A 56,431-nucleotide genomic window follows, 5' to 3' on the forward strand; every position below is an offset into this window, starting at 1 on the left:
GAGGAGGGCCAGGGCTTCAAATATATCCTCACCGGCCTCAATGCCGAGCGCACGCTGATCGCGGCCGAGTGCATCGGCGACGGCTACTGGTTCATCGACAAGGTTTCCGCCTACGCCCGCGAGCGCGTGGTGTTCGGCCGGCCCATCGGCCAGAACCAGGGGGTGCAATTCCCCATCGCGGAAAGCTTCATCGAGGTGGAGGCGGCGAACCTCATGCGCTTCGAGGCCTGCCGGCTCTATGATGCCCACCAGCCCTGCGGGACCCAGGCCAACATGGCGAAATACCTCGCCGCCAAGGCCTCCTGGGAAGCCGCCAACGCCTGCCTCCAGTTCCATGGCGGCTTCGGCTTCGCCTGCGAGTACGACGTGGAGCGCAAGTTCCGCGAGACGCGGCTCTACCAGGTGGCCCCGATCTCCACCAATCTCATCCTGAGCTATGTGGCCGAGCACGTGCTCGGCCTGCCGAGGTCCTTCTGACATGACCGGGACACCCGAACTGGACATCGACCACCTGCGGACCTGGATCGCCCGCGAGGATATCGGCACCGAGGCGGTGGACCCGGCGCTGGTTCGCCGCTTCCGCGCCACCTTCGGCGAAGAGCCCGGAAACCCGGCGGACGGTGAGGTGGCGCCGCGGCTGCTGCACTGGTGCCTCGCCCAGCCGACGGTTCCCTCCCACGGGCTCGGTCCGGACGGCCACCCGGCGCGCGGCGGCTTCCTGCCGCCGGTGCCGCTGCCCCGACGCATGTGGGCGGGCGGGCGCTTCGCGTTCATCGACGACCTAAGGGTCGGCGATACCATGCGCCGGGTGTCGCGGGTCGAAGACCTGTCCGTGAAGGAGGGCCGCACCGGCACGTTGTGCTTCGTGACGGTGAAGCACGAGATCGAGGCCGGCGGTCGGACGGTGCTGACCGAGATCCAGGACATCGTCTATCGCGGCCTCGATGCCGGCGACGCGCCGAAGAAGGCACCCACGCCTGCGGCCGAAGGACGGCACCGGCGCCAGATCGTGCCCTCGGCACCCTTGCTGTTCCGCTATTCGGCGCTGACCTTCAACGGCCACCGCATCCACTACGATCACCCCTATGTCACCCAGGTGGAGGGCTATCCCGGCCTGGTGGTGCATGGCCCGCTCCTGGCGACGCAGCTCTACCGCTATGCGGCGGAGCTGGGCGGCCGCCCCCCGGCCCGGTTCTCCTTCCGCGGCCTGTCGCCCCTCTTCGACAATGCCCCCTACGTCCTCCATGCGGAGGACGGGCCGAACGGGACGCTGAAGCTGTGGACGGCCACCAACGGCGGCCCGGTGGCAATGGCCGCAGAGGCGCAGTGGTAGTGCGCGATCCGGGAGGCTCCAAAGTCTGCGGATCCAAGTCTGCGGATCCAAGTCTGTGGCTCCAAGTCTGCGGCAAACCTCCTGCGGACCATCGCCCCGAACAGGGCGATGGTCCCCCGAGCCTAAAAGACCTGAAGCAGGCGAACCGTGCCGCGGAACGCTTCGGGAAAGCCCCCCGAGGTGGCGACATCGCGCTGGACCAGCCCCAGCACCTGGAACGTCGGCGTGATGAACTTGGACAGCTCGAACCGCACCTGCGAGCGCTCGGTCTCATTCCCGGTGGGCACCCCGGCCAGATATTCGGTACCGCCCCAGAACTGGGAATAGCCGACCGCGGCCGACCAGGTGGGAGCAAAGGCGTAGGAGAGCCACGCCTGGAGCTGATAGGTGGGGTCTTGCGACAGGGTCTGCGTGCCGTTGCCCGCCCTCCCATTATCGCCATACCAGATGGCGTCGCCGGTGAGCTGGAGCGCGACGCCGTTGGTGAGGCCCTGGTACCAGCCGGCCTGCAGGTCCAGCTTCCAGCGGTTCTCGCCCAGGTTCAGCACGTCACCTGCGCTGTATTGGCCAACGGGCAGGAACAGATACGGCATGATGCCGATATAGGTCTGCGTCGCCTTGTTGTTCACCACCCAGACCGTGGTCGCGAGGATGGGATCGCCGAGGCCGGCGGCGGCCTCGAACGGGGCGCCACCGAGCCGGCCGTTGTAGAGCGTGCCGGCCGGGATGAGCACCTGCGGCGCCACCGTGAAGCCGCCGATGTCGAAGTAATGCACGTAGCGCAGGATGTTGACGTAAGAATCAAGACCGGTGCCGTTGGAGATGGTCTGTCCCGAGGCGCTCACATATTCGTCGCGGGTCGCATACTGGCTGTAGAAAACCAGCAGGTTGGTGCCGGCGGGCGCAGGCAGGTAGTCGCCGGAATTCACGTCGGCAGCCCAGGCCGGAGAGCCGGCGAGCATGGCGCAGAAGACGGCGAGGACGATGTCCTTGAACGAACGGATCATGTTTCCTCCGGAATGATTTTTGGGTGATGGGCGGCCTTGGCGCGCCGCGCTGGTCCGCGCGCCCCGCAGGCGCACGGACATGGAGCCTCCTGCCCCGGCCGGGCGTGGGCCACGGTCCGGGGTCGCTGGCGGACGGGGTGGCTCAGGCCCGGAGCCGGGCGAGCTGTTGGAGCACGGTTTCCGGCTCTGCCCCCTCGGGGATCTCGGCGAAGTAGAACTGGCCGCCACCGAGCGCGGCGAGCGGCCCGCCGCTCCACAGGTCCCGGCTCACGTCGAGGCCGAGGGCGAAGTCCCCACCCTCGACCGGCTCGGTGCTGATGAGGGTGTCGAGCTCGTGGGTGGCGCCCCCGTCACGCCCGCGCAAGGCCAGGCCCCAGCGATAATGCCGGGCGACGTTCACCAGTGGCCGGCTCGCGTCCATGTCGCCGTCTTCGGCCGCCTGGTCCTCCTCCAGCAGCAGCCCGCCGATGGGAAGGGCCGAGACCACGCGCACGAGGTCCGCCATGTACATGGCGGCACTCTCGACCATGTCGGCGTCGATCGGGACACCCTCCCGCCCGGCGAAGGCGGCGGCCTCGGCGAGCCAGCGCCGGGGGGCGGGCGCGGCGAGCACCAGCGGCGCCTGCCCGCGCAGGCTCGCCGCCACTGCCTCCACCACCTCCGCCAGCAGCCGGCGGGGGCCTTCCTCCTCCAGCATGCGCTTGAGGGGGAAGGCGGCGCGGGATTTCGCCGCCATCTGCGTCTTCAGGGCAGGATGCCGCCCCACCCAGGAGCGGTAGAGATCACCCACGTCCACCACGCCCACGTCCGGCCGCAGCAGGCCATGGGCCTGGGTGAAGAAGGAGAGATAGCGCGGCGCGCTCTCCCAAGGGTCACCCTCCTCCCCGAGCAGAAGGCGCCGGGCATAGCCCGACGACTTCAGCCAGACCCTGAGCCCGGGCGCGCCGGACGGACGCGGCAGGGCATCCACGAGCCGTGGGCTCATTGCTTCTCGCCCCCCATGGCGCCGACGGCGGCAAGACGGGCCTCAAGCTCGGCGATGCGCACATCCTTGGGATGCGGCATGTAGTTGGGGCGCGGGGTTTCAGCTTCGCGGGTCTTTTCGGGGCTGCCCATGTAGAGGGTTTGGACATCATCGCCCCACGCGCCGAAATACTGCAGGTGGGTCGGCGGCGTGGGCTTGCTCCAGTGCTTCACGAACTCCGAATAGGGCTTGGAGCGTGCGATGCGCGCCTTGCGCTCGGCGGCGCGCGCCTCTTCGGTCGCCGTCTCGTCGATGGCGAGGGTCTCTGGGTCGAATGCCACCTTGTAAGTGCGGGCGGCCACCGCGGGGGAGATGAGGCCCTCCTCGATGTCCTTGATGACACCCCTGGGGTCGCGCTCCAGCAGATCGCCGTAGCCGGCACCGGCCCCCTGCGAGATCATGAACAGCTCGCCGCGCTTCGAGATTTCAAAGCCCATGCCCATGTGGTGGGTGGTGTAGCTGGCGCCCTCGAAGGGCTGCTCGTTCATGATCTCCTCGATGGAGTGCTTGAACTTCTCCGGCGTGTTGAGCAGCACGTCATAGACATCCACACCCTTCACCTTGGACAGCGGATAGCAGCCGCAGGCATAGCCGCCGAACAGGCCCTGGAGCGGCGGAATCTTGGCGCCCTGACACACGGTCATGAAGCCCCATTGCTCACTGTCCTTGGTGGCCACCATCATGGTGTAGCCCTGGCCACCGCGATACTTACCGGGAGCGATGGCGTCCCGCGTCATCTTCTTGGACACCAGCTGGAGGAAGGGCACCTCCTCCTCGTTCAGCTCCTGCTCGCCGATGTCGGCCATGGTGGCGAAGATGGGGGCGAGGGCATGCTCGCCGTCCCGGTCCACGGTGGCGCCGGCGCCCATGCCGTTGAGGTCGGCGCAAAGGTTGCCGAGGGTCTCGCCGTGCTGGGACACACCGCCCCACACGAAGGTATTGATCATGTTGAAGGTGGGCGCGTGCACCTTGGTGAACTTCTCGGGGCAGGAATAGAGGAACTTCGCCACCGCATGCTGGCCCGCCGTAAAGCCCGTGAAGATGGACATCAGGCTCTGCGAATTGGGCGCGTCATAGGAGCAGTTGACGATGGAATGGGGGTCAGTGATGACCTCGATGGGGGCGAAGGCCGCCTGGCCGCGCGGCAGGTCCGGCCACACGTAGCACAGGAACACCTGCGCCAGCATGCCCTTGAGACCGGCGACGATGGTATTGGTGGCGCGGTTGGTGAATTCCGGCGCGGAGCCGCGGAAATCGAAGATCAGCCGGTCGCCCGTCTTGGTGAGCTTGCAGTTGATCTTCACCACGCAATTCTCGCGCAGGGTCGAATCCTGGATGATGTAGGTGCGCACCGTCATGTCCGGCCACTCGGAAATGCGGCGCTTCACCTCGGCGCGGACGTTCTCCATGGTGAGGCGCAGGGTGGAGACGAGGGCCTCCGGGCCGTCGGTGTTCAGCGTCTCCTCGATGCGCTGCTTGATGCGCAGGCAGGCGAACAGCTTCACCTTCATGTCTTCATATTGCAGCTTGGGCTCGCGCACCGAATTCTGCAGGAAGGTGAGGATATCGCGCTTGATCTGGTAGTTTTCAACCACCTTGAAGGGCGACATCTTGAGCCCTTCGTCCGAGGGGCTTTCCGCCATGGAAGGCATGCCGCCCGGCTCGATGGCGCCGTTCTCGCCCTCGTGCACGGTGGAGGCCACCCAGCACACGAGCTTGCCCTGGTGGAAGATGGGCAGGATCATCGACTGGTCGGTGTTGTGGACGTTGCCGTAGCGGCTGTCGTTGTGGATGAAGCCGTCGCCCTCGCGCACCCCGACGGTGGGGTCGTTGATCCAGTTCTTGATGATGAACTTGATGGGGTGGTGCACCAGCGCCGAAAAGATCAGCACGCCGCCGGCGGACGCAATGGCAAGGTCACCGGAGGCCGAATACACGCCGGTGATCACGTCGCCCCACTTGGCGCCGGGGGCGGCGCCCATCTGCTCCACCATCTCGTAGCCTTCGTCGCAGCCGGCCTGGATGCGATCGCGGATCTTGGCGATGATGTGGCTGTCGGCCACCTTGGCCACGGCCTCTTCCTCGTCCGCCGAACGCGGCATGAGGTCGTGGTTCTGCATGATCTCGGGGTCGGGGCCGAGGAACAAGGTGGTGTCGTTCAGGAACTTCCTGACCAGGGCGGCCTCTTCGGCGCTGGGCAGCTTGCCACGGCCGGCGATGCTCATGTCGTTCATGGATTTATCCTCCCGGATTATCTCAGGTGATCGCAGCGCCAAAAGGCGTGCTCTCCCCGCGCGGGGCGGGGAGAGAAATGGCGTCAGTGCGTGGTGGCGGGGACCTTGGCGCGCAGGAACCAGGAGGCGCCCTGCTTCGCCGCCACGAAGCTCCAGCCCGGATTGACCAGGAAGGTGGTCACCTCCGAGGCGATGATGGCCGGCCCCTCGATCTGGACACCTGGACCGATGTCGGCGCGGCTCCACACCGGCGTCTCCAGCGGGCCGTCCTGGCCCACGAAGTGGCACACGCGGCTCGCCGCGGGCGGCGGCGGCGCCTTGCGCTCACGCTCCGGCACCGGCTTGATGTCGTCGAACTGCACGGTCTCGTGCTGGACATAGGCGGCGATGCGGATGGTATTGATGCGGATGCCCGCCTCCGGCGCCTGCGAGCCCTCGCCGAAGCGCTTGCCGTAGTCCGCCGAGAATTGGGAGATGATGGCGAGCACGTCCGCCGGGCCGTCCACCGCGTGCTTCTCGATCACCGCCGTGGTCTGCACCAGCTGGTTGCCGTAGCGCATGTCCAGTTCGAGGTTGTGGCGGATGTCGGCGGGCGGAACGCCCTGGCGCAGCAGGTCCTGGGTGCCGCGCTCCTTCAGGTCGGCGACGATGGCGTTGAAGCGGTCATAGTCGTCGAACAGGGCGCGGGTGTTGCTGTCGTACAGCACCATGTAGAGCGACTGCTCATGGATATGGAGCTGGTGCATGTTGCCGGCGCCAACCGCCGAGAACACCGAGGAGAGCGGCGGGGCCAGGATGCGGTCGATGTTGAGGTTCTGGGCGATGCCGCAGCAGTGCAGCGGGCCGTTGCCGCCATAGGCGAGCATGGTGAAGTCCTTGGGGTCGTAGCCCCGGGCGCGCAGCTCGGTGAACAGGCCGTTGGCCATGTTGTCGTCCACCTTCTCGCGGATCAGCAGCGCCGCCTCGATCACCGAGCAATCAAGCTCGTCGCACAGGGTATCCTCGATGGCCGACCTCGCCCGGCGCGGGTTGAGCGGAATGGAGCCGCCCGCATAGTTCGACGGGTCGAGATAGCCGAGCAAAAGGTCGGCGTCGGTCACGGTGGGCCGCATGCCGCCCCGATCGTAGCAGGCGGGGCCGGGGTCGGAGCCGGCGCTCTCGGGCCCGCACTTCACGGTCTTGTACATGCGGTCATAGGAGGCAATGGAGCCCCCGCCGGCGCCCAGCGTCACCAGATGCACCATGGGCACCGAGACCAGCCAGCGGTCGATGACGGGGTTGAAGTCATAGTGCTTCACGCCGCCGTCCACCACGATGCCGATGTCGTAGCTGGTGCCGCCCATGTCGGTGGCCACCACATTGCCGAGCCCGGTGAGCATGGCGAGATGCTCGGAGGCGCCAATGCCGGAGACCGGGCCGGAATGGATGGTCTGCAACGCGTCGGTGGAGTTGAGCTGCGCCATGCCGCCGGAATTGTGGATCACCAGCATGGGCTTGTCGTAGCGATGGGCCCGCAGGTTCTGCTCCAGCGCCGAGAGCGCGTGGTACATGGTGGAGTGCAGGTAGCCGTCCACGATGGCCGAGGTGGCGCGGACATACTCGCCTTTGCGCCCCGCCACCTGGTGGGACAGGATGACCGGGATGGCGCCGAGCAGGTGGGAGGGATACTCCTCGAGGATGATCTCCTCGATGCGCTGCTCGTGCGCGGGGTTCACCACGGCGTTCACCAGCGCCACCACGATGATCTGGGCGCCGCGGTTCACCAACTCACGGATCTGGGTGCGCACGTCCTCCTCGTCGAGGGGCATGACGCGCTTGCCCTGGAAATCGAGCCGCTCGCGCACGCCACGGATCATGTGCGCCTCCACCAGCGGATCCGGGCGCTTGGCGTTGGGCATGTCCTGCTGGCCGAGATTGTCCAGCCCCTCGCCATAGCCGCGGGCGCGGCTGAGCGGCACGGTGGCCTCGTAGCCGGCGGTCACCAGCATGCCGATCCGGGGGCCCTTGTGCTCGATGAGCGCGTTGGTGCCGAGGGTGGTGGCATAGCGCACGCTGTCCACGGCGCTGAGGATCTCTTCAAGCTGGAGCCCCAGCACGTTGCAGGCCTTGCCGAGGGCCTCGTTGAAACCCATGGCGAGGTTGTGGTGGGTGGTGAGGGCCTTGGCCTCGATATACTGCTGGTCCCAGACCACGAAGCAGTCGGTGAAGGTACCACCGATGTCCACGGAGACGCGTTTCATGTGTCCTCCCTGAGGATGCTGGCGGGCGCGTTGCGCCGCATTCGTTTTGCTGTGGGGAGGTGCCGCCGCTCTCCGCGCGGGGATGGGCGGCACCGTCGGGGTTTCAGTGTCCGTGGCCGTCGTCACGCACCACGGCCGGGCCGGCATAGGGTGCCGCCGCCTCGCCGCGGGCGGCCCATTGGGCCTTGAGCGCATCGAGATCGACTTCCATGTCGTGGAGCGGCGGGTGGCCGGGCACGGCATATTCGGTCTCGACCTGGGTGCCGCAGCTGGGGCAGCAATATTCGAGGATGCGCACCCATTCCGGGTCGGGACTGAAAGTGAAGCGATACTTGTCCGGATCGAGGATCGGCGGATGGATCTCGCGCGGGTCACGATCGTGGACCAGAAGGCCTTCTTTGTAGTTGCCCCGGGCCGGCGCGATCTCGTGATCGCACACGCGGCATTCCCACCTCTCCGACTTCAGGTCGATGCGGAGATATTCGGTCATGGCGACTTTCATTTTCTTCAATCCTCCCGGCTCAGCAGGATGTCGCCCGCGTCGCTGATGACGAACTGCCAGTTTTCGGGGACCCGGCAGGTGAAATAGTCTTCCTCGAGGATGGCGGGGCCGGACGCGAAGTCGCCATCCGAGAGGTCGGCGAGGCGGTAGACCGGCACGTCGATGCGCCCGCGATCGCGGATCAGCACGTTGCGCTTGCCATGAGCTGCGGCCGACGAACGGGGAGCGAAGCGGGCCGACCGTTCCGCGCCTTCGCGTAGGCTGCGGACCGCCTTCAGCTCCACCTCCACCGAGCGGGCTCCCGCGAAGGAGGCAGGAACCTCCAACTGGTCACCCAGCACGTGGACCAGCGTGCGTCCGTCACCGAAGTCGGCGACGAGGCGTGCATCGAGCGTGTAGGTGCCTTCGGCGCAGCCTTCCGCGAACATGTCGCGCGACGCCTTCACCTTCAGCGCCGCGATGGTGCCGGAAAGCTCGGCGGGATCGCTCAGCGTCACCGCATAGCGCTGGGAGACATCGCAGGAGCCGATGCCGTAGGCCGAGAACACCGCCGCCATCTGCGGGATCGCCACCCGGCGAATGCCCGCCTTCTCGGCGACGCCGCAGGCGTTGAGGGGGCCGGCGCCGCCAAAGGCGAGCATCACCGTCTCATCGGAGATCTTGGTGAAGCGGTGAAGCTCCGCCGCGATCTTCTCCTCATAGGCGAATTCCATGCGCAGCAGCGCATCGTCGAGGCCGAGCCCCAGCGGGGTGGCAACGCTGGCGGTCACCGCCGCCGCCGCGCGGTCCGCGTCGAGCCCCATGCCGCCGCCGAAATAGGAGGTGGGATCGAACAGGCCGATGAGCAGGCTGGCGTCTGTGATGGTGGCCTCGCGCCCGCCGCGCCCGAAGCAGGCCGGCCCCGGCACCGCGCCCACGCTCTCGGGTCCGATCACGACGCGCCCGTCCACCACCTTGAAGATGGAGGAGCCGCCCGCCCCCGCGCTCAGGATTTCGCACAGGGGGAAGGAGACCGAGATGCCTTCCACGTGGCCGCGCCGCACCTCGGCCACGGTGCCATCGATGTACTGGCCGATATCCGTGGTGGTGCCGCCCACGTCGATGGAGACGGTGTCGGCGAAGCCGTAGCGGCGCGAGAACGACTTCACGCCCTCCATGCCGCCGCGCGGGCCGGACGAATAGGTCTTGATGGCGATGGTCTTGGCCACGCGCGAGGCGTCGCCGTCATTGCGGAAGATGAGCAGCGGGTTCTTGGTGCGATAGGCCCGCAGCCGGTTCTCCGCATTGTAGAGGAACGCCTCCATGGAGGGGTGGAGGAACGAGTTGATGAGCGCCGTCCAGGTGCGCCGCTCGCCGTCCGGGTCGGTGGTGAGGTCGGAGCCGTAGAGGATCGGCACGGCGCCGAGCAGGTGGCGCGGATACTTGCGCAGGGCGACAAGGCGGAAGTCGTTCTCCAGCGCCTGGAAATCGGCGCCGCCGAAGCTCACCACCAGGCGGTTGGCGCCGGCAGCGGTGAGGGTGTTGATGGCCTTCGCCACCTCCACGTCCGCCTCGGCGCCGCTGATGGTGGTGGCATCGAGGAAGGCGATCCGGTCGCCCACCAGGGCCTCGAACACATCCGGGTCGTGGGCCGCGAGGCGGCTCGGCAGGTCGTGCGCGGACGCATCGAGGATGAGGCCGAGCCGCGGGCCCTTGCGCTCGCAGATCGCATTGGTGCCCTGGGTGGTGGAATAGCGGATGAGGTCCACCTCCTCCAGCAGCCGCTTCACATCCGGAGCGCCGTAGAGCACGCCGGAAGCCTTGGTCAGGCCCTCGAAGAAGCATTTGCTGAGATCATACGGCGTGGTGAGGACCTTGGTCTTTCTCACCGCGTCGTCTGACAGAATACAGATGTCCGTCAGCGTGCCGCCGTTGTCGATGTTGATCTGCAGGGACATACGCTCTTTCTCCTCCCACTTCTTCTCCGGCTGCGGCTACGTGCGTCGGCAGGCCTGGAGCGCGGCAGCGCTCGCGGCCAGGTCGACACACGGTCCGCAAGGCTCCCGAACCGGATCGCAAGGGCCGTGCCAAGAGGAGGAAGGCAGGCGGCGTCTCGACTATTGTTTATTTGCGCTGGTTTTTGATGCCTGCGCTTTATCTGGAGATAAAGGCATCGACGTCTTTGCGAACGCCTGTTCGAAAATCGGTCTTTATTGTGCGACGCGATGAATGCGGGGCGTGCGCCGCACCATGCCCGCGCATACAAAAAAACACCGCCGATCGAGACCGGCGGTGTGGAGGAAGCTTTCGGGAGGGATGCGAAAGCCGACGCTCTCAAGCAATCGGCGTGCCGGACAGGCGGAAGCTATGCACAGGCGCCTAGATCTGGACCCGCCGCGTCTCGCCCACCGCGCCTTCGAGGCCGAAGCGGCGGAGCTTGGCGTAGACCGTGCTCTTGGCGATCCCCAGATCACGGGCCACCGCAGTCATGTTGCCCTTGTGCGCCTGCATGGCACGCAACAGGGCGAGCCGCTCGGCATTCTCCATGCCGGTGAGGCCGCGCAAAGGCTCCGCCTCGCCAGCCTCGCCGGCCTGGGCGAGCGGGGTCGCGATGCCGCTCGCCGGCGCCGTCCAGATCTCGTCGGGGATGTCGGCTTCGGTCAGTTCCTCCCCCTCGGCGATGAGGAGCATGCCTTCGATGACGTTGCGCAGCTCGCGCACGTTGCCCGGCCACGCATAGGCTTGCAGCACCTCGATCGCACGGGGCGAGAGCCGGCGGGGCGCCAGTCCCTGCCGCCTGGCGAGGTCCTGCACCAGATGCTCGGCGAGGAGCGGGATGTCCGAGGCGCGCTCCCGCAGGGCGGGAATGGAGATGCTGGTGACCGCGACGCGATAGAACAGGTCCATGCGGAACCGCCCCGCTTCCACCTCGCGCCGCAGGTCGCGGTTGGTGGCGGCCACGAGGCGCAGGTTCACCTTGCGCGGGCGCGTTTCGCCGATGCGGTAGACCTCTCCCGATTCCAGGACCCGCAGGAAGTGGGGCTGCAGGTCCTTCGGCATCTCGCCGATCTCGTCGAGGAACAGCGTGCCGCCGTCCGCAGCCTCGATCTTGCCGGTCATGCCGCCGCGGCGCGCGCCGGTGAAGGCGCCTTCCGCATAGCCGAACAGCTCGCTCGTCAGCAGCTCGCGGGAGAAGCCGCCGCAATTGAGCGCCACGAATGCGCCGTCACGCCCGGCGCTGCCGGCGTGCAGGCATTGGGCGAACACGTCCTTGCCCACGCCGGTCTCGCCCAGCAGCAAAACTGGCGCCCGGCTCTTCGCCAGTTGGCGCGCCCGGCCGATGGCATGCCGCAGGCTGGGCGCCTCGCCGACGATCCGCGTGAAGGCATTGTCCCCCGCCTCCGGCTTCGCGGCGGCGTCGAGGCCCGCGGTCCGGGACGGCGTGGCCCGGCGCCCGGGCAGGCGCAGCACGATGCCGAGCCGCTCGCCATCGGTCACCACCGGCTCGAGCCATTCGCGCCGCATCCACGGCGGCAGCTCGTCGGGCAAGACGGCCTGCTTGCGCCAGTTCAGCCGAAGCTGCGAGAGGCCGGCGCCCGTCGCCTCGCCGCGTGTTCGCTGCAGGTCGAGAAGCACGTCGGCGGCGGCGCCGTTGGCCTTCACCGCCCGGCCGCGGCGGTCGAACACGACCACGCCGTCGCTGCTCGCCCCCGAAAGGCGGTCCATGCAGTGGTCGAGAAGGCGCAGGCGGAGGTCCATCTCCTGCTGGGCAAGGCGATTCTCGATGCGCCCGGCCGTCGCCACCACGAGGGCGAGGCTGTGGCGATTGAAGGTGTCCGAAAGCCCGGAGACATCGACCACGCCGAGAATGGTGCCGTCATACGGATCGCGGATGACGTTGGCGGAGCACGACCAGCGCTTGATGCCCGAGCAATAGTGCTCAGCCGAATGGATCTGCACCGGCTGGCCGACCTCGATGGCCGTGCCGATGGCATTGGTGCCGCACGCCTGCTCGCTCCAGCTGGCGCCCGACAGCAGGTGGATGTTCGCCGCCGCGTCCCGCAGCCGCGTGTCCCCCTCCAGGTTGAGGATGACGCCGGCGCCGTCGGTGAGAACCATCACGGTGCCGGTCTCGGCCAGGAACTCCCGCGCCGAGGCCATCACCGGCTGGCTCGCCTCCAGCAGCTCGCGGCAGTCGTCGCGCAGGGAATGCAGCGAGTCCTCGCGCATGGGCGGCGGGGCTTGGTCGCGTTGCGGGTCCACGCTGTTGTTGAGGGAGCGACGCCAGGAATCATCGACGAGCCGGCGCAGCGCGTCGGAGCCGAACTCGTCACCGCCGAGGAATTGCTCCCACGACGTCATCACCTTGTCGTCGTTCTCGGGCACCGAGAACTTTTGTCCGGTCCGTCCGAAAGGCATTTTTGTCCTCCCCCGGCGGGCTCGACGAGCCGGCCGGTGTGCCGCCACCAGGGCAGATCTGCTGTCTGCGTTTTCGTGGGCGGACTTTTATCTTCGGTCTTGTGGTCTTCGGTCTCGTGGTCTTGGGTCTTGTGGTCTTGGGTCTTGTAGCAGCCGCGGTGCGGACCCGCTCCGGCCTACTCCAGCTCCGACCTCCATGTGAAGCGACAACGGCCTGCGCCTCGCCGCTGCAAGGTCATCATGCCTGGGAGTGAGCGTAGCATCGATCGTGCCATGCCGCACGCCCTTCAGATATCGAGACTTCCCGCGTTTCCTCCCCTCCGCGACCTTGCGGAAGGCACGCTGAAGCGTTCGATTTTCGAATACGAAGGCGGCCGGAAATCGAACGCCTTCGGCCCGATCCGGGCGCCATGGGCAGGCTTTGCCCCAGTGGCACGGGCGTTGCTGCGCTCCCGCGACACCCCCGCGCTGCCGGCGCCCGCTTCGAGACCGCCCATGGCCGAACACGATCCCATCGACCCGCGCATCCCCGTCACCGTGCTCACCGGCTTCCTCGGTGCTGGCAAGACGACGCTGCTCAATCGCCTCGTCACCCATCCGGACATGTCCGGCACCGCGCTGCTCATCAACGAATTCGGCGCCGTCGGCATCGACCACCAACTGGTGGAGCAGATCGGCGAGACCATGGTGCTGCTCGAGTCCGGATGCGTATGCTGCACCGTGCGCGGCGATCTCGTGGCGGCGCTCGAAACGCTCCACGACAAGCTGGCGCGGCGGCAGATCCCGGACGTGCGCCGCGTGGTGATCGAGACCACTGGCCTCGCCGATCCCATACCGGTGGTCTGGACCCTGATGGAGCAGCGCTACGTCGCCGCCCGCTTCCGGTGCGACGGGGTCGTCACGCTGGTGGACACCGGCCTTGGCGCCGAGCAACTGGACCGGAACGAGGAGGCGCGCCGCCAGGTGGGCATGGCCGATCGCATCCTCCTCACCAAGGCGGACCTCGCCGACCGCAGCGCCCGCGAGCGGCTCGACGCCCGGCTCAACGTCCTCAATCCGTCGGCCCCGCGCCTCGCCGTGACCCATGGCGAGATCGAGCCCCGGTGCATCCTGGGCGCCGGACTTTATGCGCCGGGCAGCCTGCCGACGGAGGTGGAGCGCTGGGTGGACGAAACGGAAGCCGCCGCCCGCGCCGGCGAGGCACCGCCCTCCGCCCACGAGGCGCAGGCGCTGCCGGTGAGCTTCACCTGCTTCTTCAACCATCAGGTGCCCTGGCGCGGCTTCGCCGTGGCCATGGGAGAGATTCTCGCCAAGTACGGATCGCACCTCCTGCGGGTGAAGGGGCTGATGAACGTGGCCGGCCTCGGCGCACCGGTGGTGGTTCAGTGCGTGGAACACGTCGCCTATCCCCCGGTGCGCCTGCCGCGCTGGCCGAAGGAGGGCACGCGCTTCGACATGCGGGGACGGCTCGTGTTCATCGTTCGCGACCTGCCGGAGGAGGCCATCGACGACATCCGCCGCCGCCTCGCCGACCTTCCCGGCGACACGGCCGCCCTGCGGGCCGCGGCAACCGCGCCCCTGCTGCCGACGCGCTGCTGGCTCAGTGCACGCATGCCGGTGCAGGGCCGCAGCAGCTTCGAGACGGACGGCTGGCACGTCAATTCCCTGAGGCTGGGCGGAGGCCGGCGCGCCGCCGCCCCATCGTGAACCGCCTCGTTGTGAAGGCACGCGGCGGCCCGGCCGCCGCGCGCCCTCGCCTCACTTCACCGGCTCGAGGATGCTCACATAGTTCGCCACCGCAGAACCACCCATGTTGAACACCCCGCCGAGGCTGGCGCCGGGGATCTGCATGTCGCCGGCGGTGCCGGTGAGCTGCATGGCGGACAGGACATGCATGGACACGCCGGTGGCGCCGATAGGATGGCCCTTCGCCTTCAAGCCGCCGGAGACGTTCACCGGGAGACGGCCGCCACGGGCCACCGTTCCGTCCTCCAGCACCCGCGCCCCCTGCCCCTCCGAAGCGAGCCCCATGGCCTCGTAGGCCAGCAGTTCCGCGATGGTGAAGCAGTCGTGGACCTCGGCAAATGAGAGGTCGCCGACCGTGATCCCGGCTTCGGCGAAGGCCGCGGCGAAGGCGCGGCGCGGCCCCTCGAAGCGCACCGGGTCGCGGCGCGACATGGGCAAAAAGTCGTTCACCTGCGCCCGGGCCCGGATGCGCACGGCGCGCCGGGCCTCGCCGATGAGATCGTCGGAGGCGAGCACCACAGCGGCCGCCCCGTCCGAAACGAGCGAGCAGTCGGTCTTGCGCAGCGGTCCGGCTATGATCGGGTTCTTCTCCGAGACGGTATTGCAGAACTCAAGATCGAGCGCCTTGCGCATCTGCGCAAAGGGGTTGGAAACACCGTTGGCGTGGTTCTTCACCGCGATCTTCGCCAGGGCCTGCGCATGGTCGCCATAACGCTCGAAATAGGCGCCGGCGATCTCCCCGAAGATGGACGGGAAGGTCTTGCCGCAGTTCGCCTCCTCCTTGACGTATGAGGCCGAGCCGAGGATGCGCGTCACCTCCTCGCCGGAGATTGCGGTCATCTTCTCGGCGCCCACCACGAGAGCGAGGCGCGCGCGGCCGGACTGGATGGCGTCACAGGCGGCGAAGATGGCGCCGGCCCCGGAGGCACATGCGTTCTCGACCCGTGTCGCCGGCTTCCAGCGCAGGCCCGGCTCGCTGTTCATGGGCAGGGACGAGCAGAAGATCTCCGGCACGAAGCCGCCGTTGAGATTGCCGAGCCAGATGCCGTCCATGCGCTCCGCCGGGAAGCCGGAATGAACCAGCGCTTCGTGGCAGACACCCGCGATGAGCGCCTCCATGTCCATGTGGGCCAGCCGGCCGAAGGGCGAATGGCCCCAGCCGACGATGGATACTGCGTTGCCAAGCTTCATGATGCGTCCTGCCACTGTCGCGTCGTCGTTGCGCCGGCGCTCCTGCACCGTACGTGCCACCGTGAGGCCCCTCGGCGGCCCCTTGGCGGCCCTTGTCGGCCCTTGCCGGCAGAAGTTTGGCCGCCCCCCACGGGAGCGCTCCGAGCGACCGAAATCCGTCCGCAGGAGTAGCAATTGCGGACAGCGAGGCGGCCCCGCCGCGCGGGAAGAGCCCGCGAATGCGCGGCCTTCAGCCGTGGCACCTGTTTTGCCGAGGAGGCGGCGCGGAATGCGGCCGTTGTCCCGCGTGCCGCCAATTGAACGACACTGGAAAGGGAGATCCCTCATGAAGGGTCTGGTCTATCGTGGCCCCGGCAAGAAGGCGCTGGAGGAGGTGCCGCATCCGCGGATCGAGCAACCCACCGACGCCGTGGTGAAGATCCTGCGGACGACCATCTGCGGCAGCGACCTGCACATCTTGAAGGGCGACGTGCCCACCGTGAAGCCCGGCACCGTGCTCGGCCACGAGGGCGTCGGCGTCATCGAGGAGGTTGGCCAGGCGGTCTCGGCCTTCAGGAAAGGGGACCATGTCCTCATCTCCTGCATCTCGTCCTGCGGGCGCTGCGAGTACTGCAAGCGCGGCATGTATTCCCACTGCTCCGTCGCCGGCTGGATGCTCGGCCACACCATCCACGGCACGCAGGCCGAATATGTCCGCATCCCCTTCGCCGACACCTCCCTGCATCGCATCCCCGACGGCATGGACGAGGAAGCCCTCGTCATGCTCAGCGACATCCTGCCCACCGGCTTCGAGTGCGGCGTGCTGAACGGCAAGGTGCAGCCCGGCAGCACGGTGGCCATCGTGGGGGCAGGACCCGTGGGCCTCGCAGCGCTCCTCACCGCGCAATTCTACTCCCCCGCCGAGATCATCATGATCGATCTCGACGACAACCGCCTGGAAGTCGCCCTGACCTTCGGCGCCACGCAGACGGTGAACAGCGGCCGCGAGAATGCGGTCGAGCGGGTCATGGCCCTGACCGGCGGCATCGGCGTGGACACCGCGATCGAGGCAGTGGGCATTCCCGCCACCTTCGTGCTGTGCCAGGACATCGTGGCCCCCGGCGGCACCATCGCCAATGTGGGGGTCCACGGCACCAAGGCCGACCTCCACCTCGAACGCTTGTGGGCTCACAATATCACCCTCACCACCCGGCTGGTGGACACGGTGACGACGCCGATGCTGCTGAAGACGGTGCAGTCGAAGAAGCTCGATCCGCAAAAGCTGATCACCCATCGCTTCGCCCTCGCCGACATCCTCGAAGCCTACGAGACCTTCGAGAAGGCCGCGCAGACCAGAGCCCTGAAAGTGATCATCGGATAGCGCAAAGCGATCAGGCGGAGCGCTTTCAGGCGAAGCGGATTCCGGTTCGCACCAAGCAAACGCGTGAAAACGACAAGCGCGCGGGTTCCGTGAGCCGATGCGGACGGAACCCGCGCGCGACATCGGCCGGATCAGACCGGCGGTTTGCGGATGGACCTTCGGCAGGGCGGATGCGCGCCCCGCCGTGGACCGGCGTGCGCGATGCGGGGGGATCTCCGACCACGGCGAAAACCGCTTCAGTTTCTGAAACTGAAACGGCGAAACCGCATTAAGTCTTTGATTTAAGTGGTGGGCGCACTAGGGCTCGAACCTAGGACCCGCTGATTAAGAGTCAGCTGCTCTACCAACTGAGCTATGCGCCCGTTCCGAAGGTGTGCCCCCGGAAGGAGGCGTTCGTGTACCAAATGCGTTCGGGGCTGGCAAGAGTGGGAGGGGTGGTTTTTCCACAGGCGCGTCGCGCCCGCGCCGGAACCCCGCCCCTCCCCTCGCGATCCCGGCCTATTCCTTGAACGCCTCCTCACGGGTTTTACGCACCGAGGGCAGCAGCACTACCACCAGCGCCGCCGCCGCCAGCGCCAGCAGGATGGCGGAGATGGGCCGCGTCACGAACACCAGCGGATCGCCGCGGGAGATCAGCATGGCGCGCCGCAGATATTCTTCCAGCATGGGGCCGATGACGAAGCCCAGCAGCAGCGGCGCCGGCTCGCAGTCGAGCTTCACCAGCGCGTAGCCGAGCACCCCGAACAGGGCCATGGAATAGACGTCGAACGTATTGTTGTTCACGCTGTACACGCCGATGCAGCAGAACGCGATGATGGCCGGGAACATCACGTGGTACGGCACGGTCAAGAGCCGCACCCACAGGCCGATCAGCGGCAGGTTCAACAGAACCAGCATGAAATTGCCGATCCACATGGAGGCGATGACACCCCAGAACAGGTCCGGCTTCTCGGTGACCACGTTCGGCCCCGGCGTGATGCCCTGGATGATCAGCGCCCCGATCATCAGCGCCATCACCGGATTGGAGGGGATGCCAAGGGTCAGCATGGGGATGAAGGAGGTCTGCGCGCCGGCATTGTTGGCGCTCTCCGGCCCCGCCACGCCCTCGATGGCACCGCGGCCGAACTCCCGCGGGGTCTTCGAGATCTTCTTCTCGATGGAATAGGACGCGAAGGACGAGAGCATGGCCCCGCCGCCCGGCAGGATGCCGAGGAAGGAGCCCAGCGCCGTGCCGCGCAGCACCGGGCCGACGATGCGCTTGAACTCGTCCTTCGTGAGCATCAGGCTCTTCACCTTGGCGGCCACGAGCGAGCGCTGGTGCTCGTCCTCCAGGTTGCGGATGATCTCGCTGATGCCGAACATGCCCATGGCGAGCGCGACGAAGTCGAAGCCGTCGGAGAGTTCCGGCAGATCGAAGGTGAAGCGCGGCGCGCCGGTGTAGATGTCCTGCCCCGACAGGCCCAGCAGCAGGCCGAGCACGATCATGGCGATGGCCTTCACCACCGAGCCGGATGCCAGCGTCACCGAGGCGATGAGGCCCAGCACCATCAGCGAGAAATATTCCGCCGGGCCGAACTTCAGCGCCAGCTCCGCCAGCGGCGGCGCGAACACCGCCAGCAGGAAGGTGGCCACCGTGCCGGCGAAGAAGGATCCCAGCGCGGCGGTGGCGAGTGCCGCCCCGGCCCGGCCCTTCTTCGCCATCTGGTGGCCGTCGATGGCGGTCACCACCGAGGACGATTCCCCCGGCAGGTTGATGAGGATGGCGGTGGTGGAGCCGCCATATTGGGCGCCGTAATAAATGCCCGACAGCATGATGAGCGCCGACACCGGCGGCAGCCCGAAGGTGATAGGCAAGAGCATGGCGATGGTGGCGATGGGGCCGAGGCCCGGCAGCACGCCGATGAGCGTGCCCAGCAGCACCCCTACGAAGCAGTAGAGGACATTCTGCAGCGACAGCGCGACCGAGAAGCCGAGGGCGAGGTTGTCGAAGAGTTCCATGGCCACCCCCTCAATAGCCGCCGAGCCACGGGCCGAGCAGCGGCAGCGGCAGGCCCAGCCCCTTGACGAAGACCGCCCAGGCGAACCCCACCATCGCCGCGGTGATGGCGAGGGCGGTGGCGGGGTGGAACAGGCGGCTCGCCAGCGCCGAGACGAACACCGAAACGGCGAGCGCCGGCAGAAAGCCGAGCGGGCGCACCGCGAAGCCGAAGAAGACGACGGCGAAGGTGATGATAGCGAGCGCCCGCCAGGCGATGCCGCTCGGCTTCTCGCCGGGAAAGCGCAGGCCGTTGACGAGCACGATCAGCCCCAGCAACCCGAGCAGGACGGCAAGTACCAGCGGGAAATAGCCCGGCCCCATGCGCACCGCGGTGCCCATGGGCAGGTCCTGCGTCTGCCAGGCGAACAGCAGCGCGAGGACGATGAACAGAAGGCCCGAAAGGACGTCCCTGGGATTGCGGATGATGTGCATGAGCCCCTCGCGGCGGTGAGGAAGGTGAGGGCGCGGCCGGGCAAGCGGGATCCGGGACGCCGCCGCCCGGAGGAGGCTCCCCCCGGGCGGCACGTTCGGCGGCCCGTTCGGCCGTCTGTTCTTGTTGGGTTTTGGGTGTCGACGCCGGCTTCAACGCGGTGCGCCGGACACCATCCGGCAGATCGACCGATCAGTCGGCGTAGACGCCGGCGGACTGGATGATGGGCTTCCACTTGGCGATCTCGGCGATCACGAAGTCCTTGTGGAAGGCCGCGCTGCGGCGGTCCTTGGGCTCCGGCTCGGTGCCGAGGTCGGCGAAGCGGGCGATCACCTTGGGATCATCCAGTGCCGTGCTGATGGCGGCGTTCAGCTTGTCCACGATGTCCTTCGGCGTGCCCTTGGGCACATAGACACCGTGCCAGACCGCCACCTCGAAGTCCTTCAGCCCGCTTTCCTGCATGGTCGGCACGTCGGGCATGGACTTCACGCGGTCCTTGGTGGTGACGCCATAGGCCTTCACCTTGCCGCCCTTGATCTGGCCGGTGGTGTTGGTTGTCTGGTCGCACATGAGGTCGATCTGGCCGCCCACGAGGTCGTTCATGGCCGGGCCCGTGCCCTGATAGGGCACCGTGGTCATCTGCGCGCCGATGGAGGACATCAGCAGCATGCCGCACAGATGCGAGGCCGAGCCGACGCCGGCATTGCCGTAGGTGACCTTGTCCTTGTTCGCCTTCACGAATTCCACCACCTCGCCCATGGTCTTCGGCGCGAAGCCATTCTTGGCGATGAGCGTCATGGGCACGGCGGTGACGAGGCCCACCGCGTCGAAATCGGTGGCGGGATTATAGGGCAGCTTGCGGTAGAGGCTGGCGGCGGTGGCGTGGCCGATATGGTGGAGCAGCACGGTGTATCCGTCCGGCGCGGCCTTCGCCACCTGGCCCGCGCCGCGGGTGCCGCCGGCGCCGCCCACATTCTCCACGATCACCTGCTGGCCCAGCGACTTCGACATGGATTCGGCCACGAGGCGCGCCACAGTGTCGGTGGGTCCGCCGGCGGCGAAGGGCACCACCATGGTGATGGGGCGGCTGGGATAGGCCTGGGCGCCGGCGACGGTGGCAGTTCCGGTCGAAAGTCCGAGCGCGGCCGCAAAGGCCAGCGCCGCTGACAGGATACGCATGGGGTTTCCTCCTCCAGGGTGTTTCTGACGAACGCCCTTCCCCCTTTTGAAGTTCGCGTAACGGCAACCGTCAAGTCCGAAATGGAGGTAACCTTCCCCTGAGGATGCCGCAGCGGCATTCCGGATGGGATGACAGCCCCCACCCTGCCGCCGGAGAGCGCTGCACAATCTGAACCAATTCATTGAAGCTGATAGATATTTTTGACCACCCCATGCGGCATCGCAATACGTAAATCCGCTCGGCAGGCACCACGCGAATTTCACGACGCCCTTGCCTCGGCCGCGCGCGGCGCACAGGTGATGGAACCGTTCGCGCCATACCGTCGCCCAAAGAAAAAGGCCGCCCAACCGGGCGGCCTTTCGCATTGGAAAAGGCGCGAGGGGATCAGCCCACGGCGCTCTGCGGGTTCATGGTCTGGCGCTTCATGTGCAGCTTGTTGAGCGCGGTGATGTAGGCCTGCGCGGAAGCGACCAGCGTGTCCGGGTCCGCCGCGCGGGCGGTCACGGCCTTGCCGTTCTCTTCCAGCCGCACCGAGACTTCGGCCTGGGCATCGGTGCCCTCGGTGACGGCGTGGACCTGGTAGAGGTCGAGCTTCACCTGGTGGGGCACCAGTGCCTTGATGGCGTTGAAGGTGGCATCCACCGGGCCGTTGCCTTCGGCCTCCTCGGTCTTCACCTGGCCGTCCACCTCCAGCCGCATGGTGGCGCGCTGCGGCCCACGGGTGCCGGCGATGACCGACAGGGAGATGAGCTTGATGCGGTCGTAGGCGGCGGCGATGCCCTGGTCCACCAGCGCCTCGATGTCCTCGTCGTAGACCACCTTCTTGCGGTCGGCGAGGTCCTTGAAGCGGGTGAAGGCATCGTTCAGGGCGTTCTCGCCCAGTTCGTAGCCCATGGTCTTGAGCTTGTCGCGGAAGGCGGCGCGGCCCGAATGCTTGCCCATGACCAGCGAGGTCTTGGAGACACCGACACTCTCCGGCGTCATGATCTCGTAGGTCTGGGTATGCTTCAGCATGCCGTCCTGGTGGATGCCGCTCTCATGGGCGAAGGCGTTCCGGCCAACGATGGCCTTATTGTACTGCACCGGGAACGAGGTCACCGCCGAGACGAGCTTGGAGGCGCGCGTCAGCATCTTGGTGTTGATGCCCGAGCGATAGGGCAACACATCCGAGCGGGTCTCGATGGCCATCACCACTTCTTCGAGCGCCGCATTGCCCGCGCGCTCGCCGATACCGTTGATGGTGCATTCGATCTGCCGCGCGCCGCCAGCGAGGCCGGCCAGCGAATTGGCCACCGCCATGCCGAGGTCGTCGTGGCAATGCACCGAGAAGATGGCCTTGTCCGAGTTCGGCACACGCTCGATCACGGTGCGGAACAGGGCCTGGTACTCGGCCGGGGTGGTGTAGCCCACGGTATCGGGGATGTTGATGGTGGTGGCGCCGGCCTTGATGGCGGCTTCCACGCAGCGGCACAGGAAATCGATCTCGGTGCGGGTGCCGTCCTCGGACGACCACTCCACGTCCTCCACGTGGTTGCGGGCGCGGGTGACGGAAGCCACCACCATCTCCAGCACCTCGTGGGGCTGCTTCTGGAGCTTGTACTTCATGTGCACCGGCGAGGTGGACAGGAAGGTGTGGATGCGCCCGCGGCGGGCGTGCTTCACCGCCTCGGCACAGCGGTCGATGTCGTTGAGGGCGGCGCGGGAGAGGCCGGCGATGGTGGCATTCTTCGTCCGGCGGGCGATCTCCGCCACGCTCTCGAAATCGCCGATGGAGGCGATGGGGAAGCCGGCCTCGATCACGTCCACGCCCATCTCGTCGAGGAGCGCGGCCACTTCCAGCTTCTCCTCGAAGGTCATGGAGGCGCCGGGGCACTGCTCGCCATCGCGCAGGGTGGTGTCGAAGATGATGACGCGGTCGCGGTCGGATACGGGCTTCCCGGAGACGGGGGCAGAGGAAGTGTCGGTCATCGGAACGGTCCTTCTGGCGGTCCGGCGGGGCCCTTCATCGGTCGGGCGCGGTTTTGCCGGATCATAAGCCGAAACGGGCGCCGGGTCTTCAACCCGGCGGCGGCGTATCCCCTGAGTGCCCAGGCAAAGCCCGGCCGGCCCTCAGGGGCGGCTAAGGAGAAGAAGCGCGCGCAGAATCAGAGCGTTGCCCGGAACCTTGATGGTCCGGGGGGCAGAAGCGGCAGTCTTGGTCGCACGGGACGACACGGGGCGCTCTACTCTTCGCTCGATAGATCGGGAGGAAGCTCATACCGGAGGGAGGACGCGGGCGCAAGGGGGTAACGACCGCCGCGCGGCTCGCCTACCCGCGCTCCGCCCAGCGAGCCCGCATATAGTCCACCGCGAACGGCGCCATCTGCGGGGTGATGTCGGCTTCCGAATGCACCACCGCCACGTCGGACAGTTCCGGCTGCTCCTCCCGCGCCAGGAAGGCGCGGATGCGCGCGGCCAGCACGTCCGCCGGGGCGTCGAAGACGAGGCGGCCCAGCAGCGCCACGCGCGGGCCGTCGAACAGGCCGGTGAAGCCTTCGTCGCGGGCGATGTCGGAGGGCAAAAGGCCGGTTTCCTCCTCCAGCTCGCGGAGCATGGAGGCGTGGAGGTCCACCCGGCCGTCGGCGGTGATGTCGGAGGGATCGGGGGTGCCGCCGGGAAAATAGGTGCGCCCGGCCGAGGCCGTGGTCGGCCCCATCACGCCCAGGATGAAACCGCCGTCCGCGCCCTCGATGGCCGCGAGCGCGAAGGCGTTGACCATGCCGAGGTCGCGCCAGCCCTCATCGCGCCAGAAGGTGAAGGCGGCAAAATCCGTGTGCCGGAAACCGCCGGAGAGCACACCGTCGGCAAAGGCATAATCACGCAGCAGCAATATGGGGCCGTTCCACAAATGCGGATTGTCCGCCGCCCTTTTGGCGAAATGGGCGTCTACCTCCGCGCGGCGGGTCTCCAGCTCGGGCCAGCCGCCCGGCTCTGCGCGGAACTCAAGGCGATGGACCGGCGCGATGCGCCGGTCCACGTTCCATTTGAAACCCCAGCCGCCGTCGGCTGTCACGCCGCGGCGTCCGCGAGGGTGGGGTAGTCGGTATAGCCCTTGGCGCCGCCGCCGTAGAAGGTGTCGCGGTCGGGCTCGTTCAGCGGGGCGTTGCGGCGCAGGCGCTCCACCAGGTCCGGATTGGCGATGAACGGCTTGCCGAAGGCCACGAGGTCGGCCTTGCCATCGGCGACCGCGCGCTGGGCGAGATCCAGGTCGTAGCCGTTGTTCACGATCCAGGGGCCGGTGAAGCGCTTGCGCAGCTCTTCGAAGGAGAAGCCCGGCGCCACATCGCGCGGGCCGCCGGTGGCACCCTCCACCACATGGACGAAGAGCAGGTGGCGCTTTTCCAGCTGCTCCGCCACGTAGTTGAAGAGGGCCTGCGGGTTGCTGTCGCTGATGCCGTTGGCCGGGGACACGGGCGACAGGCGCAGGCCGGTGCGGTTGGCGCCGATCTCGCCGGCGATGGTGTCCACCACCTCCAGCAGGAAGCGGGCGCGGTTCTCGATGGAGCCGCCGTAGTCGTCGGTGCGCTGGTTGGCGCCGTCCTTCAGGAACTGGTCGATGAGGTAGCCATTGGCGCCGTGGATCTCCACCCCGTCGAAGCCCGCCTTGATGGCGTTGGCGGCGGCGCGGCGATAATCCTCAAGGATGCCGGCGATCTCGGAGCGCTCCAGCGCGCGGGGCTCGGAAGTGTCGGCGAAGCCGTTGTTCACGAAGGTCTTGGTCGCGGCCGGGATGGCGGAGGGCGCCACCGGCGCGCCGCCGTTGGGCTGCAGCGAGGTGTGCGACACCCGGCCCACATGCCAGAGCTGGATGACGATGTGCCCGCCGCGCGCATGCACGGCGTCGGTCACCGCCTTCCAGCCCTCGACCTGAGCGTCGGTATAGATGCCGGGAGTGTCCTGATAGCCCTGGCCCTGCTGGGAGATCTGCGAGGCCTCGGTGATGAGCAGGCCCGCGTCGGCGCGCTGGGCGTAATATTCAGCAGCCAGCGGGCTCGGCACGAAGCCGGCGACGGCGCGATTGCGGGTCAGGGGCGCCATGACGATGCGGTTGGGCAGGATGATGTCGCCGAGGCGGAAGCTGTCGAACAAGGTGGGCGCGCTCATGATGATACCCTCCGGAAGGGCCAGTGGGAGTGTTGCGATGCAGCACACATAGGAGCGATCGCGCCCCCGCCAAGGTCAGACTGCACCCTATTTCCCACGGGTTCCGTGAGTTCTGTCAAATCCACATATTGATAAGGCTCAGATGTGGAGCACGCCCTCGGCGATCACCACGGCGGAGCCGCCGATGGTGGCGTCGAGCACCTGCCCGCCCTTCACCGTGAAGCCGAGGTCCACCCGGCTGGGGCGGCCCATCTCGAAGCCCTGGTCGATGCGCACCTTGTGGTGGCCGTCCACCCGGTTCTCCGCATCGAGCAGGACGCAGGGGAAGGCGGCGGCGGCGGCGCCGGTGGCCGGATCCTCCTCGGTGCCAAGGCCGGGGGAGAACATGCGGGCGCGGAAGTCGGCGTCGCCCTCCTCGTCCAGTGTATAGAGGTAGAGCGCCTCGCCGAAGCCGCCCAGGGAATTGATGAAGGCCGCCTCGTCCGGCCGGGCGCGGGCCAGCGCGGTGAGGTTCGCCAGCGGCACGAACAGGAACGGCACGCCGGCCGAGGCCACCACCGGGCGATGGGCGTCGAAGCCGATGTCGCTTTCGTCCAGATTCAGCGCCTCGGCGCAGGCGGCGCGGGAGATGTCCACCTCCTCCAGCTCGCCCTTGCGCGGCGCGGTGAACACCGCCGCCCCCTTGCGCGAGCCGGCGCCCTGAGTCGTCACCTCGCAGGTGACGGTGCCGATGGGCTCCTCGATCTTCAGCGTGCCCTTGACCAGCTTGTCCTCCAGCGCCAGCAACACCGCCGTCCCCACCGTGGGATGGCCGGCGAACGGCATCTCGTGGGCCACCGAGAAGATGCGGATGCGGGCCCGGTTGGCCGGATTCTTCGGCGGCAGCACGAACACCGTCTCGGAGACGTTGAATTCGCGGGAGATCTGCTGCATCGCCGCGTCGTCGAGCCCCTGGGCGTCGAGCACCACGGCGAGCGGATTGCCCCCGAACGGGCGGGAGGTGAACACATCCAGGGTCACGAAGCGGCGCGGCATGAGAGCAGGTCTTTGCAGGTCTCTGTGGCAAGGCCGCCGCGCACCCGCGCACGGCGTCTTCCGGGTCATGGCAGCCACAGTCTGGCTGCCACATTTTTGCCTCAGATCACCGAGGCGGGAAAGAGCCGGGAGGGCCGCACGAACTCGTCCTGGGCCTCCACCAGCAGCAATTCTCGAGACTGTGCTTTTTCCGTCCGCTCCAGCACCCCGTAAATGGAGGATGCGGCGGCGGAAACCGCCTCGGCGGTGGAGCCCGTGCGCTGCACGTGGAAGAAAAACAGGGCGGCGATGGCGTCCCCTGCCCCGTTGAGCGAGACCGCGAGGCGCGGCGTGCGCACCAAAAAGCGCCCGTCAGGCCCCGAGGCGATCAGGTCGATGCAGTCCGGCGGGGTCTCCGCCACATTGAGGCTGGTGACGAGAATCACCTTCGGCCCGCGGGCGTGGAGGGCGTCGCAGGCGGCGATGGCATCTTCGAGGAAGGCGCAGGCGCGGCCCGAGAGCAGCTCCAGTTCGAACTGGTTGGGGGTGATCACGTCCGCCGCCGGCACCGCCAGATCCCGCATCAGCTCGGGGATGCCGGGGCGCACGAAGATGCCGCGGCCGACATCGCCGATCACCGGGTCGCAGCAATAGGCGGCATTGCGGTTGGCCGCCTTCACCCGCGCCACCGCGTCGAGGATGGCGGCGCCGATGTCCGCCGAGCCCATGTAGCCGGAGAGAACGCCGTCGCAGCGCGGCAACACCCCGCGCTCGGTGATGCCCTCCACCAGCTCGCCGATGACCGCCGCGTCGAACACCTGCCCCCGCCACGCCCCGTAGCCGGTGTGGTTGGAGAACTGCACGGTGTTGATGGCCCACACCTCCACCCCCAGCCGCTGGAGCGGGAACACGGCGGAGGCATTGCCCACATGGCCGTAGGCAACATGGGACTGGATCGAGAGGAGGTTCATAGGCTTTTGATCCTGCGATCAGGGCCGTCCGATGGTGGGCGCACGCCCTCCCGCCGGTTAGCCTGCCGCCGCGCCCTTCTCAAATGGAATCTGTTGATCGGCCCCCATGCTCGCGCTGATGTTTCCGCGCGCAACAGCTCGTGACCGGCCCGCACTGGCCAAGGGCGGCGGAGGAGCCTATGCCGAAGCCCATTCCATTCGCACCTGTCGAGCATGCCGTGTCCGTCCGATCCGCCTTGCCTCTCGCGCTCCTGCTGCTGCCTTTTCCCCTTCCGGCCCTCGCCGGTCCGGCGACGGGGCCGGCCTGCTACTCGCCTGCGGCGCTGGCCGCGAAGCCAGGGGAGGAGATCGTGCGCCCGCGCGCCAGCGGCCCGGTGACCCTGCCCGACATGGCGACGCCCACCCTGCCCCCGGTGCCGGCCGCCCTGCGCGGCTCCATCCGCCGGGTAGACCTGCCGCCGGGGGAAAAGCTGGTCGCCCTCACCTTCGACCTGTGCGAGGCCTCCGCAGAGATTTCCGGCTATGACGGCGCCCTGGTGGATTACCTGCGCGCCGAGAATGTCGCCGCCACCTTCTTCGCCGGCGGCAAATGGCTGATGAGCCACACCGAGCGCGGCGACCAGCTCACCGCCGACCACACCTTCGAGATGGGCAACCACACTTGGTCCCACGCCAACCTCACCGTGCGCACCGGGGATGCCATGCGCCGGCAGGTGGACGACGCGGACGTGGCCCTCGCCCTGCGCCGCACCGAGATTCAGGCCAAGGGCTGCATGCTGCCGAGCGCCCCCGCGCAGGCGACAGGTGGCGCCGCATTGTTCCGCTTTCCCTATGGCTCGTGCAGCGCCGAATCGCTGAATTATGTGAACGACACCGGCCACCTCGCCATCCAGTGGGATGTGGATTCGGGCGATCCCGCCTTCATCGGCGCCAAGGGCATGGCCGACGACATGCTGCGCGGCATCCGTCCCGGCTCCATCGTGCTCATGCACGCCAACGGGCGCGGCAAGCACACCGCCGAGGCGCTCAGGATCCTGATCCCGGCGCTGCGGGCCAAGGGCTACCGCTTCGCCACCGTGAGCCAGCTTCTGGCGGCGGGCCGGCCTGTGATCGCCGATACCTGCTATTCCCTGAAGCCCGGCGACACCCGCGTCTATGACGACGCCGCCCGCAACGGCAAGCGCATCCTGCCGGTGCAGTAGGGTCGAAGGGGACGCCCTCCGCCCCATTGCGCGCACGCTGCCGCCTGCGCATGGTGTGCGCCCTTTGCGCCATGCCCCGAGTAACCCCATGAGCCTCCTTCTCGCCCGCGACCTTGCCGCCGACCTCCATGCCGGGCGCACCACGCCCCGCGCCGTGCTGGAAGAGGCGGCGCAGGCCATCGCCGCCCGCGAAGGCGAGGTTCAGGCCTTCGCCACGCTCGGCCTCGACCAGGCGCGCGCGGCGGCGGATCAGGCAGGCCTCACGGCGCGCGCGCTCGCCGGCCTGCCGGTGGGGGTGAAGGACATCATCGACACGCGGGACCTGCCCACTGCCTATGGCAGCCCGCTTTATGCCGGCCACCGCCCGCGCAACGACGCCCCGGTGGTGGCCATGACGCGCCGCGCCGGCGGCGTCATAGTGGGCAAGACGGTGACCACGGAATTCGCCTTCCTGAAGCCTTCCCAGACCCGCAACCCGCGCCGGCTCACCCATTCGCCGGGTGGCTCCTCGGCGGGCTCGGCGGCGGCGGTGGCGGCGGGCATGCTGCCCTTGGCGATCGGCACCCAGACCGCCGGCTCTGTCGTCCGCCCGGCCGCCTTCTGCGGGGTGACCGGCTACAAGCCCACCTTCCGCCTGCTGCCGACGTTGGGGATGAAGACCTTCTCCTGGCACCTCGACACCATGGGCCTGTTTGCCGCGCGAGTGCGCGACGTGGCCTTTGCCGCCGCTGCCATCACCGGCCGCGATCTCGACATCGGGGAAGAGACCGCCGAGCGCCCGCGCATCGGCATCGTGCGCACGGCGCGCGCCGGCAGCGCCTCCGCCGAGGCTCATGCCGCGCTGGACGCCGCCGCCCGCGCCGCCGAGGCCAGGGGAGCCCGGGTGTTCGACCTCGACCTGCCGGAGGAGCTTGAGGCCGCCGACGCCGCCCAGCCCATCATCCAGGATTTCGAGGCCGCCCTCGCCTTTGCCGACGAGCTGGCCTACGACCGCGCCGGCCTCTCGCCGCTGCTCGCCGCCCATCTCGATGCCGCGAGCCAGATCGCGCCCGACACCTACGACCAGGCGCGCCGCACCGCCAAACGCGCGCGGCAGAAGCTGGGCGATGTGTTCAGCGAGGTGGACGCACTCCTCACCTTCTCCGCCCCCGGGCCGGCGCCGGAGGGCTTTGCCACCACCGGCTCGGCCATGTTCTGCCGGCTGTGGACGCTGCTGGGCTGCCCGGCCATCAACGTTGCCGGCCTTGAGACGGCGGACGGACTGCCCATGGGAGTGCAGCTGGTGGGCCGGTTCGGCCGCGATCGGCAGGCACTGGCGGTGGCAAATCTCGTGGAAAGCGCGATCGCCCGCTGAAATACAATATTTCACAACGTTTTCTCGATGCCTCCGCTTGCGCCGCAGCGTCGAGAAAAAGGCAGAACCGGGGCACACTTGCCCTCTAACAGTCATGCGTCGCAACACAATACCGGCCGCATTGCAGCACATCTTACCTCTTCACGCATTTTGAGAATTTGTTAAGGTTCTTTGCGAGATCGACTTCGCGAGGAAAAAAGGTGACCTTCGGCCATCTGCTCACCGTGATCGAGACCTGTGCCGCCTTCGCCTTTGTTGGCGCGGTGCTCCTCGGCATGGTTTGAGCCGCTGGCCCCACCACTCGCCGGATCGAAGAACACAACAAAGCGTGGTCCGGTCGATCCGCGGCGCCGGGGAGCCCACACCTCCCCGGCGTCTCCGCGTCGGGCGCATGGCCCTGAATCCGCATTTGTCACAATCGCCCGCCCCGTGACATTTCCCTGACGCCCCCGCGCGGCGGCCCTGAAGATATCCTGAAAACACATCGGCGGCGGTTGGCCGACCAGACGTCACACGGGTGTTGCGCTCACCCCTTATGAGCGGTCGGGACGCGCAACGGAGCGACCCGATGCTGGTGATCGAGGGCCTCACCCGCCGCTTCGGCGACAAGGAGGCCGTGTCCAACGTCGATCTTCAGATCGGCGCGGGTGCCTTTGTCGGCGTCATTGGACGGTCCGGCGCCGGCAAGTCCACGCTGCTGCGCATGATCAACCGCCTGCAGGACCCCTCCTCCGGCCGCATCCTCCATGACGGCCGCGACGTGACAGCCCTGAAGGGCCGCGACCTGCGCGCGTGGCGGGCCGAGGCGGCCATGATCTTCCAGCAGTTCAACCTGGTGGGCCGGCTCGACGTGCTCACCAACGTGCTCATGGGGCGGCTCGCCACCGCGCCGGCGTGGCGCGCCCTCACCAAGAGCTGGAGCGCCGAGGACCGGGCCATCGCCCTCTCCGCCCTCGACCAGTTCGACATCGCCCCGCTGGCCGCCCAGCGCGCCGACAGCCTTTCCGGCGGCCAGCAGCAGCGGGTGGCCATCGCCCGCGCGCTGGCGCAGGAGCCGGCGCTCATCCTCGCCGACGAGCCCATCGCCTCCCTCGACCCGCGCAACACCCGCATCGTGATGGACGCGCTTTTGCGCATCAACAAGCACTTCGGCATCACCGTGCTGTGCAACCTGCATTCCCTCGACCTGGCGCGCACCTATTGCGACCGGCTGGTGGGCATGGCGCAGGGCCGCGTGGTGTTCGACGGCGCGCCGGCCGCCCTCACCGAGCAGGTGGCCCATGACCTCTACGGCCTGGAAGCCGGGGAGGTGATGGACCTGCCCGCGGCCAAGCCCGCCTTCGGCGACGCCATTCCGCAATCCGCGGCGCTGGCCTGAGCGCCTGCCGCCCCGCGCCGGCCTCCCCGGAGGCCGGTCGCACCCGTTCGTTCGAAATCAAGACCCTGCCGACAGGAGCCTGAAATGCTGAACCGTCGTACCCTGATCGCGGCCGCCGCCGCGCTCGCCGTCTCTGCCGGCGCCGCCGCCGCGCAGGAGTGGAAGGCGAAGTATCCCGAGCTGGTGTTCGCCATCATCCCGGCCGAGAACGCCTCCGGCGTCACCGAGCGCTTCACCCCCCTCACGGACTATCTCACCAAGCAGCTCGGTACCAAGGTGACCCTGCGCATCGCCAATGACTATGCGGCGGTGATCGAGGGCCAGCGCGCCGGCAACATCCACATCGCCTCCTACGGCCCCTCCTCCTTCGCCCGCGCGCTCATGACCGGCGCCAAGATCGAGGCTTTCGCCATCGAGGTGAATGCGGACGGCACCAAGGGTTATCACTCGGTGCTCTATGTGAAGGCCGACAGCCCCTACAAGTCCATCGAGGACCTGAAGGGCAAGAACCTATGCCTGGTGGACCCCAATTCCACCTCCGGCAACAACGTGCCGCGCTTCTCCCTGAACAAGATGGGCATTACCCCCGACCAGTTCTTCGGCAAGGTGGTCTATGCCGGCTCGCACGAGAATGCGGTGATCGCCGTGCAGCAGGGCACCTGCGATGCTGCCTTCAACTGGTGGAACGACGAGCAGGAATCCAACCTCAAGCGCATGGAGCGCAAGGGGATGGCGAAGTACGACGACTACCGGATCATCTTCAAGTCCGACCAGATCGTGAACTCGCCCTACGCCTATCTCGCCGACATGCCGGCGGAGCTGAAGGCGAAGATCCGCGACGCCTTCTTCTCCATCCAGCAGAACGACAAGGCCGCCTTCGACAAGATCTATGAAGGCAAGCAGCAGCCCTGGCAGCCGGTGGACAATGAATCCTACGTCTCCATCATCGAGCTGAACAAGTTCGTGGACGAACTGCGCAAGAAGAAGAGCTGATTTTCCCTGTGCCTCGGTCCAGCGACAGCGCAGCTGGAGCGCCGAGCCGGGGTCCAGCGCAAGACTTCCGCGCAGCGGGCAGTCCCGAGGGCGCCGCATCATTGAAGCGCCTTCGGCGACTTTTGCGCTTAGAACCTGTCTGGAAACCCAAAAAGGCATAAACGCAACCACCTCCGTCATGCCCGGGCTTGTCCCGGGCATCCACGCAGAACCGCTTGCGCGTACTTAAGAAAGCACCTCCCAGCCTATCCGCGTGGATGGCCGGGACAAGCCCGGCCATGACGGGATAAAGCGTCGGCGCAAATGCGCCCGCCTGTCCGGCCTCATTTCCAAACGGTCTCCCAGAGGCACCCCCTTGGCCCACGCCGTCACCCGCCTTCCCGACGCGCAGCTCGCGCCCATGCTGGCCGCCTACGAGGCGGCGGTGCGGGAGCGGCGCCGCCACAGCTTCATCGCCGTCGCGGTGGTGGCGGTGTGCATCGTCCTCGCCGCATGGATGGGCGAGGTGAAGCCCGGCGTCCTGTTTGCCAATGCCGGCCGCCTCACCACCTATTTCGCCTCCATCATACCCACCCTGCGCTGGGACACCCTCGGGGCGGATCTCGCCGAGTGGTACTGGAACCTCGACCACTGGCTGAAGCTGCTGCTGGACACCATCCTGATCGCCTATCTCGGCACCCTGATCGGCGGCATCGGCGCCTTTTTCCTGTGCTTCCTCGCCTGCGCCAACCTGGTGCGCAGCCCGCTCATCCGCCTCGCGGCGCGGCGTTATCTCGAATTCTGCCGCACCGTGCCGGAGCTGGTGTTCGCCCTGCTGTTCGTGGTGGCGTTCGGGCTCGGGCCCATGCCCGGCGTGTTGGCGCTCGCGATCCACACCATGGGCGCGCTGGGCAAGCTGTTCGCCGAGGTGGTGGAGAATATCGACATGAAGCCGGTGGAAGGCGCGGTGGCCGCCGGCGCCTCCTGGCCCAAGATGGTGCGCTTCGCCGTGGTGCCGCAGGTGACCTCCAACTTTGCCTCCTACGGGCTGCTGCGCTTCGAGATCAACGTGCGCGAGGCCTCCATCATGGGCTTCGTGGGCGCCGGCGGCATCGGGCAGGACCTGGTGGAGGCGATCCGCAAATTCTATTACTCGGACGTCTCCGCCATCCTGCTCCTCATCATCGCCGCCGTGATGATCATCGACCTCGTCACCGAGCAGATCCGCCACCGGCTGCTCGGCGTGGGAGGAGGGCGATGAGCCGCGCCCGCATCACCCTAAGCGACGAGGCGCGGGCGCGCCTTGCTGCCGCCTATCCGCAGGCGCTCGCGCCCTCCCCGGCGCAGCGGATGCGCGTGATCGCCATCGGCACTGCGCTGGCGGGGATGGCCGTGTTCGGCTTCTGGCGACTGGATTTCAACCTGGACCGCATCGGCTCGGGCCTCGCCCAGCTCGGCCATTTCATCACGCTGATGATGCCGCCGGATCCCGGCACCCAGCTCCCGCTCTATATCCACGCCTTGGGCGAGACGCTGGCCATCGCCTTCCTCGGCACGCTTTTGGGGGCGCTGGTGGCGTTCCCGTTCGGCTTCCTCGCGGCCAAGAACGTGATCCCCAACGTCTTCGCCCATTTCGCCGTGCGCCGCCTGCTCGATACCGTGCGCGGGGTGGACCGGCTGATCTGGGCGCTGATCTTCGTCACGGTGGTGGGGCTCGGCCCCTTCGCCGGCATCCTTGCCATCGCCACGGCGAGCTTCGCGGAGCTGGGCAAATTGTTCTCGGAGGCGGTGGAGGCGCTGGACAGGAAGCCGGTGGAAGGCATCGTCTCCACCGGCGGCTCGGAGGTGGAGGCGGTGCGCTTCGGCATGCTGCCGCAGGTGCTCCCCGTGCTGGCGAGCCAGCTGCTCTATTACTTCGAATCCAATGCCCGCCAGTCCACCATCGTCGGCATCGTGGGCGCCGGCGGGCTGGGCCTGCACCTTGCCGAGCAGATCCGCGTGCTGGAATGGCAGAAGGTGTCGTTCCTCATCCTGATGATGCTGGTGATGGTGGCGGTGATCGACTTCATCTCCTCGCGCCTGCGTTTCTCCATCATCGGCAAGACCCGGCTGGAGCCGTGAGACGCGCTCAATACAGAATGCCGCGGTAGCGCTCCACCATCGCCTCCTGGCTTTCCGCCTCGACAACCACGGACTCCCCCGGCTTGCCCGCGATCTGGTCGCGCAGCATCTCGCCCATGGTGGGCAGGACGGAGCGCGCCACCTGCGCCTCAACGTCCCACAGGCGCGAGCGCATGAAGGCCTTGGCGCAATGCAGGTAGGCTTCCTCCACCTCCACCTTCAGCACCGTGCGCGGCGCCTTGCCGCCCACGGCGAAGCGCGCCGTCAGCTCGGTATCGTCGTGGATGGCGGCGCGCCCGTTGACACGCAGGGTCTCGTCCACGCCGGGGATGAGGAAGAGCAGGCCCACCCGCCCCGTGGTGAGGATGTTGGTGAGGGAATCCAGCCGGTTGTTGCCGGGACGGTCGGGGATGAGCAGGTCGTGGGTGCGCGCGGCGACGAAGCCCGGCAGGTCGCCACGGGGCGACACGTCGGTGGCGCCGTGCGCGTCCGCCGTGGCGATCAGCACGAAGGGGCTGAGCGCGATGAAATCGAGGCAGTGGGGATCCAGCCGGTCGAGCTGCTTGGCGACGCTGCGCCCCGTGGGCTGGCCATAAAGGCGGCGCAGCGCGTCTTCGTCTCGAATCTCGGCCATGGGGTCGTCCTTACGCTGTCCTGAAGAGTCTCCCGCGCCCAGCCGCCCAGGCCGGCGCGGACACGCTCACGCCTTGAACACCAGTTGCACCCGGTCCGCCGCGAAGGAGGAACGGCCCCATTGCAGGGGCACGCCGTTCGGCTCCACGTCGAGCCGCTCCAGTACCAGCACCGCCCGGCCGGGGGCTAGCGACAGCAGCTCGATTTCCCGCCCGTTGGCAGGGCGCGCGGTGATGCGGGTCTCACGGCGGCGATAATCCTCGATGCCGAGGGTGGCGAGCGCCCGCGTCAGCGAGCCGGTGGCGGCATAGACAAGGTCGAGGTCGCGGAAACGGGCGTGGGGAAACCACGCGGTTCCGAACGAGATGGGCACCCCGTCCGCCTCATGGATGCTCTCGATGCGCAGCACCGGCGTGCCCTCGGGCACGGCGAGTTCGCGCGCCACGTCCGGGCAGGCGTCCTCTACCTTCGAGCCGAGGAAGCGACCGAACGGCTCGCGCCCGCCCGCCGAGACGATCTCCGAGAAGCGGGTGCGCGCGCCGATGGGATAGCGCAGGGGCGGTTCCTTCACGAAGGTGCCCCGTCCGGCGGTAGCCTCGATGAGCCCCTGCTCGGCAAGATGCGCCAGCGCCCGGCGCAGGGTGTGACGGTTCACCCCGAAGGTCTCGGACAGTTCCGCCTCCACCGGCAGGCGCGCGCCGGGCTTCAGGACGCCGGAATGGATCTCCTCCTCCAGCCGCTGGGCGATCTGCCGCCACAGGGTGACGCCCGAGCCGCGGGCCACGCCCTCGCGCCCTTCGGACGCCCCACCGTCCGTCTCCGTCATCGGGTTGTGACCCTTGGCTGAGAGACTGCGCGACGTCCCCGACATTTCTGCCTCCCTGACGGCCCGGCCGTCTTGTCTATTTGTATAGATTATTATACAAACTAAGTCCAGCGGGGCATCGGCTCCTGCGTCCCTTCCGCGTGCCTGCCCCGGCGGGCACCTGCATTCGAGGCGATCATGGGGCCCGACGCACCCTTTTGCGGACCAACAACGCCCCCGCCCTTCCCCGAGGCGACGGCCGACACCACCGAGCGGCAGGCCATGATGGCGCTCTATGCCCGCGCCACCCGCGCCGAGCTGAAGGCGGCAGTGGAGCGCTTCTCACCGCTGCCGCAGGTCAGGAAACTGCGGCCGCCGGAGGCCGGGCTGGTGATGGTGCAGGGCCGCACCGGCGGCGATGGCGCGCCCTTCAACATGGGCGAGGCCACGGTGACCCGCGCCGCCGTGCAGCTGGAGGGCGGTGCCACCGGCGTCTCCTACATCCTGGGCCGGGCGCCCGAGAAGGCAGAGGCCGCGGCCATCCTCGACGCCCTGTGGCAGGACCCGGCGCTGAAGCTCGCGGTCAACGACGCCCTCGCCCCCATCCGCCGCCGCCTCAAAGCCGAGGAGGCAACCGCCGCCGCCGAGGCGGAGGCGACCAAGGTCAACTTCTTCACCATGACGCGGGGCGAAGACTGATGGCCGCTCTCGCCCCTTCCCCCGCACCCGCTGCCCGGCCTTTGGCCGCCGGCTTCGCCGATCCGGTGCACGACGCCCAGCGCACCTTCGCGGCGCTCATGCGGGCCATGGCCGAGCCGGCCCGTCCGGTGCCGCTGGTGAGCGCTCTTGCGCCCCCCGCCCCGCTCTCGCCGGAGATGGCGGCGACGGCGCTGGCGCTGCTGGATTACGAGACGCCGGTCTATCTCGACGCCACGCTGGCTGCGGTGCCGGACGTGGCCGCCTTCCTGCGCTTCCACACCGGCGCGCCGGTGGTGGAGGACCCCGCCGCCGCCCGCTTCGCCCTGATGGGCGATGGCGCAGGGCTGCCGGATTTCGCGCGCTTCGCCCAAGGCGAGCCGGATTATCCCGACCGCTCGGCGACGCTGATCGTGCAGGTGGCGCGCATGGATGAACAGAGCGAAGGCGCGCTGGTGCTGGAAGGCCCCGGCATCAAGGGCCAGCGCACCTTTTCCGCCGCGCCTTTGCCGGCGGATTTCGGCCGGCGCCTTGCCGCCAACCGCGCACTCTACCCGCTCGGCATCGACCTCATCCTGTGCGCGCCCGGCGTCATCGCCGGCCTGCCGCGCACCCTTGCTCCCCACACACAGGATTGACCCCATGTATGTGGCCGTAAAGGGCGGCGAAGCCGCCATCCGCAATGCCCATGCGCTGCTTGCCCGGCGCCGGCGCGGCGATACCTGTGTGCCCGAGGTCGGGCTGGACCAGATCGCGGAGCAGCTTTCCCTCGCGGTGGACCGGGTGATGGCCGAGGGCTCGCTCTATGACCGCGAACTGGCGGCGCTGGCCATCAAGCAGGCGCGGGGCGACCTGATCGAGGCGATCTTCCTCGCCCGCGCCTTCCGCACCACCTTGCCCCGCTTCGGCGCCTCGGTGCCGGTGGATACCGGCGCCATGCGAGTGCGCCGGCGCATCTCAGCCACCTTCAAGGACCTTCCCGGCGGCCAGGTGCTGGGGCCGACCTTCGACTACACCCACCGCCTGCTAGACGAGCGGCTGGCGACCAATACTGCAACTAGCGCGGGCCGCACGGAGGCCGACAGCGCCGCCTCCGCCAGAACCGACGCGCCCCCTCTCCCGCCCGAGGCCGGATGTTTCCGGCCTCGGCTCGCCGGAACTGAACTCGGCAACAGCCGAGTTCAGACGGGGGAGGGTTGGGGAGGGGGCACGGCCCCCAAGCCTGACGCCGCGGCCACCGGAGAGGCCCCAGCCCCCACCCTGCCCTCCCCCGCAAGCGGGAGAGGGTTCAGCGGCGTGCACCCTCCCATGCCCCGCGTCACCGACCTGCTGGGCGACGAAGGCCTCATCGAACCCGCCCCGGCGGATGACGGCACGCCGCCCCGCGACCTTACCCGCGAGCCGCTGTCCTTCCCCGCCGACCGGCCGCTGCGGCTGCAGGCGCTGGCGCGGGGCGACGAGGGCTTCCTGCTGGCGCTCGGCTATTCCACCCAGCGCGGCTATGCGCGCACCCATCCCTTCGTGGGCGAGATCCGCTTCGGCGAGGTGGAGGTGAGCCTTCACGCGGAAGAGCTGGGCTTTGCCGTGCCCCTGGGCGAGATCAGCGTCACCGAGTGCCAGAGCGTGAACCAGTTCAAGGGCTCGGCCACCCAGCCGCCGCAATTCACCCGCGGCTATGGCCTCGTCTTCGGCCAGCTGGAGCGCAAGGCCATGTCCATGGCGCTGGTGGACCGCTCGCTGCGCTTCGCCGAGCTCGGCGAGGAGAAGAGCGCCCCGGCGCAGGACGAGGAATTCGTGCTCTCCCATTGCGACAACGTGCAGGCCACCGGCTTCGTGGAGCACCTGAAGCTGCCTCATTACGTGGACTTCCAGGCCGAGCTGGACCTCATCCGCCGCATGCGTGCGGAGCAGGAGGAGAGGGCGGACGATGATCAAGCCCCCCACAAGGAGGCCGCCGAATGACCGCCCTCGCCCGCACCGCCTCCGGCATGCCCGCCATCACCTACAATTTCGCCTATCTCGACGAGCAGACGAAACGGATGATCCGCCGGGCCATCCTGAAGGCCATCGCCATCCCCGGCTATCAGGTGCCGTTCGCCTCGCGCGAGATGCCCATGCCCTATGGCTGGGGCACCGGCGGCGTGCAGGTGACCGCCGCCATCCTCGGCGCGGACGACGTGCTGAAGGTGATCGACCAGGGCTCGGACGACACCACCAACGCGGTGGCCATCCGCACCTTCTTCGAGACCACGGCGGGTGTCGCCACCACCACGCGCACCCAGGACGCCACCCTCATCCAGACCCGCCACCGCATCCCCGAGGCGCCGCTGAAGGCCGGGCAGGTGATCGTCTATCAGGTGCCCATTCCCGAGCCCCTGCGCTACCTTGAGCCGCGCGAGACCGAGACGCGGCGTCTGCACGCCCTCGCCGACTACGGGCTGATGCAGGTGAAGCTCTACGAGGACATCGCAAAGCACGGCCACATCGCCACCACCTACGCCTATCCGGTGAAGGTGGCGGGCCGCTATGTGATGGACCCCTCCCCCATCCCCAAGTTCGACAATCCGAAGATGGACGACAGCCCGGCGCTGCAATTGTTCGGCGCGGGGCGCGAGAAGCGCATCTATGCCATCCCGCCCTATACCCGCGTGGTGTCGCTGGATTTCGAGGACCACCCGTTCGCGGTGCAGGCCTTCGCCGAGCCCTGTGCCCTGTGCGGCGCCAAGGGGGTCTATCTCGACGAGGTGATCCTCGACGACAAGGGATCGCGCATGTTCGTGTGCTCCGACACCGACCATTGCGCCACCCGGCAGGCCGATGGCCACACCGGCTCCATGAGCGCGCCTTACGGGGAGGGCCAGCCATGAGCCCGGAGATGATCTCGCCCCCCGACGCCCCCCTCCTCGTCGCCGAGGGGCTGGCGAAATATTATGGGTCCCGCCTCGGCTGCCGCGACGTGGGCCTCACTTTGCACGCGGGCGAGGTGCTCGCCATCGTAGGGGAATCGGGCTCCGGCAAGTCCACCCTGCTCGGCCTGCTCTCCACGGAGATGGCTCCGAGCGCAGGCCGCGTCGCCTACCGCATGCGCGACGGACAGATGCGCGACCTCGCGGCGCTGTCGGAGGCCGAGCGGCGCCTGCTGCTGCGCACCGACTGGGGCTTCGTGCGCCAGCATGCGGAGCAGGGCCTGCGCATGGCGGTCTCGGCCGGCGGCAATGTGGGCGAGCGCCTCATGGCCGTGGGCTGGCGCCACTACGGCAACATCCGCGACGAGGCCGCCGACTGGCTCGCCCGCGTGGAGATCGCCACCGAGCGCATGGACGATGATCCGCGCACCTTTTCCGGCGGCATGCGCCAGCGGCTCCAGATCGCGCGCAACCTGGTCACCCGCCCGCGTCTTGTCTTCATGGACGAGCCCACGAGCGGCCTCGACGTTTCGGTGCAGGCGCGGCTGCTCGACCTCATCCGCCAGTTGGTGGAGGAATTCGGCCTTGCGGTGGTGATCGTCACCCATGATCTGGCGGTGGCGCGGCTGCTGTCCCACCGCATCATGGTGATGAAGTCCGGCCGCGTCATCGAACAGGGCCTCACCGACCAGGTGCTCGACGACCCGCGCGAGCCCTACACCCAGCTCCTCGTCTCCTCGGTGCTCGCCGCATGATGACCGATCCGACCGCCTCGTGCAGAGAGCATGGAACAGAAGCATCGTCATGGCCGGGCTCGTCCCGGCCATCCACGCCCGGCGACCGGGCACAGCCTCCCGAACATTGCGCCAGCGGCACGGCGTGGATGCCCGGCACAAGGCCGGGCATGACGGCGGCTCAAGGGACTATGGCCTCGCCCCAAGGCGTCCCCCTCCTCCTCGTCGAAAACCTCGGCAAGAGCTTCACCCTGCACCTTCAGGGCGGCCTCAGCCTGCCGGTGGTGTCCGCCGTCTCCTTCGCCGTCCATGCGGGGGAGTGCGTGGCGCTGGGCGGGCCGTCGGGGGCGGGGAAAAGCTCGATCCTCAAGATGGTGTTCGGAAATTACCGGGTGGATCAGGGCTCCGTGCAGGTGGCCGACCATGGCGCCATGGTTGAGGTGGCAGGCGCCGACCCGCGCCTGATGCTGCGCCTGCGGCGCGCGCGCATCGGCTATGTCAGCCAGTTCCTGCGGGTCATCCCCCGCGTGTCGGCCCTCGACGTGGTGGCCGCGCCACTGCGCGCCGAGGGCGTGGACACCGGGACCGCCAAGGCCCGCGCCGGGGCGCTTTTGGCCCGGCTCAACCTGCCCGAGCGGCTGTGGGGCCTGCCCCCCGCCACCTTCTCCGGCGGCGAGCAGCAGCGGGTGAACGTGGCGCGCGGCTTCATCGGCACCCAGCCCCTGCTGCTGCTGGACGAACCCACCGCATCGCTGGACGCCGCCAACCGGGCGGTGGTGATCGACCTTATCCACGAGAAGAAGGCGCAAGGCTGCGGCCTGCTGGGCATTTTCCACGATGCCGAAACCCGCGACGCCGTCGCCGACCGGGTGGTGGACGTCACCCGCTTCTCCGCCTGAGCCAGGATTGAAGACATGACCGAACAGGTGTTCGCCAATGCCCGCCTCGTCCTCGCAGACGAGATCGTCACGGGCCACCTCACCGTGCGCGACGGCCGCATCAGCGCCATCGGCACCGGCGCGGCACCCCAATGCGCGGTGGACCTGGAGGGCGACTTTCTCCTGCCCGGCCTCGTGGAGCTCCACACCGACCATGTGGAAGGCCACCTCGCCCCCCGCCCCAAGGTGCGCTGGAATCCGCTCGCCGCCGTTCTCGCCCATGACGCGCAGATCGCATCGTCCGGCATCACCACCGTGTTCGACAGCCTGCGGGTGTGGCCGGACAAGAAGGCGGTGGGCATGGACGGCGATGCGCCCATCCTCATCCGCGCGCTGAAGGAAGCCCGCGCCGCCGGCGTTCTGCGGGCCGACCACCTCATCCACCTGCGCTGCGAGGTGCCCACCGACACGGTGGTGGAGGACGCCGCCGCCATCCTCGACACCACCGACGTGCACCTGATCTCGCTCATGGACCACACGCCGGGTCAGAGGCAGTTTGCGAGCGTGGAGCAGTTCCGCTCCTATTACATGAAGAAGAGCGGAATCACGGCCGAGGAGATGGATGTGATCGTGGCCACGCGGCTCGATTTCCACGAGCGCTTCGCGCGGGAGAACCGCGCCGGGCTGGTGGCGCTGGCCCATGCCCACGGCTGCGTGGTGGCAAGCCACGACGACGGCACCCCCGAGCATGTGGCCGAAGCCATTGGCGACGGGGTGGCGGTGGCCGAATTCCCCACCACGGAGGGGGCCGCCAAGCTCTCCCACGACGCCGGCATCCGCGTGCTCATGGGCGCGCCGAACCTGGTGCGCGGCGGCTCCCACACCGGCAATGTCTCCGCCGAGGCGCTGGCCCGCGCCGGCCTACTGGACATTCTCTCGTCCGACTACGTGCCCTCCTCGCTGCTGTGGTCGGCGTTCGACCTCAACCGCCGGGTGCCCTCCATCGACCTGCCGCGGGCGGTGCGCATGGTGACGAAGACCCCGGCCGAGGTGGCGGGCCTCACCGACCGGGGCGAGATCGCCCAGGGCCGACGCGCCGACTTGGTGCGGGTCACCCTCGCCGGCGACATGCCGGTGGTCCGGGCGGTCCATCGCGCGGGGCAAAGGGTGGCATGAACACGCAGAAGACCGGCGCAGGGGCGACCCTCGACCACAGGCCCGGCGACAGGCGACCGGATGGCCTGCTGGGTCCCGGAACGCTGCTGCTGGTGGTCGGCCCCTCGGGCGCCGGCAAGGACACGCTGATCGACATCGCCCGCGCCCGCTTCGCCGGGGACGGCCGCGTGCTGTTCGCCCGAAGGCTCGTCACCCGCCCCACGGGCATGGGCGAGGCCCACGGCACCCTGAGCGAGGCGGAGTTCGAGGCGCTCCGGGCGCAGGGGCGTTTCCCGCTGTTCTGGCGGGCGCATGGGCTCTGTTATGCGCTCGGTCCCGAGGTGGCGCAGGCCATTGCGGAAGGCGGCGTGGTCGTGGCCAACGGCTCGCGCGCCACCTTGCCGGAGGCGCGGGCGCGCTTTGCACGGGTGCGCGTGGTGGAGGTGACGGCGCCGGTGGCGGTGCGTGCCGGGCGCCTCGCCGCCCGTGGCCGCGAGGACGCGGCCGATATCGAGGAGCGCCTGTCGCGCGCGCCGGAGGTGGACGTGGCGCCCGACCTCGTCATCGACAATGTGGGCACGCCCACGGACGGTGGGGCAAGGCTCGGCGCCTTCATCGCGGCGGAGCTGGCGGCGGCGGAATAAAGCCGCCTCGTGTCCCGGACCAGCGACGGCGCAGCCGGAGCGCCGAGCCGGGACCCAGCAGAGACTCCTGCGCAGCAGTCAAGACAGTCGGCCGGGGCACGCGGCCCCTATTGCCGGTAGTGCTGGATGCGCGTGGTGCGCAGGCCGGGCAGGCCGTGGCGGTCGATGGAGGCCTGCCACGACAAAAACTCATCCACGGTGAGGGTGTAGCGCTTGCACGCTTCCTCAAGGGACAGGAGCCCGCCACGCACGGCGGCCACCACCTCCGCCTTGCGGCGGATGACCCAGCGTCGCGTATCCGGCGGCGGCAGGTCGGCGATGGTCAACGGTCCCCCATCCGGGCCGATCACATATTTCACCCTCGGCCGATAGGCATCGGTCATCGCTACGCACCTGCTACACATCAAGACGCAAGACAAGATTGCAGGCGGCGATGAAAACTTTGCTAAAGGCTGAGAAAAACAGGATATTTACTTGTCTTAACAGCGGGTGAACAAGATATTCCCGAAACGTAAAGACCCCGATGTTTTTGCAGAATGCAAATCCGGTAAGATTTCGGGAAGGAATAGGCGCGCGGCGGCGCGGGCTCTAGAGCGTTTTCCGCTCACCTCGGCTCACGGCAATCGCTCTAGAGTCTTGTATTGACGCGTTTTCTTCACGCGAACCGGCGTCCACTTCGCTCGAAAACGCTCTAGGCGCCGCCGCTTCCCTTCACCGGCGCGTTGCCGTGGATGAGGTCGCGGCCGGCATAGATGCCGTCGGTGATCTCGATGGCGAAGCGCTCCGCATCCCGCCGGCGCACGTTGTCCACCACGCGGGCCACTTCCTCGTCGTCCACGTCGAGCAGGGACAAGCCCTTGGCGCCGAGCGCCAGCGCCGATTCCAGCGTCTCCCGGATCTGGAAATCGACCCCGGCGTGGATCAGCTCGATGGCGTGCCCGCGATCAAAAGCCCGGGCGATCACCGGAACGAGGGGAAACTCCGCCTTGGCCAGTTCCGCGATCTTCAGGCTGGCCTCGCGATCATTCACGGTGATGACGATGAGCCGGGCCTCGCCCGCCCCCGCCGCGTGCAGGATGTCGAGGCGCGTGCCGTCGCCGTAATGCACCTTGAAGCCGAAGTCGCGCGCGTCGCGGATGCCGTCGGTGTCGGTCTCGATGATGGTGATGGAACAGCTGCGGGCCAAAAGCGGCTGGCTCACGATCTGGCCGAAGCGGCCGAAGCCGATGAGCAGCACGCTGGCCGACAGATTCTCCGGCGCCTCCATGCCCTCCAGGGAGGGGGCGGGCTTGGGCATCAGGCGATCGTGGGCGATGACGAGGAGCGGCGTCGCCGCCATGGAGACGATGATGGTGGCGGTGAGGATGGCATCGCCTGTGGTGTCGAGGATGCCGACGCCGGTCGCCGCCGCATAGAGCACGAAGGCGAATTCGCCGCCCTGCGCCATCAGCACGGCGCGCTCCAGCGCCTCGCGATGGCCGGAGCGGAACAGCCGCGCCACCCCATAGATGCCGATGGTCTTCAGCACCATGTAGGCGACCACGGACACCGCCACGAGGCGCCAGTTGGCAGCGATCACCGACAGGTCGAGCGCCATGCCCACGCCGAGGAAGAACAGGCCCAGCAGCACGCCGCGGAACGGCTCCACATCCGCCTCCAGCTGGTGCCGGAAGGAGGATTCCGACAGCAGCACGCCGGCAAGGAAGGCGCCCATGGCCATGGAGAGGCCGGCCGCCTGCATCAGCAGCGCCGCCCCCAGGACCACCAGCAGGGCGGCGGCCGTCATCACCTCGCGGGCCCGCGCCTTGCCCAGCAGGCGGAACATGGGATCGAGCGCATAGCGCCCGGCCACCACCAGCGCCGCGATGGCGCCGAGGCCGATACCCACGCTGGCGAGGCGTTGTTGTAGCGTCACCTCGGCCCCGCCCGGCGCCAGAAAGGCGACGAGGGCCAGAAGCGGCACGATGGCGAGATCTTCCAGCAGCAGGATCGCCATGATGCGCCGCCCCTTGGGCAGGCCCAGGGCGCGGCGTTCCTCCAGCATCTGCATGACGATGGCGGTGGAGGTGAGCACGAAGCCGGTGCCCGCCACGAAGCTCTGCGCCGCCGGAAAGCCGAGCGCAAGGCCTACGCAGATGAGCAGCGCAATGCACACCCCCACCTGCACCAGCCCGAGGCCGAAGATTTCCCCGCGCATGGACCACAGGCGCGAGGGCTGCATCTCCAGCCCGATGATGAACAGGAACATCACCACGCCCAGTTCGGCGACGTGGAGGATGGACTGGGGATCGGAAAACAGGCCGAGCCCGAACGGCCCGATGACGAGCCCGGCGGCGAGATAGCCGAGCACCGAGCCGAGGCCCAGCCGCTTGAACAGCGGCACCGCCACCACGGCCGCTGCCAGCAGGACGACGACGGGAAGGATATCGAAGCCGTGCGTGGCGGCGGCGTGTGCGGTCTCGGCGGCCATGCTGTGTCCCTGATGCTGCGTTGCCCGCCAACATGGCAGGCCGCGGCGCGATTGCGAAATGGCCGCCAGTGCCGCACGCCGCGCTTTGCTACACCGGCGCCCCCATCACTTGGTGGTGTAGCCGCCGTTCACGAGGATGGTCTGGCCCGTCATCCACCAGCCCTCCGAGACCAGGAAGCGGATGTAGGGCACGATATCCTCGATGTCGGTCAGGCCGGTTTTCGAGAAGGCGGAAAGGGCGCCGGCCGACTTGTGGTAGGCCTGCGCCTCGGGGCTTTCCTCGCCGTAGAAGAACGGCGTGTCCATGGGGCCGGGGCCGATGGCGGTCACCGAGATGCCCCGCGCCCCGAACTCCTTCGCCGCGGCCCGGGTGAAATGCTCCACCGGCGCCTTGGTGCCCGCATAGGAGGCATAGAACGGCGTGAAGGCGCCCAGCAGCGAGGTGACGAGAGTCACGATCTTGCCGTTGTCGTTCACCGCCTTGCCGGCCTCCTTGAGGAAGAAGAAGGCGGACTTGGCATTCACCGCGCTCATCTCGTCGTATTCGGCCTCGGAGATGTCCAGAATGGGCTTCTTCAGCACCTTGCCCACCGTGTTCACCGCGATGTCCGGCCGGCCGAAGGCGGCGACGGCATCGGCGAACAGTTGCTCGACCCCGCGCGCGTGGGTCAGATCGGCCTGGAAGGCGACCGCCTCCGCGCCCGCGGCCTTGACCGCGGCGACGGTGGCCTCGGCCGCGGCGGCGGTCGCCGCGCTGTTGTAGTGGATGGCGATGGCCTTCGCGCCGTGGGCCGCGAGGTCCCGCGCCAGAAGGCCGCCGAGATTCTTCGCGCCGCCCGCGATCAGAACCGTCTTTCCCGCAATGGTGTGGTCTGTCATCCCCTGAGCCTCCTGGCGTGCAGCCGGGTCCCCGCTCCCGGCCGCGATGGTGTCGGCCCACCTTATTGACTGTCCTGTCTGGATAAATCCGCTACCATCGCCAAGACCTGTCGCTATTGACGAACAATCGAGACCCACTTGGACCGCATCGACCTTTTCCGCATCTTCGTCCGGGTGGTGGAATGCGCGAGCTTCACCCGTGCCGCCGACATGCTGGGGCTGCCGCGATCCTCCGTGTCCTCGGCCATCCAGGATCTGGAGGGGCGGGTCGGGACGCGGCTGCTCCATCGCACCACGCGCCGCGTGTCGCCGACCCATGACGGCACGGCCTTCTACGAGCGCTGCCTGCGCCTGATCCAGGACGTGGAGGAGGCCGAAGGCCTGTTCCGGCAGGCCCGACAACAGCCCACCGGCAAGCTGAAGGTGGACGTGCCGGGACGGATCGGCCGCCTCGTCCTTGCGCCCGCGCTGCCCGATTTCCTCGCCGCCCATCCGGGGATCGAGATCGAGCTTGGGGTCAGCGATCGCGCCATCGACCTGGTCGAGCAAGGGGTGGACTGCGCCCTCAGGGTGGGATCCCTGAGCGATTCCAGCTGCATCGCTCGCCCCCTCGGCGACCTGGTGCTCATCAATGTGGCGAGCCCGCGCTATCTCGACACCCATGGCGTTCCCGCGACGCCCGCCGACCTTCCCGGCCATTTCGCGGTGCGCTACGCCTCGCCTTCGACCGGACGGGTCGAGGACTGGGAATGGATGGAAGACGGTGTCGCGCGCACCCTCGACCTGCCGGGGCGGGTGACGGTGAACAGCGCCGAGGCCTATATCGCCTGCTGCCGCGCCGGCCTCGGCCTCATCCAGATCCCGGCCTATGACGTGAGGCGCCACCTGGCGGCCGGCGAACTGGTGGAGGTCATGCCCGCGCACCGCGCCGCGCCGCTGCCCATGGCGCTGCTCTATCCCCACCGCCGGCATCTGTCGCCGCGGCTCGAGGTGTTCGCGCAATGGCTCGCCGGCCTGATGCTCCGGGAGCTGGAAGCCGCCGCGTGACCGAACGGAAGATGTTCCGTGCCTTTAGGATGGGGGTGGCGCGGCGGTCTGGTTTCGGCTATATAATTTGAATTCAAATTATTTGAACAATCATAAATCCCATGACCGATCCCATCTCCGCCCGCGAGCGCTTCGGCATGCTGTTCGTGGTGGTGGCACGCCACTGGCGCAGCGCGCTCGATGCGAGCCTTGCCGACATGGGCCTCTCCGACGCCACCTGGAGCCCCCTCCTCCACATCGGCCGTTCCGGCGGCGGCCTCTCGCAGAAGGACCTCGCGGCGCGGGTGGGCATCGACGGGTCGAGCCTCGTGCGCCTGCTGGACATCCTCGCCGCCAAGGGGCTGATCGAACGTCGGCAGGACCCGGCCGACCGGCGCGCCAACCTGCTGTTCCTGACACCGGCCGGCCGCGAGGCCATGGCCGACATCCAGCGCCTCCTGAACGGCATCGAGGCCCGGATGCTGGCGGATCTCGACGATGCCGAGATGGCGGCCGTGACCAAGGCCCTGGAGCGGATCGACACCCGCATCCAGGCGCTGCGCCACGGCGGAGACCAGCAATGATCGCCCGCCCCGCTTTGGAGCGGCTCGGCTTCGACCCGATCCGCCTGAACTTCACCCTGCGCACCGCGCTCGCAGCCTGCTGCGCGCTCCTTGTCGCGTGGCTGGTGGGCCTCGAACATCCCCAATGGTCGGCCATGACAGTGTGGGCCGCCGCCCAGCCGGTGCGGGGCCAATTGGTGGAAAAGAGCTTCTTCCGCGCGGTGGGCACCATCATCGGCTCGGTGGCGGGGATCGGCCTCCTGTTCGCCGCGCACGGGCAGCAATGGGCCATCGTCCTCGGCCTTGCCGTGTGGATCGGCCTGTGCGCCGGGGCCGGCAATTTGTTGCGGGGCTTTGCCTCCTACGGCGCCATGCTGGCCGGCTATTCGGCGGCCATGGTGACCCTGCTCCACAGCACCCTGTCCGCCGGCCCCTTCGTGGTGGGCATCGACCGCATGCTCACGGTGCTGCTCGGCGTCGGGGTGGCGCTCGCCATCGGCTGGGTGTTCGCCGCGCCGGCCGATCCGGACGATCCCGCGCGGCGGGTGCGCCGGCTGACCTCACGCATTCTCAACGACTTGGCCGCGCATCTGGCGGGAACGCTGGCGCCGGGCCGGGGCGAGCACCAGAATTTGCTCTCCGAAATGGCCGCCATCGAGGACGCACTGGACGGCCATGCCGCCGGATCGCTGCGCTCGCGCGCGACCATCCGGGCCATCCGTCGTCTGCTGACGGCGGATGTGGCGCTGCTGCTGTGGATGCGGCGCCCGCCGCGCCCGGCCTGCGACGCGGCACTGGTCGCGGCCGTGCAGCAGGCCGCCGAAGCTTCCTCCACCAATCGACCGCAGGATGCCGAGGCAACCCTGCGCCACGCAGCTGAACTCGCCGGCTCCGACCGCATGCTCCATGACGCGCTCGAAGGGCTCGCCGAGGCCACGCAGCCGAACGGGGCGGGTGGCGCGCGCACCGGGGCGCACGATGGCGTGGTCCTGCACCGCGATTTCATCGGCGCGCGGGAAGCGTTGATCCGCGCCACGGTCACCCTGCTCGCGGTGGGCGCGGCCTGGCTGGCAACGGGGTGGGAGGCCGGTGCCTTCATGCTGCTCGGCGCCGCCATCATGACCAGCATCTTCTCCACCGCCGACAATCCGGCGCAGACCCTGAAGCAGGTGATGATGGGCCAGATGCTGGGCGCGGCCGGCGCGCTGGCCTGCCGCTGGCTGGTGTGGCCCCATGCGGACAGCGCCTTCGGGCTGGTGCTGGCGATGATGCCCTTCATCCTGCTGGGGGCATTCATCCAGGCCCACCGGCGGACAGCGGGGCCGGTCGGCTTCGACTATTCCATGGTGGTGCTGCTGATGCTGCAGCCGGCCTGGCCACTGGCCGGCACCTTCGCCCATTCCCTGATGCTGGCCGGCGCCGTCGTGCTCGGGCCGGCGGTGGGACTGCTGGCCTTCCTGCTGATCTTTCCCGTGGATGGGCGTCGGCGGCTGAGCACGCTGGTGACCATGATGGTCCACGATCTCCAGTCCATGGCCGGGCGACGCGGCGCCTCTCGGCACCGTGCCGTATGGCGGGGACGGCTTTATCACCGGGTGCTGCGGCTGGCGCGCTGGGCCGACAAGACCGGCGGCAGCCGCGAGCAGGCCGTGGAGGGCGGCTTTGCCGTTCTCCTGCTAGGCTCCGCCATCCTCCACATGGACGAGGCCCTCCACGTCGAGGTCTTTGGCCGGCCGGATCTGGCGCCGGGAACCGCCCGGCGGCTCAACGCGGCGCTGGCCCGGCTGCGCCATGTGGGCACGGACCCCGAGCGTGCGGCGCGAGCCTTGGGCGCCGCCGCGAAGCGCCTTGCCGCCGATGGCGCCGGGGACGGGGACCTGCTGCGCGAAGCCGCGACCGAGCTTTCGCAGCGCGCCGCCTTCATCCGGTTGCCCGGCCGCACGGTGTCCACCTCGCGATAGCGGCGCTCCGCTCTACTTCGCTGCCCCACCCGCCGCCTTCAGGGCCTGGGTGAGCACCCCACGGTCGCCGATGTGGTTGGCGAGCAGCAGGATGAGCTTGCAGTTCATGAGCTGCGCCTCCTCGTCGCCCAGCAGGCGCTGGCTTTCGATCAGCTCCTCATAGAAGCCGTCCGGGTCCGGGATGTTGGGCGCGCGGATCAAGGTGTCGTGCCGCGGCGCGTCCGTGGGCAGGGTGTGAAGCATGGCGTCTCCTCCTTCAAAGCGCTTTCGAGCGAAGTGGGTACCGGTTCGCGTAAAGAAAACGCGTCAAAACGAGAGTCTAGAGCGATTTCCGTGAGCCGGAGCGAATGGAAAGCGCTCTAGGCGGCGATGGCGCGCTTGATAGCGCCCTGGATCTTGTCGGGGTCGAAGCTGCGCCAGCGGGCCGCCACATGCTGGTCCGGGCGGATGAGATAGGTGGTGCCGTCCGCGCCGTCATAGCGCTCGGCGAGGCGGCCCTTGGCGTCCACCGCGTCGATGCCGATGCGCAGCACCGGGGCCGCGATGCCGCCTGAGCGCACCTCGCCCAGCGGCGCATCGCCGAAGGTGACCACCGTGAAGCCGCCGCCCAGCAGGCCGAGGAACCATCCCTCCTTGCCATCCACCCGCACCGGTGCGTCGGCGCAGGTGGTGCCCGGCGCCATGAGGCCGGCGAAGGCGTCCTCGTCCGGCGTGTTGAGGGGGGAGGCGAGATAGGGCGTGGGGGTGGAGAGCCGGCCGGAATTCACCAGCGGCCGGGCGAAGGGATGCTCCTGCGCCAGCTCCAGCACGGCATTGCGGAAGCGCCGGCTCATGGCGCTCTTCGGCGTGATGAAATCCGTGGAGCGGGTGGAGTTGGCGATGTTGTCGTCGGCGGCCAGCGCCCGCTCCTCATGGTAGGTGTCCACGAGGGTTTCGGGGGCAAGGCCATCGAGCACCAGTTTGAGCTTCCAGCCCAGATTGTCCACGTCCTGCACCCCGGAATTGGCGCCGCGCGCGCCGAAGGGCGAGACCTGGTGGGCGGCGTCGCCGGCGAAGATCACCCGGCCGTGGCGGAAGCGGTCGATGCGCCGACACGCGAACTGGTAGACCGAGGCCCATTCCAGCTCGAACTGCGCCTCCGGCCCCAGCATGGCCTTCACCCGCGGGATGATGTTCTCAGGCTTCTTCTCCTCGTTGGGGTCGGCGTCCCAGCCGAGCTGGAAGTCGATGCGCCACACGTCGTCCGCCTGCCGGTGCAGCAGCACCGACTGGTTGCGATGGAAGGGGGGATCGAACCAGAACCAGCGCTCGGTGGGGAAGTGTGCCTTCATCACCACGTCGGCGATGAGGAAGCGATCCTGGAAGGCCTGTCCGGTGAATTCGGCGCCCACCATCTTGCGGGTGTCGGAATTGGCGCCGTCGCAGGCCACCACCCATTGCGCCTCCATTGTGAACACCCCGTCTGGCGTCTCCACCACGAGGGTCGCTAAATCCTCGTGCTGCTGGAGCGAGAGCAGCTTGTGCTTCCAGCGCAGGTCCACCAGTGGCTGGCGGGCGCATTCCTCCACCATGAACTCCTCCAGATAATATTGCTGAAGGTTGATCATGGCCGGCATCTTGTGGTCCGGCTCGGGGAGAAGATCAAACTGGTAGCGCAGGTCATCTTCGAAGAAGACCTTGCCGATGCGCCAGCTGATGCCCCGCTCCACCATGCGCTCGCCGCAGCCCAGGCGATCCCAGATCTCCAGCGGGCGCTTGGCGTAGCACACCGCGCGCGAGCCGAGAGAGACCGTGTCGTTGTCGTCCAGCACCACGGTGGGAATGCCGCGCGCGGCGAAGTCCAGGGCGGCGGTGAGGCCCACGGGGCCGGCGCCGATCACCACCACCGGATGGCGCACGAGGCGGCCGGCTTCCTGCTCGGAGGAGATGCGATAGGGGTACTTGGGATAGGTATAGGTGCTCATCATCGGAGCGTTTCTCCCGAAGCGCGGCGGGCCATTCGGCCTCGTGACGAATGGTGATGGTGCGCCCGGTGGCGTCCGGGCGCGAGGGGGGCCTCCCCTCAGTTGGCGGAGAATTCCTTCTCGTGCAGCCAGGCGGCGTGGCGCGGGGGCTTCTTGGTCACCGCCCATTCCTCGATCATGGCGGGGGCCACCGCCTTCAGGCGGGCCAGCGTCTGCGGCGTGGTGGTCCAGGCGGCAAGCTCCAGCCGGTGGCCCGACGGATCGAAGAAATAGATGGACTTGAAGATGTCGTGGTCGGTGGGGCCGATGACATCCACGCCTGCCGCCTCGGCCTTCGCCTTCACGGTCTCCAGCGCGGCCACGTCGCCCACCTGGAAGGCGATGTGCTGCACCCATTCGGGGGTATTGGGATCGCGGCCCTGGGGCGGGGAATTGGGCAGCTCGAAGAAGGCGAGGATGTTGCCACAGCCCGCATCGAGGAAGATGTGCATGTAGGGGTCCGGCGCCTTGGTGGAAGGCACCTTGTCCTCGGCGATGGCGCCGATCAGCTCCATGTCGAGGATGTCGCGGTAGAACTCCACGGTCTCTTTGGCGTCCTTGCAGCGGTAGGCGACGTGATGAATCTTCTCGACGAGCATGGCGTCCTCCGACTTTTGATTGGGCTGTGTGGGCCGGGATTAAAAGTAACGAACGTTACTAAATGGCGCAAGCGAAATTCGTTGCGATCGAGACGATTTTGCATCTGGCATGCTGAAGCAAGGAAAAGCGCAGCGGCGCTAGAGCCGGATCGCCCGGCCATGTATATGTAACCTGCGTTATCAATGCAGGACGGAGAACGGGCGGCATGGCGAAGCACGAGGTGGTCCCGTTCGCGCTCGCGGATTTCTTCCCCTACCGCCTCGCGGTGCTGGCCGAGAACGTCTCGCAGGCGGTGGCGCAGCTCTATGGCGACCGCTTCCAGATCACCCGGGCCGAATGGCGCGTGCTGGCGGCGCTGGGCGCCAACAACGGCATGGCGGCAAAGGACATCGGCGCCTATTCCACCCTCGACAAGATGCAGGTGAGCCGCGCCGTGGCGCGCCTGGAGGAGGCAAACCTCATCACCCGCGCCACCGACGACGCCGACCGCCGGGCGAAGATCCTCACCCTGACCGCGTCGGGGCGTGCCCTGTTCCAGAAGATCGTGCCGCTGGCGCGGGCGCGGGAAGATTACCTGCTGGAGGACCTCGACGCGCAGGAGCGCGCGGTGCTGGACAAGGCCATGGCCAAGGTGCTGGCCCGCGCCCAGGGCCTCATCGAGCGCGGGTGAGCCCTTGCCGCATCGAGGATCTCAATCCCCGCACTGCACCAGGTCGAAGCTCTGCTCCAGCTTGTCCATCAGGTGGTCGAGCTGGGCGCGCTCGTCGGCGCTGAGGCAGGAGAGGATGGCCTCCTCGCGCTTCAGCAGCAGCGGCACCAGCTCGGCATAGACCGCCCGCCCCTTGGGGGTGAGTTCCAGCATCACCTCGCGGCGATCGTCCGTCGCCTCCGCCCGCGCCACATAGCCGAGGGTCACCAGCTAGCCCACCGCCCGGCTGATGCGGGATTTGTGGGTGCGGGTGCAGCGGACCACATATTGGGCGCTGCGCGGCGCGTCGTGCAGGCCGAGGGTCGCCAGCACCCGCCATTCGGGAATGTCGATGCCGAAGCGGGCCATGTATTCCATGGCGAGCGCATTGGAGAATTCCGCCGCCAGCCGGTTGAGCCGGAATGGCATGAATTTCAACAGGTTCAGTCGCTCGACCTTCCGCTTCGACATGGCTCAAGGGGCGTACGCCCTCTCCTCTTCGCCGCCCCTGCACGGCGGCCTTGACTGTTGCAGTCGCAACTGTATAACTTGGTCTCAATCGCAACCAATTGCGGTATATCAAACTGTCGAAGAACAAGGAAGCGCGCATCGGACGACCGGCGGCCATCGCCGCCGCAAGCCATAATCCGCGCGCCGCACCCCAACGGAGGAAACCCGCGTGAGCACCGCGACCGCACCAGCCAAGAAGTTCGCAAGCCAGGCCGACCTCGCCGAGAAGAAGGAGACCTTCACCGAGCTTGCGGACGGCGTCTTCGCCCTCACCGCGGAAGGCGATCCCAATTCCGGCGTCATCATCGGCGACGACAGCGTGCTGGTCATCGACGCCCGCGCCACCCCGGTCATGGCGCGCGAGCTGGTGGAGCGGATCCGCGCCGTCACCGACAAGCCCATCCGCCACGTGCTGCTCACCCATTATCACGCGGTGCGGGTGCTGGGCGCGGCCGGCTTCGACGAGCGCGTCAACGTCATCGCCTCGGACGTCACCCGCGACATGATCAAAGAGCGCGGCGCGCAGGACATGGCCTCCGAGATCCAGCGCTTCCCGCGCCTGTTCCGGGCCCAGGAGACCATTCCCGGCCTCACCTGGCCCAGCCTCACCTTCCATGGGGAAATGACGCTCTGGCTGGGCTCCCGCGAGGTGCGCATCATCCATGCGGGACGCGGCCACACGCGCGGCGACACCATCGCCTGGCTGCCCAAGGAGAAGGTGCTGTTCTCCGGCGACCTGGTGGAATTCGGCGCCACGCCCTATTGCGGCGATGCCCATTTCCGCGACTGGCCCCACACCCTCGACCGGCTGGAAACCCTGGGCGCGGAAAAGCTGGTGCCGGGCCGCGGCGAGGCGCTCACGACCCCCGACCAGATCAAGGCCGGGCTGGACGAAACCCGCGCCTTCCTGCGCGACGCCTTCGCCATCGCCGAGGCGGGCGTGGCCGCAGGCCACGACCTGAAGACCGTCTATGCCGAGGCGCTGCGACAGATGCGGCCCAAGTACGGGCACTGGGTCATCTTCGACCATTGCATGCCGTTCGACATCTCCCGCGCCTATGACGAGGCCAAGGGCATCGACACCCCGCGCATCTGGACCGCCGAGCGCGACATCGAGATGTGGCACGCCCTGGAAGGGTGAAGCCCGCGCGGCGCCGGTCGAAGACCGGGGCCGCTGGTACAAGGCCAAGGCCGCCGACGCCAATCGGCGGCCCGCACAGTAATCAAGGAACAAGACAGAACCGGCGCGCCGCGCAGGAACGACGGCGCGCGCCCATGGGAGGATCATGATGCATCGTTTGACTGCCCCGCACACCCCGCGCGCGGCGCTGCCCGCCTTCGCCCTTGCGGCCACTCTTGCTGCCACGATGGCCCTGCTACCGTCCGCCGCCCGTGCCCAGATCTCCGACAATGTGGTGCGCATCGGCGTGCTCGGCGACATGGGCGGGCAGTTCGCCGACATCGGCGGCAAGGGCTCGGTGGTGGCGGCGCAGCTCGCCGTGGATGATTTCGGCGGCAAGGTTTCCGGCGCGCCGGTGGAGGTGATTGCCGGCGATCACCAGAACAAGCCGGACGTGGGCGGCGCCACCCTGCGCAAATGGTTCGACGAGGGCGGCGTGGATGCGGTGGCCGACCTGCCGGTCAGCTCGGTGGCCCTCGCCGCACAGGAGATCGCGCGGGAGAAGAAGAAGACCCTGCTCATCTCCGGCGCCGCCGTGTCGGACCTCACCGGCAAGGCCTGCTCGCCCTATTCCACCCACTGGGCGGACGACACCTATGCGCTGGCCAACGCCACCGGCCGCGCAGTGACGGCGGGCGGCGGCAAGAGCTGGTTCTTCCTCACCGTGGACTATTCCTTCGGCCACGCCATGGAGCGCGACGCCTCGGCGGCGGTGGTGGCCACCGGCGGCAAGGTGGTGGGCAATGCGCGCCATCCGCTGGGGGCGGCGGACCTGTCCTCCTTCCTGCTGCAGGCCCAGGCCTCGAAGGCGCAGGTGATCGGCCTTGCCAACGTGGGCGGCGACACCAGCAATGCGGTGAAGCAGGCAGCGGAATTCGGCATCACTTCCGGCGGACAGAAGCTCGCGGGCTTCCTCGTCTTCATCACCGATGTGCACGCCATCGGCCTGCCGCTGGCCAAAGGGCTGCTCATCTCCACCGGCTTCTACTGGGACCAGAACGCCGAGGCGCGAGCCTTCGCCAAGCGCTTCGAGGCCAAGATGGGCCGCATGCCCACCAAGCAGCAGGCCTCGGTCTATGCCTCGGTGAAGCACTATCTCAAGGCCGTCGCCGCCGCCGGCACCGATGACGCCGCCAAGGTGAATGCCGAGATGCGCAGCCTGCCGGTGGACTATTTCGGCCACGCCGCCTCCATCCGCCCCGACGGCCGCGTGCTCTACGACCTCACCCTCTACGAGGTGAAGAGCCCGGCGGAGAGCAAGGGGCCGTGGGATTATTACAAGCCGGTGACCACCCTGCCCGCCTCCGAAGTGTTCCGCCCTGCCGGCGAGACCGGGTGCCCGCTGGGCAAGTCCTGAGAGACACGTCCCGAACCCCGGCACAGGGCGGAGTGGAAAACACAGCGCCGGAGCATGCTCCGGCGCTGTTGCATGTCCGGCCTCCGCGCGCCGCTCCGCCCGCGATCCGGTGAAGCATGGACACCGGTACAATAAACGGGTATATGCACATACATGACATCGTCCTGCTACTGCACCCTGTTGCGCACCGCCACCCGGAAGGTCGCCGCCGCCTATGACGCGGCGCTGGCGCCGGTGGGGATCAACATCGCGCAATATGCGCTGCTGCGGATGATCCAGAACCGCCAGCAGGTGAGCCTCACCGAGCTTGGCCGCGTCGCCGATCTCGACCGTTCCACCATCGGTCGGAACGTCAAGGTGCTGGAGCGCGATGGCCTGGTACAGACCGGGCGCGGCGAGGACCAGCGCGAGGCGGTGGTCAGCCTCTCCCCACACGGGGTCGAGGCGCTGGCGGCGGCAACTCCCCTGTGGGAGGCCTGCCAGCGCCAGATCGAGAAGCGCCTGGGCGCGGACAAGATCGAGGCCCTGCGCGCCATTGCGCACGCCGTGTGATTTTTGCGGACATAAACGGGCATATACCCGTAGATTGGACACCCCATGAACGCACCGACCGATTTCCCCACCCGCGCGCCCCGGCTCGCCGCCCTCCTCGCCCGCAGGGGCATCCACTATGGCTGGGCGGTGGCGGCGGTGACTTTCCTCACCATGCTGGTGACCGCCGGCGCGGTGGGGGCGCCGGGCGTGCTCATCGGGCCGCTGCAATCGGAATTCGGCTGGGCCACCTCCGACATCTCCTCCGCCTTCGCGGTGCGCCTCATGCTGTTCGGCCTGCTCGGCCCGTTCGCCGCCGCCTTCATGAACCGCTTCGGCATCCGCCCGGTGGCAACCGTGGCGCTGACGCTGAT

General features: G+C 68.2%; 50 protein-coding genes, 1 tRNA gene and 1 pseudogene (1 of these 52 cut by a window edge). 26 read left to right on the forward strand and 26 right to left on the reverse strand.

What is annotated here, in order from left to right; all coding sequences use genetic code 11:
• Both FZ033_RS14005 and FZ033_RS14010 read left to right on the forward strand, forming a co-directional pair.
• On the forward strand, positions 1–477 hold a 477-nt coding region (locus tag FZ033_RS14005), incomplete at its 5' end, for an acyl-CoA dehydrogenase family protein (protein WP_149576745.1).
• Between the two features lies 1 nt (position 478).
• A complete protein-coding gene (locus tag FZ033_RS14010) occupies positions 479–1,333 on the forward strand; it encodes an FAS1-like dehydratase domain-containing protein (RefSeq protein ID WP_149576746.1) in 855 nt (284 codons plus the stop codon).
• A gap of 122 nt (positions 1,334–1,455) precedes the next feature.
• Here FZ033_RS14010 and FZ033_RS14015 read toward each other — a convergent pair whose 3' ends face one another.
• From FZ033_RS14015 to FZ033_RS14045, 7 genes are all read right to left on the reverse strand, one after another.
• Complete coding sequence (locus tag FZ033_RS14015; RefSeq protein ID WP_149576747.1) at positions 1,456–2,340, reverse strand: transporter; 885 nt, start codon at positions 2,338–2,340, stop codon at positions 1,456–1,458.
• Between the two features lie 142 nt (positions 2,341–2,482).
• Positions 2,483–3,325, reverse strand: a complete 843-nt coding sequence (locus FZ033_RS14020) for a hypothetical protein (RefSeq protein WP_149576748.1) — start codon at positions 3,323–3,325, stop codon at positions 2,483–2,485.
• A complete protein-coding gene (locus FZ033_RS14025) occupies positions 3,322–5,598 on the reverse strand; it encodes a hydantoinase B/oxoprolinase family protein (RefSeq protein WP_149576749.1) in 2,277 nt (758 codons plus the stop codon). The genes FZ033_RS14020 and FZ033_RS14025 overlap by 4 nt, the downstream gene beginning before the upstream one ends.
• 83 nt (positions 5,599–5,681) lie before the next feature.
• A complete protein-coding gene (locus FZ033_RS14030; protein ID WP_149576750.1) occupies positions 5,682–7,838 on the reverse strand; it encodes a hydantoinase/oxoprolinase family protein in 2,157 nt (718 codons plus the stop codon).
• Between the two features lie 103 nt (positions 7,839–7,941).
• Positions 7,942–8,328: an acetone carboxylase subunit gamma gene (locus FZ033_RS14035; protein ID WP_149576751.1), complete on the reverse strand. Its 387-nt coding sequence runs from the start codon at positions 8,326–8,328 to the stop codon at positions 7,942–7,944.
• A gap of 17 nt (positions 8,329–8,345) precedes the next feature.
• On the reverse strand, positions 8,346–10,277 hold the full coding sequence (locus FZ033_RS14040; protein ID WP_149576752.1) for a hydantoinase/oxoprolinase family protein: 1,932 nt from the start codon (positions 10,275–10,277) through the stop codon (positions 8,346–8,348).
• Between the two features lie 421 nt (positions 10,278–10,698).
• The gene (locus FZ033_RS14045; RefSeq protein ID WP_149576753.1) at positions 10,699–12,738 is read right to left on the reverse strand and encodes a sigma-54-dependent Fis family transcriptional regulator; all 2,040 of its coding nucleotides are present in this window, start codon (positions 12,736–12,738) and stop codon (positions 10,699–10,701) included.
• Between the two features lie 495 nt (positions 12,739–13,233).
• On the opposite strand from FZ033_RS14045, the gene FZ033_RS14050 reads away from it, so the two are divergent.
• Complete coding sequence (locus tag FZ033_RS14050; RefSeq protein ID WP_149576754.1) at positions 13,234–14,445, forward strand: CobW family GTP-binding protein; 1,212 nt, start codon at positions 13,234–13,236, stop codon at positions 14,443–14,445.
• Between the two features lie 51 nt (positions 14,446–14,496).
• Here FZ033_RS14050 and FZ033_RS14055 read toward each other — a convergent pair whose 3' ends face one another.
• Complete coding sequence (locus FZ033_RS14055) at positions 14,497–15,675, reverse strand: acetyl-CoA acetyltransferase (protein WP_149576983.1); 1,179 nt, start codon at positions 15,673–15,675, stop codon at positions 14,497–14,499.
• 325 nt (positions 15,676–16,000) lie between these two features.
• Here FZ033_RS14055 and FZ033_RS14060 point away from each other — a divergent pair, with 325 nt between their 5' ends.
• Positions 16,001–17,035, forward strand: coding sequence for a zinc-dependent alcohol dehydrogenase family protein (locus FZ033_RS14060; RefSeq protein WP_149576755.1), 1,035 nt, complete (start codon positions 16,001–16,003; stop codon positions 17,033–17,035).
• A gap of 286 nt (positions 17,036–17,321) precedes the next feature.
• Here the strand turns inward: FZ033_RS14060 and FZ033_RS14065 are convergent.
• The 9 genes from FZ033_RS14065 to pdxY form a co-directional block, all read right to left on the reverse strand.
• Positions 17,322–17,397, reverse strand: a tRNA-Lys gene (locus FZ033_RS14065).
• Between the two features lie 136 nt (positions 17,398–17,533).
• A complete protein-coding gene (locus tag FZ033_RS14070; protein ID WP_149576756.1) occupies positions 17,534–19,033 on the reverse strand; it encodes a tripartite tricarboxylate transporter permease in 1,500 nt (499 codons plus the stop codon).
• 10 nt (positions 19,034–19,043) lie between these two features.
• Positions 19,044–19,505, reverse strand: coding sequence for a tripartite tricarboxylate transporter TctB family protein (locus tag FZ033_RS14075; RefSeq protein WP_149576757.1), 462 nt, complete (start codon positions 19,503–19,505; stop codon positions 19,044–19,046).
• A 190-nt stretch (positions 19,506–19,695) separates the two neighbouring features.
• Entirely contained in the window at positions 19,696–20,682 is a 987-nt protein-coding gene (locus FZ033_RS14080) for a tripartite tricarboxylate transporter substrate-binding protein (RefSeq protein WP_149576758.1), read from the reverse strand.
• A 385-nt stretch (positions 20,683–21,067) separates the two neighbouring features.
• Positions 21,068–22,651, reverse strand: a complete 1,584-nt coding sequence (locus FZ033_RS14085) for a 2-isopropylmalate synthase (RefSeq protein ID WP_149576759.1) — start codon at positions 22,649–22,651, stop codon at positions 21,068–21,070.
• Positions 22,652–22,991: 340 nt separating this feature from the next.
• Positions 22,992–23,735, reverse strand: a complete 744-nt coding sequence (locus FZ033_RS14090) for an NUDIX hydrolase (RefSeq protein ID WP_232847483.1) — start codon at positions 23,733–23,735, stop codon at positions 22,992–22,994.
• Complete coding sequence (locus tag FZ033_RS14095) at positions 23,732–24,826, reverse strand: alkene reductase (RefSeq protein WP_149576760.1); 1,095 nt, start codon at positions 24,824–24,826, stop codon at positions 23,732–23,734. The genes FZ033_RS14090 and FZ033_RS14095 overlap by 4 nt, the downstream gene beginning before the upstream one ends.
• A gap of 138 nt (positions 24,827–24,964) precedes the next feature.
• On the reverse strand, positions 24,965–25,861 hold the full coding sequence (locus FZ033_RS14100) for a PhzF family phenazine biosynthesis protein (protein ID WP_149576761.1): 897 nt from the start codon (positions 25,859–25,861) through the stop codon (positions 24,965–24,967).
• A 101-nt stretch (positions 25,862–25,962) separates the two neighbouring features.
• Entirely contained in the window at positions 25,963–26,811 is an 849-nt protein-coding gene (gene pdxY, locus FZ033_RS14105; RefSeq protein ID WP_149576762.1) for a pyridoxal kinase PdxY, read from the reverse strand.
• 218 nt (positions 26,812–27,029) lie between these two features.
• Here pdxY and FZ033_RS14110 point away from each other — a divergent pair, with 218 nt between their 5' ends.
• The 6 genes from FZ033_RS14110 (at position 27,030) to phnE (FZ033_RS14140) (ending at position 33,838) form a co-directional block, all read left to right on the forward strand.
• A complete protein-coding gene (locus FZ033_RS14110) occupies positions 27,030–28,013 on the forward strand; it encodes a polysaccharide deacetylase family protein (RefSeq protein ID WP_188079487.1) in 984 nt (327 codons plus the stop codon).
• A gap of 88 nt (positions 28,014–28,101) precedes the next feature.
• Complete coding sequence (locus FZ033_RS14115; RefSeq protein ID WP_149576764.1) at positions 28,102–29,367, forward strand: amidase; 1,266 nt, start codon at positions 28,102–28,104, stop codon at positions 29,365–29,367.
• A 568-nt stretch (positions 29,368–29,935) separates the two neighbouring features.
• On the forward strand, positions 29,936–30,745 hold the full coding sequence (gene phnC, locus FZ033_RS14120) for a phosphonate ABC transporter ATP-binding protein (protein ID WP_149576765.1): 810 nt from the start codon (positions 29,936–29,938) through the stop codon (positions 30,743–30,745).
• 84 nt (positions 30,746–30,829) lie between these two features.
• Entirely contained in the window at positions 30,830–31,738 is a 909-nt protein-coding gene (gene phnD, locus FZ033_RS14125) for a phosphonate ABC transporter substrate-binding protein (RefSeq protein WP_149576766.1), read from the forward strand.
• Between the two features lie 355 nt (positions 31,739–32,093).
• Complete coding sequence (gene phnE / locus FZ033_RS14135) at positions 32,094–32,978, forward strand: phosphonate ABC transporter, permease protein PhnE (RefSeq protein WP_149576768.1); 885 nt, start codon at positions 32,094–32,096, stop codon at positions 32,976–32,978.
• On the forward strand, positions 32,975–33,838 hold the full coding sequence (phnE, locus tag FZ033_RS14140; protein ID WP_149576769.1) for a phosphonate ABC transporter, permease protein PhnE: 864 nt from the start codon (positions 32,975–32,977) through the stop codon (positions 33,836–33,838). The genes phnE (FZ033_RS14135) and phnE (FZ033_RS14140) overlap by 4 nt, the downstream gene beginning before the upstream one ends.
• A 7-nt stretch (positions 33,839–33,845) precedes the next feature.
• Here phnE (FZ033_RS14140) and FZ033_RS14145 read toward each other — a convergent pair whose 3' ends face one another.
• A complete protein-coding gene (locus tag FZ033_RS14145) occupies positions 33,846–34,472 on the reverse strand; it encodes a pyridoxamine 5'-phosphate oxidase family protein (protein WP_149576770.1) in 627 nt (208 codons plus the stop codon).
• 66 nt (positions 34,473–34,538) lie between these two features.
• A complete protein-coding gene (gene phnF, locus FZ033_RS14150) occupies positions 34,539–35,297 on the reverse strand; it encodes a phosphonate metabolism transcriptional regulator PhnF (protein WP_149576771.1) in 759 nt (252 codons plus the stop codon).
• 177 nt (positions 35,298–35,474) lie between these two features.
• On the opposite strand from phnF, the gene phnG reads away from it, so the two are divergent.
• From phnG to phnN, 8 genes are all read left to right on the forward strand, one after another.
• On the forward strand, positions 35,475–35,975 hold the full coding sequence (gene phnG / locus FZ033_RS14155) for a phosphonate C-P lyase system protein PhnG (RefSeq protein WP_188079488.1): 501 nt from the start codon (positions 35,475–35,477) through the stop codon (positions 35,973–35,975).
• The gene (gene phnH, locus FZ033_RS14160) at positions 35,975–36,610 is read left to right on the forward strand and encodes a phosphonate C-P lyase system protein PhnH (protein ID WP_149576772.1); all 636 of its coding nucleotides are present in this window, start codon (positions 35,975–35,977) and stop codon (positions 36,608–36,610) included. Before phnG ends, phnH begins: the two co-directional genes overlap by 1 nt.
• Positions 36,611–36,614: 4 nt before the next feature.
• Positions 36,615–37,934, forward strand: a complete 1,320-nt coding sequence (locus FZ033_RS14165) for a carbon-phosphorus lyase complex subunit PhnI (protein WP_149576773.1) — start codon at positions 36,615–36,617, stop codon at positions 37,932–37,934.
• 26 nt (positions 37,935–37,960) lie between these two features.
• On the forward strand, positions 37,961–38,839 hold the full coding sequence (locus FZ033_RS14170) for an alpha-D-ribose 1-methylphosphonate 5-phosphate C-P-lyase PhnJ (protein ID WP_149576986.1): 879 nt from the start codon (positions 37,961–37,963) through the stop codon (positions 38,837–38,839).
• A complete protein-coding gene (phnK, locus tag FZ033_RS14175) occupies positions 38,836–39,633 on the forward strand; it encodes a phosphonate C-P lyase system protein PhnK (RefSeq protein WP_149576774.1) in 798 nt (265 codons plus the stop codon). The genes FZ033_RS14170 and phnK overlap by 4 nt, the downstream gene beginning before the upstream one ends.
• 170 nt (positions 39,634–39,803) lie before the next feature.
• Positions 39,804–40,511 carry a phosphonate C-P lyase system protein PhnL gene (gene phnL / locus FZ033_RS14185; RefSeq protein ID WP_188079489.1) on the forward strand — a complete coding sequence of 236 codons (708 nt, stop codon included), beginning with the start codon at positions 39,804–39,806 and terminating at the stop codon, positions 40,509–40,511.
• Between the two features lie 15 nt (positions 40,512–40,526).
• Positions 40,527–41,666: an alpha-D-ribose 1-methylphosphonate 5-triphosphate diphosphatase gene (locus FZ033_RS14190; protein ID WP_149576777.1), complete on the forward strand. Its 1,140-nt coding sequence runs from the start codon at positions 40,527–40,529 to the stop codon at positions 41,664–41,666.
• Complete coding sequence (gene phnN / locus FZ033_RS14195) at positions 41,663–42,289, forward strand: phosphonate metabolism protein/1,5-bisphosphokinase (PRPP-forming) PhnN (RefSeq protein WP_188079490.1); 627 nt, start codon at positions 41,663–41,665, stop codon at positions 42,287–42,289. Before FZ033_RS14190 ends, phnN begins: the two co-directional genes overlap by 4 nt.
• A gap of 107 nt (positions 42,290–42,396) precedes the next feature.
• Here the strand turns inward: phnN and sciP are convergent, their stop codons facing one another.
• The 3 genes from sciP to FZ033_RS14210 form a co-directional block, all read right to left on the reverse strand.
• Positions 42,397–42,672 carry a CtrA inhibitor SciP gene (gene sciP / locus FZ033_RS14200; RefSeq protein WP_012113328.1) on the reverse strand — a complete coding sequence of 92 codons (276 nt, stop codon included), beginning with the start codon at positions 42,670–42,672 and terminating at the stop codon, positions 42,397–42,399.
• A gap of 308 nt (positions 42,673–42,980) precedes the next feature.
• Positions 42,981–44,759: a monovalent cation:proton antiporter-2 (CPA2) family protein gene (locus FZ033_RS14205; protein ID WP_149576778.1), complete on the reverse strand. Its 1,779-nt coding sequence runs from the start codon at positions 44,757–44,759 to the stop codon at positions 42,981–42,983.
• Positions 44,760–44,864: 105 nt separating this feature from the next.
• Entirely contained in the window at positions 44,865–45,638 is a 774-nt protein-coding gene (locus FZ033_RS14210) for an SDR family oxidoreductase (RefSeq protein ID WP_149576779.1), read from the reverse strand.
• 138 nt (positions 45,639–45,776) lie between these two features.
• Here FZ033_RS14210 and FZ033_RS14215 point away from each other — a divergent pair, with 138 nt between their 5' ends.
• The 3 genes from FZ033_RS14215 (at position 45,777) to FZ033_RS14225 (ending at position 49,188) form a co-directional block, all read left to right on the forward strand.
• Positions 45,777–46,685, forward strand: coding sequence for a LysR family transcriptional regulator (locus FZ033_RS14215; protein WP_149576780.1), 909 nt, complete (start codon positions 45,777–45,779; stop codon positions 46,683–46,685).
• Positions 46,686–46,786: 101 nt separating this feature from the next.
• Positions 46,787–47,248, forward strand: a complete 462-nt coding sequence (locus FZ033_RS14220; protein ID WP_188079491.1) for a MarR family winged helix-turn-helix transcriptional regulator — start codon at positions 46,787–46,789, stop codon at positions 47,246–47,248.
• Complete coding sequence (locus tag FZ033_RS14225; protein ID WP_149576782.1) at positions 47,245–49,188, forward strand: FUSC family protein; 1,944 nt, start codon at positions 47,245–47,247, stop codon at positions 49,186–49,188. The genes FZ033_RS14220 and FZ033_RS14225 overlap by 4 nt, the downstream gene beginning before the upstream one ends.
• Positions 49,189–49,200: 12 nt before the next feature.
• Here FZ033_RS14225 and FZ033_RS14230 read toward each other — a convergent pair whose 3' ends face one another.
• From FZ033_RS14230 to FZ033_RS14240, 3 genes are all read right to left on the reverse strand, one after another.
• Entirely contained in the window at positions 49,201–49,431 is a 231-nt protein-coding gene (locus tag FZ033_RS14230; protein WP_149576783.1) for a DUF2783 domain-containing protein, read from the reverse strand.
• Positions 49,432–49,547: 116 nt separating this feature from the next.
• Positions 49,548–51,152 carry an FAD-dependent oxidoreductase gene (locus tag FZ033_RS14235; RefSeq protein ID WP_188079511.1) on the reverse strand — a complete coding sequence of 535 codons (1,605 nt, stop codon included), beginning with the start codon at positions 51,150–51,152 and terminating at the stop codon, positions 49,548–49,550.
• Positions 51,153–51,250: 98 nt separating this feature from the next.
• Positions 51,251–51,790, reverse strand: coding sequence for a VOC family protein (locus FZ033_RS14240; RefSeq protein WP_149576785.1), 540 nt, complete (start codon positions 51,788–51,790; stop codon positions 51,251–51,253).
• Between the two features lie 206 nt (positions 51,791–51,996).
• On the opposite strand from FZ033_RS14240, the gene FZ033_RS14245 reads away from it, so the two are divergent.
• Positions 51,997–52,461: a MarR family winged helix-turn-helix transcriptional regulator gene (locus FZ033_RS14245; protein ID WP_149576786.1), complete on the forward strand. Its 465-nt coding sequence runs from the start codon at positions 51,997–51,999 to the stop codon at positions 52,459–52,461.
• A gap of 21 nt (positions 52,462–52,482) precedes the next feature.
• Here FZ033_RS14245 and FZ033_RS14250 read toward each other — a convergent pair.
• Positions 52,483–52,950, reverse strand: a pseudogene (locus FZ033_RS14250) (MarR family winged helix-turn-helix transcriptional regulator).
• Between the two features lie 208 nt (positions 52,951–53,158).
• Here FZ033_RS14250 and FZ033_RS14255 point away from each other — a divergent pair.
• The 4 genes from FZ033_RS14255 to FZ033_RS14270 all read left to right on the forward strand — a co-directional run.
• The gene (locus FZ033_RS14255; RefSeq protein ID WP_149576787.1) at positions 53,159–54,130 is read left to right on the forward strand and encodes an MBL fold metallo-hydrolase; all 972 of its coding nucleotides are present in this window, start codon (positions 53,159–53,161) and stop codon (positions 54,128–54,130) included.
• Positions 54,131–54,278: 148 nt separating this feature from the next.
• A complete protein-coding gene (locus FZ033_RS14260; protein ID WP_149576788.1) occupies positions 54,279–55,526 on the forward strand; it encodes an ABC transporter substrate-binding protein in 1,248 nt (415 codons plus the stop codon).
• Between the two features lie 153 nt (positions 55,527–55,679).
• On the forward strand, positions 55,680–56,078 hold the full coding sequence (locus FZ033_RS14265; protein WP_149576789.1) for a MarR family winged helix-turn-helix transcriptional regulator: 399 nt from the start codon (positions 55,680–55,682) through the stop codon (positions 56,076–56,078).
• A gap of 45 nt (positions 56,079–56,123) precedes the next feature.
• Positions 56,124–56,431, forward strand: the 5' end (the start) of a protein-coding gene (locus FZ033_RS14270; protein ID WP_149576790.1) for an MFS transporter. 1,000 nt of this gene lie beyond the right edge of the window; the window shows 308 of its 1,308 coding nt (coding positions 1–308); the start codon lies at positions 56,124–56,126; its stop codon lies beyond the right edge, outside the window.

It is taken from the genome of Xanthobacter oligotrophicus (assembly GCF_008364685.1).
GTDB lineage: Bacteria > Pseudomonadota > Alphaproteobacteria > Rhizobiales > Xanthobacteraceae > Xanthobacter > Xanthobacter oligotrophicus.

Bases quoted from the DNA above. Each gene is read 5' to 3' on its own strand.
- FZ033_RS14010 (WP_149576746.1), top strand. From the start codon at position 479: ATGACCGGGACACCCGAACTGGACATCGACCACCTGCGGACCTGGATC.
- FZ033_RS14015 (WP_149576747.1), bottom strand. From the start codon at position 2,340: ATGATCCGTTCGTTCAAGGACATCGTCCTCGCCGTCTTCTGCGCCATG.
- FZ033_RS14020 (WP_149576748.1), bottom strand. From the start codon at position 3,325: ATGAGCCCACGGCTCGTGGATGCCCTGCCGCGTCCGTCCGGCGCGCCC.
- FZ033_RS14025 (WP_149576749.1), bottom strand. From the start codon at position 5,598: ATGAACGACATGAGCATCGCCGGCCGTGGCAAGCTGCCCAGCGCCGAA.
- FZ033_RS14030 (WP_149576750.1), bottom strand. From the start codon at position 7,838: ATGAAACGCGTCTCCGTGGACATCGGTGGTACCTTCACCGACTGCTTC.
- FZ033_RS14035 (WP_149576751.1), bottom strand. From the start codon at position 8,328: ATGACCGAATATCTCCGCATCGACCTGAAGTCGGAGAGGTGGGAATGC.
- FZ033_RS14040 (WP_149576752.1), bottom strand. From the start codon at position 10,277: ATGTCCCTGCAGATCAACATCGACAACGGCGGCACGCTGACGGACATC.
- FZ033_RS14045 (WP_149576753.1), bottom strand. From the start codon at position 12,738: ATGCCTTTCGGACGGACCGGACAAAAGTTCTCGGTGCCCGAGAACGAC.
- FZ033_RS14050 (WP_149576754.1), top strand. From the start codon at position 13,234: ATGGCCGAACACGATCCCATCGACCCGCGCATCCCCGTCACCGTGCTC.
- FZ033_RS14055 (WP_149576983.1), bottom strand. From the start codon at position 15,675: ATGAAGCTTGGCAACGCAGTATCCATCGTCGGCTGGGGCCATTCGCCC.
- FZ033_RS14060 (WP_149576755.1), top strand. From the start codon at position 16,001: ATGAAGGGTCTGGTCTATCGTGGCCCCGGCAAGAAGGCGCTGGAGGAG.
- FZ033_RS14070 (WP_149576756.1), bottom strand. From the start codon at position 19,033: ATGGAACTCTTCGACAACCTCGCCCTCGGCTTCTCGGTCGCGCTGTCG.
- FZ033_RS14075 (WP_149576757.1), bottom strand. From the start codon at position 19,505: ATGCACATCATCCGCAATCCCAGGGACGTCCTTTCGGGCCTTCTGTTC.
- FZ033_RS14080 (WP_149576758.1), bottom strand. From the start codon at position 20,682: ATGCGTATCCTGTCAGCGGCGCTGGCCTTTGCGGCCGCGCTCGGACTT.
- FZ033_RS14085 (WP_149576759.1), bottom strand. From the start codon at position 22,651: ATGACCGACACTTCCTCTGCCCCCGTCTCCGGGAAGCCCGTATCCGAC.
- FZ033_RS14095 (WP_149576760.1), bottom strand. From the start codon at position 24,826: ATGAGCGCGCCCACCTTGTTCGACAGCTTCCGCCTCGGCGACATCATC.
- FZ033_RS14100 (WP_149576761.1), bottom strand. From the start codon at position 25,861: ATGCCGCGCCGCTTCGTGACCCTGGATGTGTTCACCTCCCGCCCGTTC.
- pdxY (WP_149576762.1), bottom strand. From the start codon at position 26,811: ATGAACCTCCTCTCGATCCAGTCCCATGTTGCCTACGGCCATGTGGGC.
- FZ033_RS14115 (WP_149576764.1), top strand. From the start codon at position 28,102: ATGAGCCTCCTTCTCGCCCGCGACCTTGCCGCCGACCTCCATGCCGGG.
- phnC (WP_149576765.1), top strand. From the start codon at position 29,936: ATGCTGGTGATCGAGGGCCTCACCCGCCGCTTCGGCGACAAGGAGGCC.
- phnD (WP_149576766.1), top strand. From the start codon at position 30,830: ATGCTGAACCGTCGTACCCTGATCGCGGCCGCCGCCGCGCTCGCCGTC.
- phnE (WP_149576769.1), top strand. From the start codon at position 32,975: ATGAGCCGCGCCCGCATCACCCTAAGCGACGAGGCGCGGGCGCGCCTT.
- FZ033_RS14145 (WP_149576770.1), bottom strand. From the start codon at position 34,472: ATGGCCGAGATTCGAGACGAAGACGCGCTGCGCCGCCTTTATGGCCAG.
- phnF (WP_149576771.1), bottom strand. From the start codon at position 35,297: ATGACGGAGACGGACGGTGGGGCGTCCGAAGGGCGCGAGGGCGTGGCC.
- phnG (WP_188079488.1), top strand. From the start codon at position 35,475: ATGGGGCCCGACGCACCCTTTTGCGGACCAACAACGCCCCCGCCCTTC.
- phnH (WP_149576772.1), top strand. From the start codon at position 35,975: ATGGCCGCTCTCGCCCCTTCCCCCGCACCCGCTGCCCGGCCTTTGGCC.
- FZ033_RS14165 (WP_149576773.1), top strand. From the start codon at position 36,615: ATGTATGTGGCCGTAAAGGGCGGCGAAGCCGCCATCCGCAATGCCCAT.
- FZ033_RS14170 (WP_149576986.1), top strand. From the start codon at position 37,961: ATGCCCGCCATCACCTACAATTTCGCCTATCTCGACGAGCAGACGAAA.
- phnK (WP_149576774.1), top strand. From the start codon at position 38,836: ATGAGCCCGGAGATGATCTCGCCCCCCGACGCCCCCCTCCTCGTCGCC.
- phnL (WP_188079489.1), top strand. From the start codon at position 39,804: ATGGCCTCGCCCCAAGGCGTCCCCCTCCTCCTCGTCGAAAACCTCGGC.
- FZ033_RS14190 (WP_149576777.1), top strand. From the start codon at position 40,527: ATGACCGAACAGGTGTTCGCCAATGCCCGCCTCGTCCTCGCAGACGAG.
- phnN (WP_188079490.1), top strand. From the start codon at position 41,663: ATGAACACGCAGAAGACCGGCGCAGGGGCGACCCTCGACCACAGGCCC.
- sciP (WP_012113328.1), bottom strand. From the start codon at position 42,672: ATGACCGATGCCTATCGGCCGAGGGTGAAATATGTGATCGGCCCGGAT.
- FZ033_RS14205 (WP_149576778.1), bottom strand. From the start codon at position 44,759: ATGGCCGCCGAGACCGCACACGCCGCCGCCACGCACGGCTTCGATATC.
- FZ033_RS14210 (WP_149576779.1), bottom strand. From the start codon at position 45,638: ATGACAGACCACACCATTGCGGGAAAGACGGTTCTGATCGCGGGCGGC.
- FZ033_RS14220 (WP_188079491.1), top strand. From the start codon at position 46,787: ATGACCGATCCCATCTCCGCCCGCGAGCGCTTCGGCATGCTGTTCGTG.
- FZ033_RS14225 (WP_149576782.1), top strand. From the start codon at position 47,245: ATGATCGCCCGCCCCGCTTTGGAGCGGCTCGGCTTCGACCCGATCCGC.
- FZ033_RS14230 (WP_149576783.1), bottom strand. From the start codon at position 49,431: ATGCTTCACACCCTGCCCACGGACGCGCCGCGGCACGACACCTTGATC.
- FZ033_RS14235 (WP_188079511.1), bottom strand. From the start codon at position 51,152: ATGAGCACCTATACCTATCCCAAGTACCCCTATCGCATCTCCTCCGAG.
- FZ033_RS14240 (WP_149576785.1), bottom strand. From the start codon at position 51,790: ATGCTCGTCGAGAAGATTCATCACGTCGCCTACCGCTGCAAGGACGCC.
- FZ033_RS14245 (WP_149576786.1), top strand. From the start codon at position 51,997: ATGGCGAAGCACGAGGTGGTCCCGTTCGCGCTCGCGGATTTCTTCCCC.
- FZ033_RS14260 (WP_149576788.1), top strand. From the start codon at position 54,279: ATGCATCGTTTGACTGCCCCGCACACCCCGCGCGCGGCGCTGCCCGCC.
- FZ033_RS14265 (WP_149576789.1), top strand. From the start codon at position 55,680: ATGACATCGTCCTGCTACTGCACCCTGTTGCGCACCGCCACCCGGAAG.